The sequence below is a fragment of the Acidicapsa borealis genome, from assembly GCF_059115245.1.
This window is the reverse complement of the sequence record NZ_JCACNY010000001.1, coordinates 5987737-6045407: the sequence shown is the minus strand read 5'-3', so window position 1 is coordinate 6045407 and position 57671 is coordinate 5987737. Positions and strand designations below refer to the sequence as shown.

The following is a 57671-nucleotide window of genomic DNA, read 5'->3' as shown; positions in this document are numbered from 1 at the left end:
CACCCGGCCTTCAACTGCTCTAGCCGGGTACCGCGCGACGGATCTTCGTTGGCGGGGACCTCTTGGAGAAAGTGCAGCACCGCGGGAGGATAGGAACTACTCAGCACTGGAGTCGCGTCGAACAGCGGAGCAAGCATGTTTGGCACTCGTCCGACCGCTCCATTGGGCCCGTTTTGCTTCCTGTTCGCGATGACGGAGAAAATGGTCGAGGCAACTCCGGCACCAATCCCGAAACCATCCCCGATGTTATTCGTCCTGCTACCGAGGTTGCTGAACTGAGTGGCACTGATCATGGCTCCAGCCGCTGATCCAGTGATCAACGCAGCAGTGTTGAACTTCGCCACCGTATTGTCCCGTTTTGCTTGCAGCGACGTGCGCAGGTTCGACAACTGCCCCTGCTCACTGGCAATCTCTGCGAGAACACTATCCACGTCCAAGGTGGCTGACTGCACTTCTTCCAGAAGCTCCTGACGAATCGTCAGCTCTTCCATGGTTGCGGGCGAACCACATCCTCTCTGCGTCTGCAATGCCGCAAGTGTGTGCAATTGCGGCTGTAGTCCAAGGATGCGCGCCGTTTGATCCGGCACCGATGAACTCAGGGATTTGGCAGTTGGAGGTTCCACTGGTAATGCCGCTTGTCCCCAACCAAGCTGAGCGGCTGAAAAGATCGTGGCTAGGATCATCCATCGAGACATGCGCGAACTCCTCTTCGATGCTGAGACTTCAGTCCAATCGCTGGCTTCCGGTTCGATGTCCGGAGCCGATGCAATGATTCTCCCTTATGCTCGTTCGGCAAGTTTCGACCTAATAGGCAACGCACGAAAGAAGCAGGAGATTCCTATTGGCGTTCCAGCCCGATAGCCCTGTGGATCCATCCCGCAAGCAAAAATTAGCGCCAGGGTGAAAAGAAAGGAATGCATTCTGCGCCAATGGCTGATCAGTATTTCCCCTCACCTATTGTCTTGAAACCGCGCACGGCTAAGTTAGCGACAGAATAATTTTTCTTTTTGAATACAACACTTAGCTGCCTGAGCGTCTCCAACTGTCAGAACTATAAAAGGAGATCCATGCGTAAACTTATTGCTGCTGCACTCGTCGCCGCCTCCGCCATCCTCGCACCCAGCCTCCAGGCCCAGGCCCCGGAAAAGATTGTGCACCGCATCGAAGCAGCGCACGCCGTCCTGCATGAGCTCATGAACACCCCCGACAAAGGCATTCCGTTGGACATCGCATCTTCAGCGCAGTGCGTCATCGTCGTTCCCAGTTTCAAGAAGGGTGCTTTCGTCTTCGGCGGTGAATATGGCCAGGGCATAGCCACCTGCCGCACGGCCCGCGGCTGGAGTGCGCCCGTGATGGTTCAGATGGCAGGAGGTAGCTTCGGATTTCAGATCGGCGGCCAGTCGACCGACCTCGTCCTGATCGGCCGCTCCCGCAAGAGCCTCGACCACCTGCTCAAGGACAAAGTGAAGCTCGGCGGGGACGCTTCCGTAGCCGCCGGCCCCGTAGGCCGCAGCTCGCAGGCATCAACCACTGAGTTGGCCAACGCTGAGTTCCTGTCCTACTCTCGCAACAAGGGTGCCTTCGCAGGCATCGACCTGCAGGGCGACGAAGTCAACCAGAACGTCAAGGACACAGAGGCGTTGTACGGCCATAAAGTGGCGTTCCAAACAGTGCTTGCCGGCGGAGTACCGACCCCGGCCGTAGCCGCCCACTTCGTCCGAACCGTCAATGAGCTCTTCCGCAAAGGCCGCGCTCACTCTGGTAAATAAATCACGAGCGGCTGGGTGCTCATATTGTGCTCGCTCAGTCCCGGCCGCTTTACACTAAATCAGCCATGCCGCTGCCCTTGCCATCGCCGATCCTCCCCATGCTCGCCAAGCGAGTGGATGAAATCCCCTCCAACGCAGATGCCTGGAGCTTCGAGCCGAAGTGGGACGGCTTTCGCGCCGTGATCTTTCGCGACGGCGATGACCTGCTCATCCAGAGCCGCGATGGCAAGCCGCTCGACCGCTACTTTCCAGAGCTTCGTGAACCTCTGTTGGCTCAGCTTCCTCAGCGCTGCGTCCTCGATGGTGAGATCGTCATCGCACGCGACGGCGGTTTGGACTTCGACTCTCTGACATTGCGTATCCATCCAGCTGCATCACGGGTAAAGACGCTGGCGGCGCAATCGCCTGCATCGGTTGTCTTCTTCGACCTCCTCCAGCTGAACGAGCGCGACTTGCGCAATGAGCCCTTCGCAGCTCGGCGTGCCGAGCTCGAAAGAATCGCTGCAAATCTGAACCCTCCACTGCACCTCACCCCCGCAACGCGCGACCGCGCCATCGCGCAAGACTGGTTCACGCGCTTCGAAGGTGCGGGTCTTGATGGCGTGATCGCCAAGCCCATCACCGGTCCGTATACGCCCGACAAGCGCACCATGCTCAAGATCAAGCACGAGCGTGACTGTGACTGCGTGGTCGCAGGCTTTCGCTGGCACAAAGATGGGGATGGAACGCTGGTCGGATCGCTCCTGCTGGGCCTCTACGACGGGGAAGGAAAACTTCAGCACGTCGGCGTCTGCGCCAGCTTTACCGCTGCCAAACGCAAAGAGCTGGTAGAGTTCCTCCAACCGTATCGAGAAGATGCTCTCAGCGCCCACCCCTGGAAAGCCTGGAAAGAAGAAGAGGCCCAGGCCAGCGGTCGCATGCCCGGTGGCCAGTCACGATGGAGCGCGGGCAAAGACCTGAGCTGGGAACCCGTGCGCATCGAGCTTGTCGTCGAGGTAGCCTACGAACACATGCAGGGCGATCGCTTCCGCCATCTCGCTCACTTCCGTCGCTGGCGTCCCGACAAGGCGCCGAAAGACTGCACCTACGAGCAGCTCGAGGTCGTCCCGCCCCAGGAACTGATGAGCATCTTCCCCGAACGGACATAAGTTCAGTTTGGCTATTTGCCTTCGCGCCACTCCCGCGTCGGGTCGTCATCCGGATCAGGAACTCCCTGCGCGGGCCGCGACTCCTCAGGCACATGCCGCAGGTTCACGCGAATGCGATACCACACATACGCCGACCCGCGCATGCGATCCACCAGCACATCGTCCGGAGCCAGCAGAGCCGCAGCTTCACCGTGCTGCGTCTTCCATCGCTCCAACCCAGCCTCAGCAGCAGCTTTATCTCGGGACTGCGCCACCACGATCAGCGGCACCGTAGGCTGCCGACGGCCCTTCTTCGCGGGCAAAGCTGCAGAATCGGACTCACCGCCTTCGGCCTTCTCAATCTCCTTGCTCTTGGCAGATTTTTCCTTGGCAGCACCGCGCGCTTTGGAAGGTTGCACCCGCGCCGGCTCGCCCTCCATCTTGCGAAAGTGCGGCGGCCACGGAGCATCCCCCAGACCCTCCGCTTCATCGCGTGCAGCCAGCTCCAGCAGCGCATCCAAAGTACCGGCATGATCATCCATCGCAGCATGCAGATCGCCCAATCTGGCAAAGCGGTCCGGCACCGTCAGCACAGTAAATTCCGCAGGGTCACACGTCATCACTTCATCCCAACGCAGCGGAGTACTCACACGCGCATCCGGCAGAGGCCTCACCGAATAAGCAGAACAGGTCGTCCGGTCCTTGGCATTCTGGTTGTAGTCCACAAAGACGCCATGCCGCTCCTCTTTCCACCACTTGCTGCTCGCCAGCGAACAGCGCCTCTCCACCGCGCGAGCCAGCGCCAGCGCCGCCCTGCGCACCTCGGTAAAAGTCCACTTCGGCTCAATGCGTATGTTGATGTGAATGCCGCGAGACCCGCTGGTCTTCGGCCACGCCACCATCCCAAGCTCGTCCAGCAGCGCCTTCACTTCCATCGCAACCGCACGCACATCTTCCCACCCCACACCGGGCTGCGGATCGAGATCCACGCGCAGCTCATCTGGATGATCGAGATTGGCTGTGCGCACTGGATGCGGATGCAGCTCCATACAGCCCAGGTTCACGATCCAGGCCAGCCCCGCGGCATCATCCACCACCACCTCATCCGCCGTGCGCCCTGAAGGAAAAGACAACGTGACAGTGCGCATCCATTCCGGCAAATCGGTCGGAGCGCGCTTCTGATAAAACGGCTCTGCCTCCGCGCCATTCACAAACCGCTTCAGCACCACGGGACGATCCACAATCCCACGCAGCGCACCCGGCGCCACCGACAGAAAGTACCGCACAATGTCCAGCTTCGTCAGCTGCACACCGCGCGTAAAGTACGGCTTGGCAGGGCTGCTAACACGTACCGTCCGTCCCGCCACTTCCAGCAACTCAGCATCGTCCGCCTTCGCCATCCGATTCGTCCCTCAAACCATTGAGATGCAATTCCGATGCCTCGCAATGGTGCATGACATTCTAAGGGAGCGAGGAGACACTCGCATTGCAGACCAGTATCCTCAACACAGTAACTCGGAGAAGCGATGAAGATTGCAAGTTGGAATGTCAATTCGATCAAGGCACGACTGGAACTCGTTGAAACCTGGCTCAAGGAGCAGACGCCGGACATCCTGCTTCTTCAGGAACTGAAAGGCACCGACTTTCCCGCGGAAGTCTTTCTGGCGCTCGGCTACGAGAGCGTGGCCGTCACTCAGAAGGCGTATAACGGCGTTGCAATCTTGTCGCGCCTGCCCCTTGAAACAGTGAACAGGAGCCTCGCCGGATCCGACATCGACACCCACTCTCGCTTCCTTGAAGTGATCGTCGGCGACTTCCGTGTCGTCAACATCTATCTCCCAAACGGCAATCCGGTGGGGACGGAAAAGTTCGAGTACAAGCTCGATTGGATGGACCGGCTTCACGTTCAAATGAGGCAATGGCTGACAAGCGACATTCCCACCATCATTGGCGGCGATTTCAACGTCATCCCGGAAGACATCGACTGCCACAAGCCGGCTTCCTGGCTCGGAGACGCCCTGTTCCAACCCGAAACTCGGAGCCGTTACCGGGCATACCTTGACCTCGGATATACAGACGCATTCCGCTCGCTTCACCCCGATGAAAAAGGGCAATTTACCTTCTGGGACTACTTCCGGCAGGCCTTCGAACACAATCGAGGCATCCGAATCGACCACTTCCTGACATCCCCATCCTTGGCAAGCCGACTAAAGTCCTGTGAGATCGACAAGGGGCCAAGAGCCCAACCGAGGCCTTCGGATCACACGCCGATCACGTTGACGCTGAGTTGATGGAATAGCCACAAGAAATTCGTATCCGTACTTTCCGTGACGACAAAAATCTCGCTCTATGGACACATGATCGTCAAGCCATTCGTCGATACACCCCATGCGTCGGCCTGTGCAGTATCGTCCTGAAACTGCCCTCTACCGGAACATGCCTCAATCCACCAGCTTGCGCGTCAGGTAGACGTATGTCTCCGCATACGTCCTCGCCTGCTGCTTCAGATCCGCCCCCGCCCCGTGGCCGCCTTCCAGAATCTCGTCGAAGTAAAACGGCTTCTTGAACTCCTCCATCCGTGCCGCGAACTTGCGCGCATGGACCGGCCCCACGCGATCATCCTTCGTCGTCGTAAAGATCAGCGGCTCGGGATAGTTCTTCGCAGCGTCAAGGTTGTTGTACGGCGAAAGATACGCCAGGAACTTCCTCTCCTCGGGCACCGAGATCGACCCATACTCACCAATCCACGAAGCGCCCGCAGCGATGTGCTCGTAGCCCAGCATATCCAGCAGCGGCACCTGGATCACCACCGCATTCCACATATCCGGGTGCTGGTTAAACTCAACACCCATCAGCAGCCCGCCATTCGACCCGCCCATGATCCCCAGGTGCTTCGGCGAAGTAATCTTGCGCGCAATGAGGTCCTTGCCCACTGCGGCGAAATCGTCATAGATCAACTGGCGATGCGTCTTCAACCCAGCCTCATGCCAAGCCGGACCGAACTCTCCGCCACCGCGAATATTCGCCAGCACAAACACCCCGCCGCGCTCCAGCCAAAGCTTGCCCATCACGCCCGAGTAGCTCGGTGTCTCCGAAACCTGGAAGCCGCCATACGCGTTGATCAGCGTAGGATTCGAGCCGTCAAACTGGATCTCCTTGCGATGCACAGCGAAGTACGGAATCTTCGTCCCATCCGTCGAAGTTGCCTCAAGTTGCTCCACCACATCCTTCGAAGCATCGAACTGCGCCGGGAGCGTCTTCACCAGCTTCAGCGAGCCAGTCGCGGCATCGCCCAGCTCCAGCGAAGTCGGCGTCAAGAAACCCGTCAGCACCAGGAAGAACTGATCATCGGACTCGTTTGTGCTCACAATGCCGACCGTCTGGTTATCCGGCACGTCGAGCTTCTTGCTCACCCACTTACCCTTCTCCCAAGTGAACCGGTAAGCGCGCCCCTGCACATGCTCCAGCGTCGTCAGGATCAGATGATTCCGCGTCACGGAAACGCCCTGCGCAAACTCCTTCGCTGTCGGTTTGAACACGACCGTAGGCTTCAGATGAACCGGATCACCCTCAACCGCCTTCAAGTCAAACGAAACCACCGTCCCCTGCGCAAACTTCTTCGTCCCACCCTCCGGCGTCCAGTCCTGGTTCAACGTCACGATCAGCTGCCCGTCAAGCAATCCGCCCAGCGAAGCCTTGTGCGGCAACCCGATCAGCTTCACACCACCCGGCGTCACAATCGAATGCTCAAAATCAAACGTATTCAGCGGCCGGAACATGAGAACGGCCTTGTGCCCCTGCGCATCGTTCAACACAATCGGGCTCACGCCATAGCCACCGTCCGACTCGTCGCCGCGATAAATCTCCTTCGCCTGACCAATAGGCTCGCCACGCTTCCACTCCTTCACGATGAACGCATACCCGGACTTCGTCAGCGTCCCCGGACCCCATTCGCCCGCGATCAGCAGCGTGTCTTTATCCACCCACGCAATGCGCTTCTTGCCCGTCGGTAGCGTGAATCCGCCATCGACAAACTTCGCTGCCTTCAGATCGAACTCGCGATCCGTCGTCGCATCCTCGCCGCCAGCCGAGAGCGCCGTCAGGCAGATGCTGTCACCCGGATAGAGGCAGTTCAATCCCCGAGCTACCCAACGCTGGTTGTCCTTTTTAGCGAGTGCATCGTAGTCCAGCACCGTCTCCCAATGTGGCTGCGCCGTCTGGTAGTCCGCCAACGAAGTCCGCCGCAGAATACCGCGCACATGATCCGCATCCTGCCACGTGTTGTAAATCGTCCCATTGCGGAAGCCGGGCATCGCCAGCTTGTCCTTCGACTCCAGGATCGCCAGCGCCTCGCCCTGAAACTGCCCAAACCGCGGATCAGCCTCCAGCACCTTCGCCGTCCGCGCATTCTCCGCCTTCACCCAATCCATCGCCCGCTCGCCGTGCACATCTTCCAGCCACTGATAGTTGTCCGGCTTCTCTGGAACTTCCTTCACAGGCGTAACCTGGGCAAGGCCAGCAAGCGAAGTGGACAGGCAAAACGCAGCAAATACGCCAGCAGCAGGAACAGAGCGAAGGGAAATGCGCATGGGGAGGAAAGCTCCAGGAAGGGAATGGGACGTACAGGACTAACCGAAGCCTACGGCATCCAGCCGCGCAGAAACAACAGAATTACCGCCGCAAGCATTCGCAATTCGAACCGATGGAAAGGACGTGGGCGATATCATGTCCCAAAGCCGATGACAAACCTTCCGACCATTTCGCGCTCCGTCTTTCTCTCGTTCAGCACCAGCATCGCCCTGTTGGCCACCACCTGCGCACCAGTCTTCGCCCAGGAAGGCAAACCCCTCCCCTACATGGACGAGCAACCCGTCCGCTCAAAAAACGGCATGGTCGTCAGCGTCCACCATCTCGCCTCGGACGTGGGAGTGCAGATCCTGCAGGCCGGCGGCAACGCCGTTGACGCAGCCGTAGCCACAGGATTCGCTCTGGCAGTCGTGCATCCGGTTGCTGGAAACATCGGCGGCGGCGGCTTTCTGCTCCTGCGCACCCACGACGGCAAAACCACTTTCATCGACTTCCGCGAACAGGCCCCCCTCGCCGCCACCGCTGACATGTACCTCGACGACAAGGGCAACGTGCTGCCCGGCAATAACCTCCAATCCAGCGTCACCGGCTACCGAGCCATCGCCACCCCCGGATCCGTCGCCGGTCTGGCCTACGCAGAAAAGAAGTACGGCAAGCTCGGCCTCGCGAAAGTCATAGCTCCCGCCATCAAGCTGGCCGAAGAAGGCTTCGCACTCACTGAAGAAGAAGCGCACCTGATGCACTACCCCGGCCTGGCGCTCTTCCCGGACACCAAACGCATCTTCCAGCGCGACGGCCAATACTACGCAGCCAACGAAGTTTTCAAGCAGCCCCAGCTGGCACAGACGCTGAAGCGCATCTCCGTTAACCCAGACGACTTTTATCACGGCAAGCTCGCCCAGGAGCTCGTCGCCGACCTCAAGAAAGGCGGCGGCCTCATCACGCTCGATGATCTCGCCCAGTACAAGGTCGAGGAGCGCACTCCCGTCATTGGCACCTTCCACAACTTCACCGTCATCAGCGCTCCCCCGCCGTCTTCCGGAGGAGTGGTGCTGCTGTCGGCCCTCAATATCCTCGAGCCCTACGACCTGACCAAGATGGGCGACCGCTCCCCCGCATGGATTCATGTCGTGACAGAAGCCTATCGCCGCGCCTACATGGACCGCAGCGAGTACCTCGGCGACCCGGACTACAACCACATGCCCGTCGCCGAAATGACCAGCAAGAAGTACGCCGACGCCTGGCGCGCCAGCATCACCGACAAGGCCACCCCCAGCGATGCCCTGCACCGTCCCGAAGGCTTTCTGCCGCCCGCACCGAAAACACCCGGCACACGTAAGGACTCGCAGGACACGACGCACTACTCCGTCGTCGACAAGGACGGCAACGCCGTCAGCGTGACCACTACGCTCAACAACGCCTTCGGTTCGGACGTAACAGCTGGCTCGCTCGGCTTCCTGCTCAACGATGAAATGGATGACTTCGCTGCCAAGATGAATACACCCAACATGTATGGCCTCATCCAGGGCCCGGCCGACGCCATTGCACCGCGCAAGCGCCCGCTCTCTGCGATGACGCCAACGATCGTTCTCGAAGACGGTAAACTGCGTTACGTCCTCGGCACCCCCGGCGGTTCCCGCATCATCACCGTGGTAGCCAACATCTTCCTCTCCGCAGCCGAGGGCGGCCTGAACATCCAGCAGGCCGTCGACGCACCGCGCTTCCATCACCAGTACCTTCCGGATAAGGTCGAACTCGAACCCGGCTTTTCGACGGAGACGCAGGAAGCGCTCAAGAGCGAAGGCTACGATCTGCTCATCCACACCAACCACTGGTCCAACGGCGAATGCATCGCCATCGACCCCAAAACCGGCGAACTTCTCGGCGGCCAGGACCATCGCAGCGGCTACGGCAAAGCCGCCGGTTACTAGCGCGTACCCTTTTGATTCACGGAGACTTCTACAATCCTTCGCCCCGAAAATGCGACAATACCTTCAGCGCCTGGCTGCATCCAATCGGGCAGGGGAACGAATTTCTATGCTGCGATGTCTATCGACACACATTTTTCTGAAAGAACGCCTGCATCCCGGCCTGCTTGAGCTGGCCAGCCGTGCCGGTGCGCAGGGTGTCGAAATCTTCGCCGCACGGCAGCACTTCGACTACACCAGCCGCGAACACGTGCAGGAGCTGGCCAGCTGGTTCGCCTCCAACCCGCTCGAGTGTTGGTCCATGCACGCCCCGCTCTACCCCGACCGTGAAATGGGCCGCGCCGGAGCCCCGGCGGTGAACCTCCTCCACCCGGAAAAATCCCGCCGCATCGACGCCATGGATGAGGTCAAGCGCGCCCTCGAAACCGCCGAGCACATCCACTTCAAGAACCTCGTCGTCCATCTCGGCGAACGCCACGACACCTGGTCTCCGCGGGCACAGGAACACGCCATGACCGCACTCGAGCACCTCGACGCCTTCGCCCGCCCGCTCGGTGTGCGCCTGCTCGCAGAGAACATCCTCAACGAGCCCGCCACGCCCGAGCACCTGATGGAGATCTTCTCCATCGGCCACCTCACCCGCATTGGCGTCTGCCTGGACACCGGCCACGCCCACATCGCCTCCAGCGTCGCCGACGCCATCAGCATATTCGGCAGCCGGATCGTCTCCGTCCACACCCACGATAACCATGCCGTCCGCGATGAACACCTTTGGCCTGGCGACGGTACCATCGACTGGACAAAAACGAAGGCTGCGCTCAAGGCCTTGCCCGAGCCGCCCGCCTGCGTCCTCGAAATTCACCACGCGCTAGCCGAAACGCCCGCCTCGATCACCGAGAAATCCCAGGCCGCCTTCGATTTCTTAGCAAGCTGATCGAGAGCTGTCCGGCGCCATCAGGTAAGACCTACCTGGACCCCACAACGGTCGGCTTGGCAACAGTTACATTGACTGCAGTCTGAGCCGTCAGCCCGTCCCCCGTGGCGGCGACCGTCAGCGCCGCAGCCCGCAGCGCTGCATCGGCCGTAGCCTTCAGCGTGAGTGTTGTGCTCTCGGAGGAAGTGCCCGTAGCGCTCAGGGAGCTGCTGCTCCACGATGCCGAAACACCCGCCGGCAGCCCCGAGACGGCGAGCGTAATCGGCCCCGAAAACGATCCGCCAGTGTTCACCGTGATCGAGAGCTTCGCAGTCTTCCCCTGCGGCACAGTGACCGATCCCGCCGAAGCGGTGATGCCGAGCGTGGGCGGCACCTTCACCGTCAGAGCAGCCGAAGCCGTCGCCGTCATTCCATCGCTTGTCCCTGTCAGCACAATCTGCGATCCTCCCGCCGCTGCAGCACTGGTGGCAGTCAACTTCACGGTCACGCTGGAGCCGGGTTTCGCACTCGCCGGCGAAACAGACAGCGAAACCCCAACCGCCCCGGTAGCCTTGATCGCCACCGAATCCGAAAACCCACTACTCCCCGCAATTGCGACCGTAAAGCTCATCGAGTTCCCTCGAATCAGCGTGAAAGCTGTGCCCGAAGGCGCGATCGTGAAACCCTTCTTTGGGGGTGGAGGTGCGGCAACACCCGGCCAGACACTGGCCAGCACACTTACGTCCACTGAACCAAGCCCGGTCGCCAGATTATAAGAAGCGCCGCTTGCCGTGAATCCGTTCACGCCCGGAACCGAGTTGTTCCCGCTCGGCGTTGCGTGGAATGGATTTGCACTCGCACTGAGCAGGCCATAGAGAATTGGATTGGCATTCCCCTGCCCTGCACCTGACAACTTCTGCAGCACCACCGCCATGATCCCGGCAAACGAAGGCGAAGAAGCCGACGTACCCCCGATGACGTACCAATTGCCGTTCATGCAAATCAGGTATCCATCATGCACAGCGGCAGAAAGCGACACATCCGGCACCGCCCGCATCCCGTTGCTCGACGCTCCCGAAATGCCTTTCTGCCACCCCGGCTGCGTGTAAGTTCCACTGATCCCGCCACCCGAAGCCCACAACCCCGACCCGCCGTCACTAGCGCTTTCATTCCAAACCTTCTCCGGAATATACCCACGCGCCGAACCATTTCCCGCACCGTTCCCACTGTTCCAGTAGGTAGTCGCGTTGTTCCCCCCGTTGATCTCGTTGAACTCCGTCCCGCCCACGCAGGTTGCATAGGTCGAGCTGCAAAGCCCGTTCACAGCCGCCTTCGAACCCTTCGCCAAGGACCCACGCTCGCAACCCGCCGCTCCACTGTCGCCCGATGAGACAAAGCTACTGATGCCCTCGCTCGCCGCCTGCTGCCAGAGATTGTTATAGAAGGCCATCTCCGCCGAGCCCATCTCTGCCTCGCAGCTTCCGAAGCTTGTACTCATCAACGGCGCAACCTTGTTATTCACAATGTACTGCGCCGCTAGATCGACACCGTCTGTCGTTGCCGTCGATCCAGCAGCCACATACTTCACCGACGCCCCCGAGGCGACCCCGCCAGCCCACTCAACATCCAGCGTCGCCTCATCCTGGTCCCCGGCAATCTCGCCCGGGTTGGCGCCGTCATACGTGATCGTCGGCACTGTCGCCGTCGACAGCCCGGCGTAGCTGCGAAACGTGCTCACATCCCCCAGGCTGATCGCCGAACGCCCCACAATGGCAATCGACACTCCGCTCCCATTCTTGCCCGCCGCATACAGCGGATTGAGGTCATAAATGGTCGCGAAATCTGCGGGAAAGAGATAGTGCGAGCTGCCCTGCGTGTTCGCCGGTGCAGCTACCAGTCGAACTGCCCGAGTCGCCGATACGCGCCGAAAATCATGCAGCGACAACACCCCCGCCACCACCGGCGACAGCGCCTTCGGCACCTGCGGGTCTTCCGAGTTCGCGAGATGCGCCACCCCGCCCGAAACATAGCGGTGGAGGTTCGTATGAAAGATATCCGCCACCTGCCTGGCACTGCCAGAAAACACAATCACATTGCGCCCCGCAGCAACCGGCTCAACGGTAAACCCATGCCCGGCCAGCCACCGGATGATCTGCGCAAGATCCCCATCCGAAGCCCCAAACCGGCCACCAAACTCAGCCGGCGTAAGCCACCGGTGATACAACGGCGAACCCGGCTCCTGCTGCGCCTCGGTCAACGCATCCAGCTCCGCTTGCTGCGCCGCAGACCGCTGCAGCACCAGCACCATCCGCTCCAACCGCGTCTCCGGAGCGACCTCGCCACGATCATTCTCCGCCCGCACGAGCGGATGCACGTTCCCCTCCAGCGTCACCACCTCAGACTCGACAATCGGCCCGCGAATTCGATCTGCGGCAACCCGGATCTGAGATACCGCCTGTCCAAAGCCCTCAGAAACCAGCGCCAGCGTAAGAACAGAAAGAATGAAAAGTAAGAACGTCTTAAGAGTGCGAAGCATCAGCAACCTTCCAGCGAAGAATTCAGCCCGCCATCTCGAACAGGATCTTCAGTTTGGTGAGCGTTCTCTCATCCATCGGCCCCGCCCGCTGAAAAGATGAGAAACCGCTTAGACACGCGGGTAACTACCGCCGTACAGCCGCGATATCCTAGAGAGTGATCACGCGCCCAAAGCGCCCGGAAAGCGACCAAAATCATGTCTGAAGCACCCATTTCCACAATCGCTGCCATCGGCCAGCACGAAGGCCAGTCCGTCACCCTCAAGGGCTGGCTCTACAACATGCGCGAAAGCGGCAAGCTCGTCTTCCCCATCTTTCGCGACGGCACCGGCACCATCCAGGGCGTAGCCCACAAGTCCGGCGTGGCGCCAGAGGTCTTTGAAGCCCTCAAGAGCCTCAACCAGGAGTCCAGCGTCATCGTCACCGGCAAGGTCCGCGCCGATAAGCGCGCCCCCGGCGGCTACGAGCTCGACGTCGAAAACGTCCAGATCATCCAGCGCGTCCCCGAAGAAGACCCGTACCCGATTACCCCCAAGGAGCACGGTGTCGACTTCCTCATGGAGCGCCGCCACCTCTGGGTCCGCTCCTCGCGCCAGGCCGCCATCCTCCGCATCCGCGCCGAAATCATGCGCGCCGCCGCCGAGTACTTCGACACCAACGGCTTCATCCGCACCGACCCGCCCATCCTCACCCCGGCGGCCTGCGAAGGCACCTCAACTCTCTTCCCCGTCGATTACTTCGGTGATGAAGCATTTCTAACCCAGTCCGGCCAGCTCTATATCGAAGCCACCGCTCTCGCCCTCGGCAAGGTCTACAGCTTCGGCCCCACCTTCCGCGCCGAAAAATCCAAGACCCGCCGCCACCTGACCGAATTTTGGATGATCGAGCCGGAAGTCGCCTACTGCGACCTCGACGGCCTGCTCGAACTCGCCGAAGGTTTCATCACCCACATCGTGCAGTCCGTGCTCAAGAAGAACCGCGCCGACCTCGAAACCATCGGCCGCGACATCTCCAAGCTCGAAGTCATCCAGGGCCCATTCCCTCGACTGCGCTACGACGAAGCCGTCAAGATGCTCAACCAGGCCCACGCCGACGGTCAGCTCGACCATCCCTTCGAGTACGGCAACGACTTCGGCTCCCCCGACGAGACCTGGCTGACGAAACAATTTGACAAGCCCGTCATGGTCCACCGCTACCCTGCAGCTGTAAAAGCCTTCTACATGCAGCCCGACCCCGTGGACCCCACCTTCGCCCTCTGCGTCGACGTCCTCGCCCCCGAAGGCTACGGCGAAATCATCGGCGGCAGCCAGCGCGTGGACAGCTACGACCTGCTCAAGCAGCGCATCGAAGACCACAACCTGCCCCTCGAAGCCTTCCAGTGGTACCTCGACCTGCGCCGCTACGGCAGCGTTCCGCACAGCGGCTTTGGCATGGGCATCGAACGCGCCGTAGCCTGGATCTGCGGCCTCGACCACGTCCGCGAAACCATCCCCTTCGCCCGCACCCTCAACCGCATCTTCCCGTAACTAACTCGGTTGACGAAGCAGAGCTATCGACATACACTAACTTCAGTATCCCCCGGGCGCGAAGTCGCTCGTGAGAGCGGCTTCTGCATTGTAAAGTTGGTGACTTTGATCACGAACGTCTAGATAAATAAGTTAGTTAGTTATCCCATAAGATCCTATCTATAAAAGCTACCGTTTACTGGTGCGACCGAAAATAAAAGATAGGGCAGTTAGTGCTAGTGCAATGCTTCTCTCTACCATTTTTGACCAGTAATCGGCTGAGTCTGGACCTTGGCTCCGAGAAGCCATCAAACCAGCAAGAAACGCACCTAGTAGCCCCGCTATCACCACTATCGCGGCTACAACGATAGGAGAATTTTTCTCGCCACCTAGCCAGCGTCCCAGCCATCCCAATTCTGCGGAGTGTATCGCTTCTTTGTGCCGGTTGTTTTCAACTGTGATCCGGTGCTGGAGATCTGTTGCATCCGCGAGAGCAGCATTCAACTCCGGATCGGTAGAATCCGTTTTTTGAATAGCACTTTTTGCCTTATCGCGATCAGATGCCATACAGAAAAGACAAACGAGCTTGGATCGCAGGGACCGATACTGCAAAAAGACGTGACATTTCAGAGAGGGGCAGATCCTCGTAATATTGGTCCATCATGAAACGAGGCATAAGGAGGTTGGCTGCGAATGCGTCGGCTTCTCTCTCGCGAAAATCTCGATTTTCCTCTTTAGGATTGCGCAAGAGAATTTGGTATTCGGAAGACCTAGCCCATTCTTCGTGTAAGACCTTATGTCCTAGCTCATGAGCAATCGTAAAGGTTTGCCGAAGCGGAAACTCTTCCCGATTTACTACAATTGCATTATCTTCGCTGTCATAAAAGCCTGATATACGTTTACTTTCGTTCGGATCAAAGGTCGCGAAGCGGACTGGAACGTTCAAAATTTGTTCAGCAATATCAATTGGATTCACAGGCGGCACAACTATGCCAGAACGTTCCAGTAAATCCAAAGCCTTGGATTGAGCAAGCCGATAGTTCGGTTTTTGGGTTGCGATTATCATATTGCAAAATACCCTCGAACTTGATTTCGATGTATCCAAAAATCGCCGATAGGCGAAAATTTGGCGAATTTCTTAGTAGTACCATACACCCCTTTGGCCATGTTTTCCACAGTATATTGCGAAAATCGATGCTCGGGCCTACTTAACAGCAATCTTCAACAACAACACCCCATGCATAGGCAGGCTCGCCTCATAAGCCCCACCCTTGAACGCCACATCGGAGTGCGCCCAGACATCCCGGGCCTTAGGGTTCCCCTTCAGCTTCAAATCCGCAGCCTTCAACGAAACCTTAGCCTCCGACCCACCGCGATTGAACACCCCGACAGCCACCCCACCACCAGCCAAAGGACGCGTCCAGATATCGATATCCCCATTCTGCGACAGCCGCGTCCCCTGCTTGCCCAGCGAATCCTGGTCAATAGCGATAGCCTCCTTGTTCAACAGAATCGACTTCGTCTCCGGAGTCATCGCCGTCAAATCGTTCCCCGCCAGCAGCGGAGAAGCCAGAATCGCCCAAAGGCTCATATGCGTCCGGTACTCGTCCGCCGTCATGTGCCCGTTGCCAATCTCCAGCATGTCCGGATCGTTCCAGTGCCCCGGCGCCGCGTACTGCGCCCAGTCATTCTGCCCAAAGCCGTTCTTCTCCATGCTCTTCCACTCGTCGCTGATGTCGCCGGTTGTCCGCCACATGTTGCCGCCAACCGCAGGACCCCATTTGCCCACATCGCCCATCCCATATTCGCAAAGGCTGTAGACGATCTTCCGCCCACTCGCCTGCAACGCCGCGCCCATCTTCTGGTACATCGCTTGCAGATCGGCGTCCTTGTAGATCTTCGACGCGCTGCACCAGTCGTACTTCACAAAATCGATGCCCCAGCCAGCCCATGTCTTGGCGTCAATCTCCTCATGGCCATAGCTCCCCGGATACCCGCCGCAAGTGCGCGGCCCCGGCGACGAGTAGATGCCAAACTTCAGCCCCTTCGAATGCACATAGTCCGCCAGCGCCTTCATGTCAGGAAACTTGTGGTTCGGCTGTAACACGCCATTGGCGTCCCGCTCGCCTTCCCACGTGTCATCAATGTTCAGGTAGACATACCCCGCATCGCGCATCCCGCTCGAAACCATCACATCCGCCATCTGGCGAACGATCGCGTCCGTGATCTTGCCCTGGTACTTGTTCCAGCTGTTCCAGCCCATCGGCGGGGTCTTGGCCAGCCCGTTGTACGGCACCGGATGAATCGCAGGCGGAGCAATATACGCCGGCAGCTTGATCGCATCTGCAGGCGTAAACGGCTTGGCAACGCGCTCTTCAGGGCTCCAGAACTTGAAGTGCAGCTCACCATTCGCAGCATCGCCAACGAGGAACGCCTTCTCATCCTTTTCCCAGGGATTCGCCAGCTCAAAGTGGCTCCCGGTCACGGTCCCCTTTACATCAATCGAGAAACCAAGCCCCTCCAGCGTCCCACTCACGTTCCCCCCGCCGTCATCTTTGAGCGTGAGAATGAATGGATTCGCCTCGCCGTTATCCAGCTTCTCGGAATATGCCACCCACTTGCCGACAACAGTCTGAGCTCCAGCCTGCGCGGAAGACACCAGAAGACCAAGAGAAAGCGAAGCGGTGAAGACAGCCATCGAGGCAAATCGACGCAACGAGCGATGAGACATAGTTAGAGACCTTCCTTCAAGCCAAGTGTGCCGCGCACAAAATGTAATCCTTTACAACCACACCGCACAAGACCGAAACTCCGCCAAGACTTTCGTCTTTTCGCTCAAAACGAAAAAGCCGCCCCGAACAGGGACGGCTTTGAGTGGCGATATAGACAAGTTAGATCGACATAATGTCGACTTCCTTGCGCTTGGCAGCCTCTTCCATCTGCCGGATCTCGTCATTCAGCATCGCCTGCACTTCGTCCTGGGCGCGCTTTTCTTCGTCCAGTCCAAGCTCCTTGTCCTTCACCAGCTTCTTCAGCGTGTCGTTGCCGTCGCGGCGAATATTGCGCAGCGCCGTCTTGTGATCTTCCAGCTCCTTGTTCAGCTGCTTCACCACATCGCGCCGCCGCTCCTCGGTCATCGGAGGAATCGGCACCCGGATCAGCTTCCCGTCATTCTGCGGATTGAAACCATGCTCCGGCGAACGCAGCGCCTTCTCAATCTCCTTCAGTACGCTCGGGTCCCACGGCTGGATCACCAGCATCCCAGCCTCAGGAGTCGTCACCTGCGCCAGTTGCGGAATCGCCGTCGGCGTTCCGTAGTAGTCCACTCGCACCTGGTCCAGCAGCTGCACATTCGCCCGGCCAGTCCGCAGCGAAACCAGGTGTGTCTGAAAATCCGTAACCGCCTTGTCCATCCGTCGCTTGAGATCGCTGTGCAGCTCTTTCAGCACCGGAATCCCCGCCATATAGGAAACTGCCATGTGTCCATCCTCAATCTTGTCGTATCGCGTCGTACCAATCAAAACCCAACTGCCAGATTCTATTCTACAAACCCCGCCACCGTGGATGCTGCTTTCACCCAAGGATCGCGAACTCCTGAGCCACCGAATTACGGATCGCGGTACTGTCTCCGCTTCAACTCACGAACCGCCTGTCCGTGGCCCTGCTCAGCCGCCTGACGAATATAGTGCCGCGAAAGCGCGTAATCCTGCTCAACCCCGCGCCCAACAGCATACAAGTGACCAAGCTGAAACTGCGCCTCAGCATTCCCCTGCTCCGCTGCCTTCCGGTACCAAGCAGCAGCCTGCGCATAGCTCACCGGGACACCCTGCCCAAGGTAGTAAAGATCAGCCAGCTTCTGCTGCGCCTCAGCAAAGCCCTGCTCAGCCGCCAGCCGATACCAGTTCGCCGCCTCAACGTCGCTCTGGGCCACGCCCTCACCCTTGCGATACATCAGGCCCACGTTGTATTGCGCCCAGGGCAACTTGCTATGCGCAGCGCGCTGGCACCATGCAAACGCCTCAGTAAAATCCCCCGCCGCATAAGCACGAAAGCTCACATTAGCCTGCGCATAAGCATGGCCCTGCTCCGCAGCCTTCCGCTCCCAGTAAGCGGCCTCACCATCATCCCGAGCCACACCTTGGCCCGCGTCCAACATCGTACTCAGAAGGTATTGCGACTCAGCATGCCCCTGCTCGGCCGCCCGCCGGAAGCCAGCCGCAGCCCGGGTAAAATCACCAGCCTTATAATCAGCCGCAGCCTCATGGTAGTCAGGGTTCGAAGCCGCACTGGCCGCATCGCGCCGCCCACGGGCAATCGCACTGCTTCGCGTAGACCGCAGCGTCAACCCACCGGCGGGAACATGCTGCAACCCTGTCTTCTTATCGTCCATGAGCAAACATTTGGCGGTTCACAAACTCGAAGCGATACCGCGCATCGGCAATCTGTTCGCGAACTCTGGCAGCAAGCTCGGCAAGAAAATCCCGGTGCTCAAGAGCCGCCGTCTCAGCGTCCAAGTGCAGCTGCCCGATCTCGCTTTCCAGCAGCATCCGCCGCTCCGCATCGAGGATAACCATATCCCGCTCCGCATGCCGGATCTGACGCTGAATGCGGCCAATCTCGGCAGCAGTTTCCTCTCCTGCCACCAAGTCAGCAACCTCGCGCTGATCATCCAGCAGCCGCTGCAGCGTCTCCGAATCCCCACGCCGGTAAGCCTGATTCGCCCGCGCCATCAGCAGCGTGAAGTGCTTCCGCTCAGCCTCGTCCCTAGCAAAGTCCGGATGAATGCGCTTGGCCACATCGCGAAACAGCGTCTTCAAACTAGGCGGCGGCTCATACTCCTCCACCTCATCATCCTCGCCAAACGCAGCATCATGCGTCTCCCGCGCCCGCTGTCGAGCCTCCTCCGCCCGCTGCCGCGCAGCATCGGAATCATAGAGCGCGACCTCCCGCTCCGCAATCCGCGCCTCGATCTCATCCAGCTCGGCATACAGCACGCCAACCTGTCGAAAATATAAGTTCTCGAATGCCTTCAACTGCGCCCGGTATTGGGCAAGGTCGGCCTCGCGCTCAGCCAGAGCCGTGCGAACCGCAGCCAGCCGTTCCCGCCTCTCCAGAAGGCTCGCAGCATCGGGACTTTGCGCAAGAACGATCTCAGCCGGCATACGCGTCCCGCCTAAGCCAGCACCCGCAGCCCAGTCGAAGCAGCCTGCTCATGCGCATGGTAGCTCGACCGCACCAGCGGCCCACTCTCCACATGCCGGAAGCCAATCTTCAGCGCCTCGGTCTTCAGGTCCACAAACTCCTGCGGCGTGTACATCCGCGCCATCGGTAGGTGATCCTTCGAGGGCCGCAGATACTGCCCAATCGTCAGAATGTCGCAGTTCACCGCAGCCAGATCCCGGAAGACCTCCAGCAGTTCGCTGGTTTCCTCACCCAACCCCACCATCACACCAGTCTTGGTAATGCCAGCAGGATTCAGCTCCTTGGCATACTCCAGCAGCCGCAGCGTCCGCTCATACCGCGCCCCCGACCGCACCACGCGATACAGCCGCGGCACTGACTCGGTATTGTGGTTCAGCACCTCAGGCTTGGCGTCGACCACGATCTTGATCGGCTCTTCCTTGCCCTGAAAATCCGGAATCAGCACTTCCACCTGGCAGCCCGGCGCCTGCTTGCGAATCTCATCGATCACCATGGCAAAGGCCTTGGCCCCGCCGATAAGATCGTCATCCCGATTCACGCTGGTAATCACCGCATGCTGCAAGCCCAGCAGCGCCACAGCCTCAGCCACCCGGCGCGGCTCATCAAAATCAATCGCCTCCGGACGCCCCTTCGGCACCGCGCAGAACCCACACCGCCGCGTGCAAAGGTTGCCCAGCATCATGAACGTCGCCGTCTTATGCTGCCAGCACTCGCCGATATTGGGGCAATGCGCACTCTCGCAGACCGTATGCAGATTCAGCGAACGCGCCAGCGCCTTCAGGTTGTGGTAATTCTCCCCTACCGGGGCGCGTGCCTTCAGCCACTCCGGCTTGCGCTCAGGAGGCCGTCCAGCCGGCAGGATTTGAATAAGGTCCATCACTCCTCCATTGTACCGGGAGCGCCGAATTCCTGTTTCATATGCAGAATTACGCGCAAGCTGCGGGAGGCGGCACAAGACCGGTCCGGCTTACCGTAAAACCATGCACAGGACCATCGAACCCGCCATCCTCTACTTCGGCACACCGGTCGCACTGATCACCACCCTCAACCCCGACGGCTCCCCCAACATCGCTCCCATGTCCTCCGCCTGGTGGCTCGGCTGGACCTGCATGCTGGGCCTCGGCCAGATAAGCCAGACCTCCGCCAACCTCACCCGCACCCGCAAATGCGTCATCAATCTGCCATCACAGCATCAGGTCGCGCAAGTCGACCGCCTCGCCCTCACCACCGGCAAAGACCCCGTACCGGAGAAGAAGCAAGGCTGGGGCTATCGCTACGAGCCACACAAATTCGAGCATGCCGGGCTGACCCCCATCCCGTCAGAATCCGTAGCACCGCCGTGCATCCTGGAATGCCCAGTCCAGATGGAAGGCATCGTCCACGAAGTCCATCCCTTCGGCAACAACGTCAATGCCAACGCCTTCGAAATTCACATCACAAAGGTGCACGTGGAGGAAAATCTGCTCGCCGGCGACACAACAAAGCCGCACATCGATCCGGTCGCCTGGCAACCGCTCATCATGAGCTTCTGCCGCTTCTTCGGCCGCGGCCAGGAGGTTCACCCATCCCGCCTCGCCGAATCAAACTTCATGGCATCGATGCGCAGCCAGAGTCCAGCAAAGTGAGGCGGCCTTAGTGGCTCGCCTCAGGCGGTTTCGCAGGAACAGCAGGCGGAACCGGACTCGCAGGTGTGTTCTTCCCCGCAACGTAATGGTCATACCAAGCCAGCCAGCGCTCGTAGCGATCTTTGATGAAACTCGGCCGCGTGAATCCATGAAACTGCCCCGGATACACAATCAGCTCCGTCGGCACCTTCAGCGCCTTCAGCGCCTGGTACATCTGCTCCCCGCCAATAATGGGTACATTGAAGTCGTTGCTGCCGCCCATGTAAAGCGTAGGCGTGTGCATGCGCTTGTCCGCCTCCAGCAGCGGATAGCTCAGCTTCAAATACAGGTCCCGCGCCTTCCACGGCACTCCCAGCTCAAAGTCATACTGCAGCACATACTGGTCCGCCCCGTAGAACGACAACGGCGCCGCTGACCCCGCACCCGAGATCGCCGCCTTGAACCGGTTATCCGAAGCAGTCGTGTAGTCGGTCAGAATGCCGCCATAGCTCCACCCGCCAATTCCCAGCTTCGCCGGATCCGCCACGCCCATCTTCACCACCGCATCCACAGCACCCAGCAGGTCGACGACCTCCAGATGGCCCCAGTCGGCAAAGATTGCCTTGGCATAATCCTGCCCTCGCCCCGAGCTACCCCGGTAGTTCACATTGATCTCGGCATACCCATGCGCCGCAAACCACTGCCGCTCGAAGGCAAAGTTATGCCCATCCTGCCCGTTCGGTCCACCATGAATGAAAAGAATCGTCGGTACTTTCTCGCCAGCCTTGTACCCCAGCGGCTTGGTCAGCAGCCCATGCACTTCCGTTCCGTCCGAGCTCTTCGAAGTGAAATCCTCCGTTGGCACCAGCTCCAGCTCGGCCAGCAGCGCGTCGTTCACGCCGGTAATCCGCCGTAATCCCGTCCCCTCCAGCGCAAACAGTTCTCCCAGATGCGTATCGTCCTGGTGGCTCACCAGCACACGGCCCTTATCGCAGGCCAGCGAAGAAGTCGTCCCCTCCTCCGCCAGCAGCCGCTTCGCCCCGTCGCCGTTCAACTCAACCTCAGCCGGATACTCTGACCGGTCATCATTGACGAGGTACAGCAGCTTCCCATCCGGCAACCAGCAGGGCTGGCTCACACTGCGGTCCAGCGTCGCCGCCGGATAGCTCACCTTCCCGTCCAGCGTCACCACCGCAGGCCTCGCCTGGCTGTACGCGCCAAGTTCCGGCGTAGCTCCCTGCGTATACGCAATGCTCTTCGAATCCGGCGACCACGCCAGCTTGCCGCCATCCGGCCCATGCCAGCTCGTCAGCTTCTTAGCCGCCGATCCAGCCTTCGCCGCCACCACAAACACATCGCTGTTATCCGTCCGGTCCGGGTCCTCGTCATGGTTGCTCACAAACGCAATCCACTGCCCATCGGGAGACCACGTAGCGCCCCCTTCGTCGACATTCTTGTCCGTCGTCAGCTTGTCGAACTTCTTCGTCGCAATGTCATACAGATAAAGCTCATCCCGCTCATCGTTCCGCAGATACCCCTGAATATCCTGCTTGAAGTGATAGCGGTCGATCACGAAAGGCTTCGGCGGCGCGGGCGGCTTACCCTCCTCCGCATCCGGCTCAGATTTCGGCTGCAGGCTCAACAAGAGCTGCTTCGAATCCGGCGACCACGCATAGTCCTGAATGTCCTTGCCCGTGATCTCGGTAAACTGCTGCGCCTCGCCGCCCAGCCGGTTCAGCAGCCACACCTGCGTCCCCTTCGCCTTGCCCGGCCGCGACGACAGGAAAGAAATGTACTTCCCATCCGGGCTGAACTCCGCCCGCGAAGCGCCCTCCTTGCCAAACGTCACCTGCATCGTTCCGCTGCCGTCCCAGTGCTGCATCCAGAGGTCAGAGTGATTCTTGTCCTCCTTCACATCGGCCCGCGAAACCGAGTACAGCACCCACGCCCCATCCGGCGAAATCGCCTGTCCGCTCACTCGCGCAATCTTCGCCAGATCATCCAGCGAGATCGGCCTCTTAGCCGGGGCAGCAGCCTTGGCTTCATCGCGCGTAGCAGCATGAGCCGAAACAGCCAGGGTCGAGAGGAAGGAAGAAGCCAGAAGTGCCGGCAAGAGCACAGCTTTGGCCCAGCGAAGACGCGTCGCAGCAGATGTATTCATGGCCAGAGATTACCACTCGGCACACCGCTGCCGGGAGGCTCTTTTTACGATGAACTCTCCGGTCACTTGCACCGCTTCCAGGAAACGAAAAATCGCTCCGCGATATCATCTGACCATGGTCATCTGACTATGGTCAGATTGAGAGGGAGCATGCGCACCATCCCAGCCGGCGAATTCAAAGCCAAATGCCTCGCCATCATGGACGAAGTCCAGGCAGGCGGTAAGCCTGTGCTGATCACTAAGCGCGGCAAGCCCGTGGTACGCCTCATGCCGCTCGAGTCCGCACTGGAAAGAGAGTCTCGCCCAATCTTCGGCGCTTGGCGTGGCAGGCTACAAATCGTTGACGATATCGTCACCTCCCAACACTCCGACGAAGAGTGGGAAGGCATGTTGGATGAGAAGTTCGCCGACTTGTAAAGGTCTGACAAGATGATTCAGCTCGACACCCATGCTCTGATTTGGCTTGAGTCCGAGCACGAGAGACTTTCTCCCCGCGCTCGAACCACAATTGAAGCTGCCAAACTTGCGGGCGAGTCGATTGCCGTCGCTGCAATCACCCTCTGGGAGATAGCTGTCCTTGCCCACCGAGGAAAGATTCTCGCCGGAGAATCCATCGAGAGCTTCCTGGCTGACGTGGAACAGAATTACGAGGTCATTCCTATTTCAGCCTCCATTGCGTTCCTTGCCTCAGAACTCCCAGACCCATTCCCGAAAGACCCAATGGACCGCATCATCGCAGCCACTGCCCTCAACCGGAATTTCACACTCATCACGGCAGACCGGCGTATTCACGCGTCTAACGCCTGCAAGCTCCTCTGGTAACTCAGCCCACCGCTCCCGCTCTCTCTGTCAGCAAGGCTGCGATAATAGTGGAGTAGGAAAGGTGGTTTAGCGTGCGTTTTTTCTCGACCCGTCTGGCTTGGCTCTCGGCCGTAATGCTTCTGGCAGCAACTGTTGGCTGCAAGGCCCAGGATGCAGCAAAGGATTCCGTCATGAAAGACCCGGCCCTCGCCCGCAGCGTCGAAGTCATGGTGCGCTCCAAGTTCAGTATTCCCCCCGACTACACCGTTACGCTCGGTAGCCGCAAGCCTAGCAACATCCCCGGCTACGACACCCTCCAGGTCAGCATCGGCCGCGGCGCCCGTAGCACCTCGACCGAGTTCCTCCTCTCGACCGACAACAAGTCCCTCGCTCGCCTTGAGAAGTTCGACCTCGTCAACGATCCCGCCCGCAACATCCCCATCGACAACCGCCCCGTTCGCGGCAACCCGGCAGCCAAAGTCACCGTCATCAACTTCGATGATCTTGAATGTCCATACTGCGCCCGCATGCACCAGCAGCTCTTCCCCACAACCCTCGAGCGCTACAAAGACAAGGTTCGCTTCATTTATAAGGACGACCCGCTCACTGAGATCCACCCCTGGGCACTGCACGCCGCAGTTGACTCCAACTGCCTCGCTGACCAGAACTCCAGCGCCTACTGGGGTTACGTGGACTACCTCCACGCCCACGGTCAGGAAGTCACCGGCCCCGACCGCGACACCGCCAAGAGCTACGACACGCTCGATAAGATCGCCCGGGAGCAAGGCAAAATCTTCTCTCTCGACGCCCCGAAGCTCGATGCCTGCCTGAAGAAGCAGGATGAGGGCGCTGTCCGCGCGTCCATGCAGGAGGCCGAATCACTCGGTGTCGAAGGCACTCCATTCATGTTCATCGATGGCGAAAAGATCAACGGCGCCATCCCCGAGCCGCAGATCTGGGCAGTCATTGACCGCGCCTTGCGCGCGGCCGGTGTCGAGCCGCCTCCGCCGCCAGGCGACCCGGCCAAGCCGCTCGCCGTTCCCCCGCTGGGGCACTAGCCTGATCGGTTTGTCGAAATCAACCGAAATTGAGCAGGACCGTTTTCCCTCTGCATCCACGGGGTTTATCCTTAATGTTCAAGGTTGCGTCTAAGTAGCAGCCAGGAGATCACAGGTTGTCCCCAGCTCGTCGCTACTCCGCAATCCGAACGTTCCCCAGGTTGGTCTTGGGTTCAGCTCTGCTCGCCGTGACCATCACCGGCTGCAATCCGGCTCCTGGTCCCGATGTCCTTGCCACCGTGAACGGGAAGCAGATCATGCAGGCCGACGTCGATCGCCTCTACAAGCAGAGCCTCGGCGACAGCGCACAGGCGCCTTCCAAGGAAGAGGCTGCGATCCAGCGCCTCAACGTGCTGCATCAGCTCATCGAAGACGAAATTCTCCAGCAGCGCGCTGCCAAACTCAACCTGGTCGCCACCGACGAAGAGGTAGACGCCAAGATCACGGAAATGAAGGCGCTCTCCACGCAGGAAGAGTTTGCACGGCAGCTCAAGGAAAAGAATCTCTCCCTGGAAGACCTCCGGCGTGATCTCCGCCGCAGCCTGACTCGCAACAAGCTCATTAATAAAGAGATTGAGTCCAAGGTCAATATCACTGACGGCGAAATCAGCAGCTACTACGCGGCCCACAAAAGCGAGTTCAATCAGATCGAGCCGCAGTATCACCTCTACCACATCGTCGTTACCAATGAACCTTCCAAACAGGTCAGCAACCTCCAGAACAACAAGGCTGCCAATGACGCCGATGCGAAGAAGAAGATTCAGATGTTGCGCAACCGGCTCGACAGTGGCGAGGACTTTCCATCCGTAGCCGCCCGTTTCTCCGAAGACCCCACCACCAGTCCAAGCGGCGGAGACCTCGGGTTAATTTACGAGTCACAGCTCCGCACGGAACCTGAGGTTTTCAACGCCATTGAGAAGCTCAAGGCTGGGCAGTACACGGAGACGCTTCCCATCACACGAGGGGAAGGCCCAGGGCGCAAGGTTGTTGGCTATGCGATCTATCTGCTGTTCGAGAAGCGGCCGGCCGGTCAGCGCGAGATGAGCGACCCGCGCGTCCAGCAGGGCATCCGGCAACTGCTGCGGAACAACCACGCGCAGCTGCTGCAGAATGCGTACTCTGAAGTCCTCTATGACGAAGCCAAGGTCCACAACTACTATGCCGAGCAGATCCTGAAAGACGGCGCCCGCTAGCCCTGCGACCCTCAGAACAGTTAGGCAGTCCACTGGCAAACCGTTCAGGGGTTAGGCAAGTTGCGTTGCACTTCGTGCTACGCCGATTGCGCACCCTGCGACGCGGATTGCGCAACGTTGCATGGTGATTACGCATTGGCGGACACCGACTGCGCATGGTAGGTACGCGATTACACTTCTGCTAACCTTAAGTCGCCGCTCCAGCGCGCCGTTTTGTCCTTTGACTTCAGCTCCCAGCCAGCAACAACAAAGCCTCCCGACTGGGAGGCTTTGTTTGTTGCTTCAGGTCTTGCCGCGACTGCATTACTTCATGTTGCCGTTAGAGTCCATGACGATGCCGCCTGGGGTCTTGTCCTTCTTGGCTTCGTTGGCCTTGCGCGTACCCATGGCCTTGTCGAGCCATTCAGAACTCTTGGCCACATCTTCCTTGCGAGCAGGCTCGTTGCCGCAGTCGACGTCGGCTTTACGACGGTACATGAGGTTCAGGTAAGCCATGGCTTCGTCGTAGCTGGGACGATTCTCGATGGCCTGGTTCAGATACTTCAAGCCCTCTTCAACCAGCGGACCATTCTTGGCCTGGACGTCGGAGCAGAGACCCTTCACCAGTACTTTGGCATTGCCCGAACCATCATCCTGGGTACCGGCGGGCAGCATCTTGACGATGTTGTCATGCGCCAGGCGCCAGTCCACAACACCCACACTGTAGGCCGCTTCCGGATCCTTCGGATCGACAGCGAGAACCTTCTTCTGCCATTCCTTGGCCTTCTGGAACTCATTGATGTTGTAGTAAAGGCTCGCAACACCCTTCAAGCTGTTCAGATCATCCGGCTTTTCCTGAAGCACTTCCTGGAAGGTCGAGATCGCCTGATTCGCTGTCTTGACGTTATCCGGCGAGACGAGGCCGGCAATCACGTTCTGCGAAAGCGCCGTAGCCAGATACTGCTTAGCCGTGGCCAGCTTGGGATCGAGGTTGGTGGCGTTCTGGAAGTGAGTAATCGCCTGCTCAGGCTTACCCGCTTTGAATGCCGCGACTCCCTTGTTGAGCTCCATACGGGCTTTGAGCTGACTGCAGCCGGTGAGGGAAACCAGCAGAGCGGCAGAGAGAGCCGCAAGCACCGGCAGACGTGCGATTCGATTCATATTCGTATCCTTCTCCTTCGAGTCGTCGCCAGGATAATCGCGCCTGGTGTCTCCGCGCGGTTGGATGCGGCGGGAGAGACCCCATCCAGCTAAGAAAGCCTTGGTACTGAATGAGTCATGGTACTTGGTTTTCGCTCGTATGATGCAGCCAGAGCGTTCGAGAGAAACTGCGTAGGAGAAGCATAGCCCATGCCCCGGATGACCGGGGCACGAAATCTATTGTCCTGCCTGGATCTTCGGCGTCATCAGACCAACGTGATCCACACCGGCTGCGTGACCGATATCGATCACATCTGCAACCTGGGAGAAATTCACATCGTCATCGCCCTTGATGAACATGATTTTTTCCGCGCGGACTGCGTAAATCGACGTGAGGCGCGCCAGAAGATCGCCGTGAGCCACGTTATCTTCATTGATCTTGTACGCCGTCTGCGTACCAGCCTTCAGCACGGAAACCACGATCGTGTGCTGGTCATCCGATGGAGGCTGAGGAGTCTTCGGCGGCTGGGGAACCATTGCGTCGAGACCCTTCGGCGTTACCGGCACGATGACCATGAAAATGATCAGCAGCACCAGCAGTACGTCGATCAGGGGAGTTACGTTGATGTCGGAGGAAATGCCTCCAGGTCCGTTGCCACCCATTGCCATGTCGTCTACTCCTGAATTTGTTTGCTCGTGATGGTCAGGTAATCCGCAAGCTTTCGAGCAGGCTCAGCCTAACGCTGAGCCAAGCCGAATCTTATTCCCCAGGTGCGCTGGGTCCGGACTTCTTTTCGGTGAGAAGACCCACAGAGTCGATGCCCGCGGTGCGAACGTCGTCAATGGCGTTTTCTACGTCCAGGAAGCGAGCCCGAGCGTCGGCACGAACATAAATTTCCTTCTTCTTGGAGTCATCGCCCAGCTTCTCGCGAACGCGTGCACCAAGCTGGTCGCCCGCCACGGGATCCTGACCAAGATAAATCTTTCCGTCGCGGGTAACAGCGACGACAATCGCGTCTTCCTTGTCGGCATCCGGCATCGGCAAAGGATTGTCCGTCTTCGCCAGATCGACATTGACCTTGTTCTGGAGCATCGGGGTGATGACCATGAAAATGATCAGCAGTACCAGCATCACGTCGACCATCGGGGTCACGTTGATGTTGGAATTTACCTTTGCGCCTTCGTTACGTACTGAGATTGCCATGTATAAGCTCCGCGCCTGTAGATTCGCATGAATCCGTTGAGTAGACCATTCTGCGGATTGCCTTGTTGCAGATCAGCCGACCGATTCCTGCTCAGATGGAACGGTTGAGGAGCGTGTGCTCCCCAACCGTTCCATCTGAGATTCAGATCTCGCTCATCTGACTTGCATCCGGGGCAGTGACCGCCGGCGCTTTAGCGCTTGTGGCTCTGCTTGATGAAGTAGTCCACGAGCTCGCTCGAGGAGTTGTCCATCTCTACGTCAAAGGCCTCAACACGGCCACTGAAGTAGTTGAAGCACATAACGGCCGGGATAGCGACGATCAGACCGAACGCGGTCGTAACCAGAGCTTCCGAAATACCGCCTGCCACCGCGCCGATACCCGAAGACTTCGAGGTAGCGATCTGTTGGAAGGCGTTCAGGATGCCCATAACCGTGCCGAGCAGGCCGACGAATGGTGCCGTGGAGCCGATGGTGGCGAGAACGCCCAGGCCGCGCTTCAGCTTGGCGTGAACGATCGCTTCAGCCCGCTCAAGGGCGCGCTTGGAGCTCTCGATGTTCTCGTCGTTGACCACGCCCTGGGTGCTGCGGAATTCCTGCAGACCGGCAGTGACAACTTCGGCAAGATGCGACTTCTTGCTGCGATCGGCAATCTTGATGGCTTCTTCAAGCTTGCTGTCCTTCAGCGCGCCGGCAACCTTAGGAGCAAATTCGCGGGACTGGTTACGTGCTGCGCGGAAGTACAGGAAGCGGTCGATCATCACAGCCAAAGACCAGATGGACATGATGAAGAGGATGATCGCAATACCCTTGGCGAAATAGCCCATGTGGTTCCAGAGACCGATAAGGCTGAAATCTACCGGCTCGTCAGCGGCCTGAAACATGGCAAGGGACACGGGGTGCGAAGCGAAGTGTGCAAAGTGAGCGAGAATCACTGAATCGTTCCTCCTAAGGGGATGCGTTCTTTTTTTGAGCAGAAGACCTGCTGCCGAGGGGGAATGCGTCCGTTGTCGGTGCACATTCAAGCCATTGCGTAGGTGATTCTCTTAGACCCTCACCGGGCCCAAAGGAAATCACCCAAGATGTGCATCAACCACCCAAATTGAAAACAACGTTTACGGTCGTGTCAACCTCGACCGGATCACCATTCAGCAGGTAGGGCTTGTACTTCCAGTTCCTCACCGCTTCTACTGCCGCTTGCTGCAACATCGCGTTGCCGCTTACGACTCTCAGGTTTTCGATTGAACCTGTCTTGGAAATGGTTGCCTGTAGGACCACCGTGCCGGAGACGCGAGCCGCCTTGGCAATCGGAGGATAAATCGGCTGTACGCGCTGCACCAGTAGACCAGTGGCGACGCCCGAAGAGATGTTCACCTTCTTCGGCTTTTCAGGAGCAGCCTTGACCACCGGAGACGGCGCTGCGCCAAAGCCTCCCGGGACGCCGCCCGGAACGCCCGTGCCGCCAACTACACCCTGGCCCATATCCATGCTGGCAATCTGCTGCGGCTTTTCTTCTGGCGTAAGGTCAATCTTGTGCGGAATCTTGGTAGGTGCCTGCATCGGGTTAACGATGGTCACCTTCTGCACGACCTGTTGCACGTGTACCTCTGGTGGCGGCGGCGGTGGCGGCGGTGGCGGCGGCGGCGGCGCCACAAGCAGCGTGCTCATTGCTCCAGCGGGTAGAGCATCCGGCATCAGCAGCGGAATCAGGACCATGACGAACAGAACCGCAGAGCAAAGCGCAAAGGTGAAAAACATCCACCGACTTGTCTTGCTCTTGATCCGGCTGCTGGATTCGAATGTTGAATCTTCAAACATGCCACACCTCGAATTGCTGGCGTTGATTTCTCTTCACTTTAGACACCGGTGCTGGAAAATATGTTCCCGGAGTTTTAGAAGGCCCGAATTGGGCCTCCAGAAGTGTGATCCAACCTATATCAGAACAAGGCAACACCTGCAAAACATGTTGCAAATTCAGTGCATTTCGGGCGGGATTGTCAATGCAAACTCCCGCCCGTCGTGTAGCGTCGCGCGCTACGGCCCGCTTTTCCAACCCAAACTACGACTTGACCCGCTTAGCTGCTGGAAGCACCGCAGCCTTGCCCTTGCTGGCGCGCCAGTCCTGGTACGCGACCAGCATCGGAGCCGCCACAGCGATCGATGAGTACGTACCGATCAGGATGCCCACCACCAGCGCAAACGAGAAGCCATGCAGCACCTCGCCGCCGAAAATAAACAATGCCAAGACTGTAAGGAACGTCAGCCCGGAAGTCAGCACAGTTCTGCTCAGCGTCTGGTTAATGCTGCGATTGACCACCTCGGTCAATCCTTCGCGACGAGATAGACGCAGGTTCTCACGGATACGATCGAAGACCACAATCGTATCGTTCATCGAGTAGCCGACCAGCGTCAGAATAGCCGCGATCACCGTGAGGCTGATCTCCTGATTCGTCAAAGCGAAGAACCCAATCGTGATCAGAGTGTCATGGAAGACCGCTACGACCGCCGCCACGCCATAGATCAGCTCGAAGCGGAACCACAGGTACACCAGCATGCCAATCAGCGAGTAGAGCGTCGCCAGGCCTGCCTGCTTCTCCAGCTGCTTACCGACAGTCGGGCCTACAGCCTGCACGTTGCGCACCGTGAAAGCGCCAGCATAGCGGGCCTGCAGCGCATCCACAATCTGCTTGCGTCCGGCGTCCACTGTGATGTTGTCCGCCTGTTCAGGCAGGCTGATCAGCAGTTCACGGTTCTCCGGCTTGTCGTAGGTGACGATATGCGCGTCCTTGATGCCCGCAGCTTCCGTCGCCTTGCGAACGTCATTCACGTCCGGAGTGTTCGCAAACTGCACTTGCACCTGCGTACCACCGCGGAAGTCCACACCCAGCGGCACAATGCTGCCCGTATGCGCCAGATGCAGGCCCATCGAGATCAAACCGGCCACGCTGAAGATTAACGAAAAGCCAAGGAAATACCACTTCTTCCCCAGCCAATCCACATTTACATTGCGAAAGAGTTCCACAGTTCTTATACCTTCCCGGATTCCTTAAAAGCCGCGCTCGGCAAACAAATCCGCTAACTTGCTAACTCGCCAACCGGCTAACTGACTAAATCGAAAGCTTCTGTCCTGCAAGCTTATGATTCACATGCGAATCAAAGATCACCCGTGACACGAACACCGCAGTAAACAAGTTCGCGAGCAGACCAAAGGTCAGCGTAACTGCGAATCCCTTCACCGGCCCAGTACCGAAGAGGAACAGAATCGCCGCGGAAACAATCGTCGTTACGTGCGTATCAACAATCGTGACCCACGCGTGGGCAAAGCCCTGATCCACCGCCTGCGCCGGCCCCTTACCCGCACGAATCTCTTCCCGGATACGCTCAAAGATCAGCACGTTCGAGTCGACACCCATACCGATGGTGAGGATGACACCCGCTATGCCCGGCAGCGTCAGCGTCGCATGGCTGAAGCCCATGAATCCCAGCAGGATCACAAGGTTCAGGAACAGCGCCAGGTCAGCGTTGATGCCCGACCCGCGATAGTAGATCAGCATGAAGACCATCACAGCCAGCATGCCGGCCACAGCAGCCACAACGCCCTGTTTGATCGAGTCGGCACCCAGCGAAGGCCCAACTGTACGTACTTCCTTCTCAATCAGGCTCGCCGGCAACGCGCCCGTGCGCAGCGTGAACGAGAGCGCATCGATCTGCTCCTTGCTGAACTGCCCTTCAATCTGTCCCTGGTCGCGAATCGCGCCGTTGATCACAGCCACGTTCTTCACCCGGTCGCCCAGCACAATCGCCATGTAGCTGCCGATGTGCGTCGAAGTGTACGCATAGAAGCGCTCTCCGCCAGCATTGGTCAGCACAAAGTTCACGCCCTGCTTGCCTGAATCGTTGTTCGCGATCGCGCTTGCATCGCGGAAATCCTTACCGCCCACAATCGAAACCCGCTTCAGCAGATAGACATGATCCGAGCCATCCGAAGTCCGGTCCTGTACGTCGCCATGCAGTAGAACCTCGTCCGCAGGCACCGCTCCGCCCAGGCTCTGCAGCGCTTCCTGCTCAGTGGCATAGCCGCCGGCATTGCCCGCAACCTCATGCACTTCAAGCCGCGAAGTCGACTGAATGATCCCGCGCACGCGATCCGGATCATCCACACCCGGCAGCTCGACAAGAATCTCGTTCTCGCCCAGGCCATAAGGAGCAATCACCGGCTCGCTCACGCCAAGCGAGTTCACGCGATCCTGGATCGTGTCGATCGTCTGCGTAACCGTCTTCTTCTTCAGGTCCGCCAGCACCGTCGGCTTCATGGTCAGGGACCATGAGTTATCAGACCCGTGCGAAATGTCGTACTCGGTCCCAAACCGGTCCTCGAGCGCATTGCGAACATCGCTCGTCTTGGCCGGATCAGTACCCAGAATCTGGATCGTCTCCGGAGTCGCCGGGTTCGGCTTCAGCACAGAGCCAAAGGTGACCTTCGCCACCGGCAGATCCTGCTGAATACGCGCGACCGTGTTGTCGGTCTCCGCATTGACCGCGTCGTTGACCACCACCTGAAGAATCAGGTGAGCGCCGCCGCGAAGATCAAGGCCCAGGTGAATTCGCTCTGTGAGCGCAGCCAGAATGGCCGCTCCGGAAAGTCCCTTGGGAATGCCAAAGATGCCGTACAGGCAAACCAACAGGACGCCTACGATAACTGCAATCTTGCCCTTCAAGTTCTTCTTCATGGGTATATGGTCAGTACGCACCGGGCAGGCCAGAGGCCCGCGCCCGCAGCTACTTGCTTCCTTCTTCCTGGGTTGTTACCGAGGCAATCGAGCCCTTTACAACCTCAATCTTGATTCCATCCGGCGCCACGCGAAGAACCATCGAATCATCCTTCAAACTGATGATCGTGCCCCGTATGCCGCCCGTCGTCGTGATCCGGTCGCCCGTCTTCAACTCCGACAACATCTGCTGCCACTGCTTCTGCTTCTTCTGCTGCGGGCGGATCATCATCAGATACACCACGCCGATCATCAACACCGGCAACAGCAGCGAAAAACCAGAACCGCCCAGAAATCCGCCCGCCGGGCCTGCTACCACGAACATCGCAAATCCACTCAACACACAAGTCCTTCATCTGCCCAGGCGTTCTCGCCTGAACTTGCAGCACAATCAGCCCCGCAGGGCAGGCGCGCAACGTAAGTTTTTGTCTCCGGGAATGGCAGCCGGGAGTGGGCGCGAAAACTGCCTTCGCCGTCCCTGGCTTTCACAGCAAACCAGTCGCAGCGCGATCGAAATCTCCGCCACAACCTGCCCACCTTCTACTTCCTGTTCGACACCAATTTCGAAACCCAAAATCCCAAAAAACGCCCCGTTTCCGGTCCGCCAACACAATTCCTGCGACTTTCCCACACCCGGAGCATCGCAACCAGTCTAGCAAACCCCCGCGCCAAACAACCAAACACCCCAACGAATCCGCAATTTTGCCCCACTTTCCCAGCGGATCATCTCCGGCCCACACCCTGTTTTCTAATCCCTAATCCCTGTTCCCTATTCCCTGTTCCCTGTTCCCTCCAGTACCTCACCCCCGGATCAGCACAACTCAAACAGAGCCTCCGACCATCCCGCTCCACAAACCTCCCAAAGTTCACGCCCTCACCGCACTCGGCGCAACTGACCCGCTCCCCCTTGAACCCCGGCAACTCCCCCGGAGGCACATCCACCTCCACCCACTGCTCCCGGAAAAGCTCGTCATCCGTGAGGTCCCGGTATGCCTTCATCTGCTGCAAGCTCTTGTTTTCAATCTCCGGATACCGCTGCCGCGCCAGCTCCCGCGAGTTCTCCAGCGCCACAATTCGCAGCGCCTTCCCAGTCTCCAGATTCTTGAACGTAGCCGCCATCTTGCCCCAGTCGCGAAACTTCAGTGTCCGCTTCCCCAGCCGGCAGCCCGTTACCAGCCCGATCGCATCCGTAGCGCAGCGGTCAATCTCCACAAAACAAGCCAGCTTCTTCCGGTCCGCCCCGCGCGGCTCAGCGACTCCCAGCCGCGCACAAGCCAAAAGCGCCATCCGCACCCCAAGAATCTGCCCAGCGCACAGATGCCCATGCGCCACCTCAGCCCGCCCCAAAAGCTCCTCAAACGACTCCATCGTCCACCCTTCCGCCAAACCCAGCGCCTATTGCGGCACTCCAGCCCAGTCCACCAAATAAGCAGCGACCGCGGAAGTGACCCGGCCGGGCTGCTCTTCCTGCGTCCAGGTCACGTCCCAGGCAATCGTGCCGCCGGGCAGCGTGAGCGTCTTCTCCCGGTTCGCAGCCGCACTATAGACGGTCACCTGCCAGGCATTGTCTTCCAGCGAAAACAGCCCATTTTCAGCTTTCCCCGCGCGCATATCGGCAATGTGGGTGCCGGTATGGGCAATCGCCTCGCTCACCCCCTTGCCCTTCAACCGGTCCATATCCAGCGTGACAAAGTACTTCGCACCATCAGGAGAATTTCCGGCAGCCTTCTGTCCCTCATCCTTACGAACCTCGTTCGCCGTGCCAAAGCCAAGCATCACGCCATTGTCCTCGCCCGGCGCGCCATAGGCAGCGGCAGCCCGCTCAATCTCCGCTCCCACCGAACTTCCCGCCGGAAACACCTTAGCCGCCTCATGCGCCGCAGCTACCGGGTCGCCAGCCTTGCCGTCCGGATCAGCCTTCGGCAGCTTGTTTGCCTGCGAATAATCGATCTCCTTCGCCACCACATCCGCCACACCGGTAAGCACCAGCCGCGCCTTGTAGTGATTCAGATTGCCAAACCCACGCACCGCCGTCACCATCCCCTTTGCATCGTGCTCGATGCTCACCTGAGCCACGCCATCCAGCCGCCCAGTCAAAGTCGCCGTCACCGTCGACTTCACGCAACCCAGGCACCGGCCAGGTCCCTTGTAGGGAGCCGAAAGCAGCGAGTCGAACTGCTTAAAGTCCTTATCCTTGCTCTTATCCAGCGGCTGCAAAGCTTTGCGAGCCAACGTGCTCACCTGCCCAGGGCTGTTCTGCGCCAGCGCCAGTTCCACGACCGCCACCGGACCAGCCTTGGCCTTCGAGCCCTCCGGATAATCCAGCCAGATCGCATTCACCGACTGCTTGCAGCTCGCGTCCTTAATAGCAAACTCATCGAATCCGGCAATCACCGTGCCCTTGATGCGCACCATCTTCCCGTCAAACGTCTCCGGATGCGCCAGCACCTCGCACACCGTCGTATCCACCGCCTGCGCCCGTGCAACCGCCGACGCGCACGCCACTCCAACTGCCAGCACTGCAATCCATCGCTTCATCAGATCCCCCGAAACATAACTTAACTCACAGCGCCCAGACAAAGCGCGCCCCATCACTTCCGTCCGGAATCGGCCCAGGGCAATCCGCCCGAACCACCCCGGTTTTCGGATCGATCACCAGAAACCGGTTCGTCACTAGCGACATCAGCACCAGCTCGCCCGTGGGCGTCTCAATCCACTGAAAACTCTGCGCTCCGCCTGGCTTGCCAGATTGCAGGCTAACCCCAGCATCCTCGCCCACCGTAACAAACCCGCGCCCAACCCTCAGCGCGACTCGGCCCAGCCCCATATCCACAACCCTGAACCGCACCGGCGCACCCGCAACCAGCTTTCCGCCAGCCACACTCAGCCCCGCTGCAGCATGAAACCCAGTCAGCGTCACCGCCTTCCCATACGGAATCGGCCTCATCAGCCCATGCGGATGCGGCTGCGCAATATCCACGCTGTCGAAGTCGGCATACCCACCCTCAGCGTCTCCGGCTGCGTAGTTGAACAGCGCATACCGCACCCCCTGGAAAGTCCGCAGTTGAAACACCATCTGCACCGCATCCCCAATCGGCTGAAACCTCACCCCATCCACCGAATAGCTGAACCGCGCCCTCTCCGTAAGAAAGTCGCACTCCGCCCGCAGCCAAACCCGGCTCCCCGCTGATACGGCACGCACAGTCTTGTCCGACCTCTGATCGTAGAAAACAACCTCAAACCCATCCCCGCTCCTCTGAACCCCCAATGTCGCATACGGCAAGTTGAGCAGGCCCAGCCCGGCGACATCCCCCGCCTTCAAATGCGAAGCATCCAACACCACCGTCGGCGTCGACACCGGCCCAATCGCCCGCTGCGTCAGACTGTTCCGCGCCTGCCAGAACGACTTCGCCGGCAGCGCATGCAGCCGAAGAAACCCCGGCCGCTCCGAAAGCGACCACTTCCCATCCACCGGCACATGATTCCACTGCCAGACCGGCTTCAGCGCCGCCCCGGAAAAATCATCGCTCCGTTCATATGGCGCCGAAACCCGCTGCGGCTCCTTCGTCTTCGGCTTCACCCAAGTGCGCGGCGAACGAGTCAGATTCCCCGGCAACCCGAAGTACGGCCACCCATCCTTCCACGTCACCGGAGAAAGATTCAGCAGCCGCCCCACCGAGTTGAAGTCCATCATCGAAAAGCCCCACCACTCGCCCTCCGGCGTCAGCACAATCCCACCCTGGTGCATCGAGTCCATGTGGTCCGCAGCAGCAGTCGGCGGCGTGAACTTGAACGGAGGCCGAAAGTCGTTCAACCGCACACTTGCTGCCATGCCAAAATCCTCGTCCTTGCTGATCGCCCGGTTCACCTCGTACGGCCCATACACGCTGTCAGCCCGCGCTGCCGGCATGCGAAACCCACCCGCATAGTTCGCGCTCAGAATGTAGTACTTCCCGTCGATCTTGTAGAAATGCGCGCCCTCGCCCATGCCCGCATCTTTCGTGAAAATCTCCTTCTCCGTCCCCTCGACAATGTCCGTCAGCTCACCATTCAGCTGAGCCACGTGCATCGTCTGGTGCCCCCAAACCACGTAAACCTTCCCATCGTCATCGAACAGCACCGAAAGATCGTGAAAGCTCCGCTTCATCGGCGTCCGCGTCCAAGGCCCCTTCAGATCGGTCGCCGTAAACAGCTGCGTCGTCTGCCCATTCACATTCGAGAAGATGTAAAACCTCCCGTCATGAAAACGAAAACTAGGCGCCCAGATCCCCTGCCCATAGATCGACTTCCCATCCTCCAGCCGGTAGGCCGGACCCAGATCGAGCTTGTCCAGCGCATAGGCCACAAACTCCCAGTTCACCAGATCCTTCGACCGAAGAATGGGCAGCCCCGGCATCGCATGCATGGTCGTCCCGGTCAGATAAAACCACTCCCCCACCCGAGTCATGTCCGGATCGGAAAACTCGTCATAGAACAGCGGATTGGTAAACGTCCCATTGCCGTTATCCGGCGTCCAGGTTTGGACGGATAGGGTCTCTGTATGCAGACCGGCATTCTTCCCGCCCTGCGCAGCCGCGGAACAAGCAATCATCAAAGCAGCGAGACCACAACCGGCAAGGCCCAATCGGCAGGACAGCATAATCTCTCCATGCAGCGCGTGGAAGAGCGCCACAAAGGCCCATCATACCGCTCAAGATTACGTTTTCTCGAACCAGCTCACAGAACGTAATCCATTGCCGCTCTAGGGCTCTGGAGTCTTCTCCGGCTCAGCATCCCCATCTTCCGTCAGCGCCGCCGCCCCTCCGGAAAGGTCGTAGGTCACCGTCTTCCGCCCATCGACGTGAAACGCAATCCCCAGCGGCTCCCGCTGCCACTCCGGCAGCCCGCACGCAGGCAACTCCCGGTCCTCCGCATCGTAGCCAGCCAGCTTTCGAGAAAGCACCCGCTTGCGCACCCCAAGCTGCGCCACAATCGCATACAGACTCTTCCCCGAAGGCGTCACCCCACAGTACGCCGCATAGTCACGAAACCAGGCCACCTGGCTCACCGCCGGATCATAATCCGGCAGCTTCAACACCGTTGCATGCCCCGTCACCCGATCGACCAGCAGCCAAGGCCCACGCTGCCAAACCCAATGCACCGCGCCTACACCTCTCACTTCGGCTGCCTTCGTGCCGGGTGTTCCTGCGTTCGCCACCTTCCCATCCGAAGCTTTCGCGTCGGAAGCCTTCCTATCTTGAAGCTTTGCATCCCTAAGAGCGCCATCCCCAGGCAGCGCATCGTTGATCTTCACCGCCCGCCGCACCACAAAGCTACGCTCCGTCACCGGATGCATCTCGCCCGTAGTCCACTCGCTCACTTTGCCGTCCACCAGCAAAGGCCGCGTTGCCAGCTTCGTCTCATCAAGGCCAGCCCCAGCCGGATCACCCGCCTTCGAATAAGGCACCTGCCGCACCGCCCCCAGCACCACAATGTGCGGCTTCTTAGGCGGCGCAGCAGCCATCAACAAGGCAGCAGGCATAGCTCCCGCCACCAGCAAAGCCGGCAGAAAACTAACTCGATTGGAAAGGTGCATATGCGCACTGATGTTACTCGCTTCGGGCGCTGAGTTACCAACTATTTATGAGAGATAAGATTAGAAGAAATTAATGTCATCCTGAACGAAGCGGGCCAGGGCGCCCAGCGACAGGTCTTCGTCGCTGGGGTGCAGAAGCGGAGTCGAACCACCCGCGGTTGCTCTTACATTTGCCGTTGCTTTTCTTGTTTGTCATTCCCGAAGGAAATCTGCTTCTGCTCTTCCGAAAGCTACAAATGCGGGTGCCCCACCCTCGCCACGTCTTTGTTCTTGTGGCTAGGGTGGGACTCCCCAATCTAAGCCATCTGAGCAGCCTCAACCGCCCGCGCCACCCGGAACGCCATGCCCTCGCCAAAGTGCGGCCCAAGCACCTGCATTCCCACCGGCAGACCCGCCGAAGTAGCCCCGCAAGGCACAGTCACCCCGCAGATCCCAGCCAGACTCGCTGTGACGGTATAGATATCGGCCAGATACATCGCCAGCGGATCATCCGTCTTTTCCCCTAATTTGAAAGCAGCCGTAGGAGCCGTAGGCGTAACAATCGCATCCACGCCTTCAAATGCCGTCAAGAACTCCTCAGCCAGAATCCGCCGAACCTGCTGCGCCTTCTTGTAATACGCGTCGTAATACCCCGCGCTCAGCGCATACGTCCCCAGCAGAATCCGCCGCTTCACCTCAGGCCCAAACCCCTCTTCGCGCGACAGCTTGTACATCGAAGCAAGATTCGTAGCCTGCGCCGAACGATGCCCATAGCGCACCCCATCAAACCGCGCCAGATTCGCACTAGCCTCAGCCGTAGCCACCAGGTAATACACCGGGACGGCGTATTTCGTGTGCTTCAAACTGATCCGCTTGATCACCGCACCAGCAGCCTCCAGCGAAGCGATACCGTTCTCGACAGCCGCCCCTACTTCAGGATCCAGGCCGTCCGCAAAGTACTCCTCAGGAATTCCAATCCGCTGCCCGCGAACATCCTTCTCCGTCTCGCCGATATACTTGCCAACCGGCTGCCGCGAACTCGTAGCATCCCGCTCATCAAACCCCGCCAGCACCCCAAGCACCTCGGCCGCGTCGCGCACATTGCCCGCAAACGGCCCCACCCGGTCCAGCGAAGAAGCAAACGCAATCAGCCCATACCGCGAAACCCGCCCGTACGTAGGCAGCACACCCACCACGCCGCAGAAACTAGCCGGTTGCCGGATCGAACCGCCCGTATCCGTCCCCAGCGTAGCCACAGCCAGGTTCGCCGCCACCGCCGCCGCCGAACCACCGCTCGACCCACCCGGCACCCGGTCCGTGTCCACAGGATTCCGCACCGGCCCATACGCCGAGTTCTCATTCGACGAGCCCATCGCAAACTCATCGCAATTGATCTTGCCCAACAGAACCGCCCCAGCACTCTCCAGGCGAGTCACCGCAGTAGCGTCATACGGAGGCTCATAGCCCTTCAAAATCGCCGACCCAGCCGTAGCCGGAGCCCCGCGCATCACCAGCACATCCTTCACACCAACAGGAATCCCCGCCAGCGCGCCCAACTCGTCACCCTTCGCCGCAGCAGCATCCACCGCCGCAGCCTGCTCCAGCGCCCGCTCCTTCGTCAGCGAAAGGTAAACATTCAGCAGCGGATTATGCGCCTCAATCCGCGCATAATACTGCTCCGCCAACTCCGTAGCCGTCACCGCCCCGGAGACAATCCCCGCGCGCAGCGCAGCAATCGTAGCCGGCTTCTCAACCCGATTTTCCGTAGTAACCAAAGTCCCAGTCATAAGCCTCTGCTGCTCTCTGTTTGCTGCTCTCTGTTCTCTGTTTGCTATTCCCTGTTCCCTATTCCCTGTTCCCTATCTTTCAATTACCTTCGGCGTCTTAAAAAACGCCCCATCCGTCTCCGGCGCCTCTTTCATCACTGCAGCCCGGTCCAGCGATGGTCGCAACACATCCACGCGCAGCGCCTCGCCATGGCCCGAATCCGCGACGGTACCCGGCAAACCAGCCAGCAAATCCGCCACCTGCGCCATCGGCTCCACCGCGCTCGTATCCAGCTCATTCAACTGGGCGACATAGTCCAGAATGGCATTCAAATCCCGCTGCATCCGGGGCTTCTCATCCGTCTCCAGATCCAGGTTCGCCAGATCCGCCACCCGCTCCACTTGTTCCAAAGTTACCTGCACGCTCATACACAAATCCCACCCGGCGCAGCAGCACCGCAACAAAACTCAAGTATAGCCGCCATGCGCGCCAAGCCCTATCGTTCCGCCGCAGGGACGCCACAGGTCTCTTCCCCAGAATCGATACATCGAGCCACTTGCCTCAGTATCGGCGGAATGCAACTTCAATCTTCAGCAAGTATTCAACCGGCTTGCCATCCTTCATCGCCGGCTTGAGCTGGTATTGCATCACCGCGCGCAACGCCTCCACCGCAAAGTCGGAATTCGTTGCGCTGGTCACAGCCAGATCATGCGGAAGACCGTCGGTGCCAAGCACGCAGCTCACTGTGACCTTCCCCTCGGTAGTCCCGCTACGCTCACTCTCGGGAAACTGCGCCTCGACTGTTCTCAGCACTTTCGGCTGGACAACCTGGTCGCTGGGTTTTTCCGTCCTCTCCAGTGGAACCACCCTCGCCCCATCCGGCACCTGCAGCTCCTCGGCAGAATCCGTCATCAGCTCCGTGCCACCCACAGACCAGGAAATCTGCTTTACTTTGCCCGAATAAACGTTCACCGTCCTGGCCAGGACTCTTCCCTGCATCATCGAAAGATCGTCATACGCCACACTGACATTCAGAAACGGAGCGGCAGTGCGCAGCAAAGCGTGCGCGCGATCAAAGCAGTAGGTAGGAAATACCTTTTCCCCGCTCTTGCTGGTCCTGAGCACCGTCTTGGGAGTGACCACCACGCAGGGCAGTTTGATGGCTCCGAAAGATTCGTCTCTACCGTCCAGCCGCGCGGCGTTGAGCACATCCATTCCCGGCAGCGGTCGAAACTCCACATCAGCAATCCTGGCTTCCTCAAACTCCAGCGACGCGCCCTGTGAAAGCACCCAGCGCTCCTTGCCCGCTACCCATTCGGAGTATTCCAACCCGGGCCTTTTCCATGTGCTCTTGTAGCGGTCCGGGGCGGCCTGCCAGTATTCAAACATTCCAGTCGCTGTTGGTTTTCCTTGCTTGTCATAGAGCTGGTAACTCGCCTTCAGATGAAATGGCTTGATATTCACCGAGGCAAAGTCGTACAACGGCGCAGCAGCCGCAAAAATCTCCGCAGCATCCTTCGGCAGCGCCGGCAACGGAGTGGTCGCCGCGGACTGGCAAGCCACACCAATTGAGTTCACCAGCGCGAGGAGAAAACAGAGAATGAATCGCATAATTCCCGTTTAAACTCCCCCAAGCTTGAATACAACATTGATAGTCGTGTTCACCGCAACAGGGTCTCCGTTCAACGCATACGGCTTGTATTCCCACTGAAGAACAGCCTGCAGTGCAGCAGCAATCAGCGAAGGCGCAGGACCATCCACAACCGTAAGGTCATGAATTCTTCCATCCGTGCCAATCAATGCTTCCAGCACCACTGTGCCTTGCAAATGTGCCTGCTTGGCTTCCACCGGATACACCGGTTGCACTCTCTTCAAAAGCAGGCCCTGCGATAACCCGGGGCTGATAACGATGGGCTTCGCAGGGCCGGATGCATGCTGGACCGCGTCCGCCACGGGAATGAGTTCCGGAGCGGTCGGTACAATGCCTGTAACACTTTCCACCTTGGCCGCAAGCACCTTCCTCCCTCTGTCCACAACTGCGATGTCCATGGGAAGCATTCGCCCTTGCAGGCGCGCGATTTTGTTATAGACCACCGATGTCGCGCCGAAGGCATAGTACGCGCGCAGCGTAGGCGACCCCGGATCAAAGCAAAATGTGGGAAACAATCCCAGCGGTATGACCGGCGGGCGCCCGGGATCCTGTGGCAGCTTGCGAATCACCATCACGCACGGCAATTTCACCGAACCAAAGCTCTGTTCCTCATGCGTGAGCCGCACCTTTGCAGGATCAAGATCCTCGGGCTTCGGCAACGGGTCAAGCAGGTCCGATTGCAGCTTACGCTCGAAAAATTCGAGATACGGCCCCGTAGCGAAAGAAGAAGGTTTCCCATCCACATGCCAGTCGGTATGCTCCATCCCAGGCCGCGACCACGTACTACGGTAGGTGGTCGGGGAAGCCCACCAATACTCGTACGTCCCCTGCGCCGACGGCTGCCCCTTCTCGTCAAAGAGCTGATAGCTCGCCTTCAGATGAAACGGCTTGAGCGTAGGCGAAGAAAAATCATACAACGGAGCCGCAGCCGCAAAGATCGCCGCAGGTTCCTTCGGCAGCGGAGGCAACGGAGCAGGAGCAGCAGGTTGGCAGACCGCAGTTACTGAACTCACCAGGGCAAGGAGCAGACAAACAGTTAGCCGCATAAGTCCCGCCAGACTAACATAATTTCGCGCCTGTTTATCCCGGCACACCCGCCATCTGCTATCGTGAAGCCGTCCCGGTCCAGCAGGATTCAAGCCAAGCCAAAGTCCCCGGAGCCACCATGCGCCGCACCCTCACAATCGTTCCCATCGCCCTTCTATCTGCCAGCCTGACCCTCGCCGCGCAGCAGCCGGCGGCAACACCCGCACCGAGCAATGCTGAAAAACCCACCACAGCCGCCGAAGCCCCCACCCGCGACACCAGCTTCATCGACAGCGAAGGCCGCGCCCACATCACCCGCATCGTCCCCGTACCCACCTACCTCAGCCGCCAGTCCCACTACTGGCTCTCCCAGCCCGTCCCCGACGACGACCCGCACCAGTCCCTCGCCGACCGTCGCGCTGGCACCGACAAGTGGGCCGCCGGAGCCAGCCTCGAATGGCAGGCACTCTACCCCGCCAAGCTCACCGAAGAAAAAATCGCCGGCGTCAACGTCCGCATCGTCGTCCCCGCCAACTTAAAGGACAAAGATAAAGTCCTCCTCTGCCTTCACGGCGGCGGTTTCAACTCCGACTCCGGCTCCTACACCGAGTCCATCCCCATGGCCGGCATGACCGGCATCAAGGTCGTCGCCGTCCTCTACCGCCTCGCGCCCGAGTTCCCCTTCCCCGCCGCGCTCGACGACTCCATCGCCGTCTACAAAGAGCTCCTCAAAACCTACAAGCCCGACCACATCATCATCTACGGCACCTCCGCCGGAGCCATCCTCACCGGCGAAGTCGCCGTCAAAATCAAGCAGCTCAACCTCCCCATGCCCGCCGCGCTCGGCATCTTCAGCGGCATGGGAGACTTCGCCCGCACCGGCGACTCACAATCCCTCTACAGCCTGCGCGGCCTGAGCGGCCACCTCGACGTGCCCGACGAGTCGGCACCGCATGACCCCTATTACACCGGCACGACGGACCCCAAAGACCCAGTCCTCTCCCCCATCTACGCCGACCTCAAAGGCATGCCGCCAACCCTCTTCATCACCAGCGGCCGCGACATGCTCCTCAGTGGCACAGTCAACCTCCACCGCGCCTTCCTCAACGCAGGCAACGACGCCCGCCTCATCGTCTACGACGCCCTGCCACACGCCTTCTGGTACAGCACCAAACTCCCCGAAGCACTGGAAGCCAACCACGCCATGGCCGACTTCTTCACAAAACAACTCACCAGGTAAGCCCGCGAATAATAAGCAAGCGAACCAAGCAGTGGCTAAAATCAAACTGTTCCCTGTTCCCTGTTCCCTGTTCCCTGACCACTAACCACTAACCACTAACCACTAACCACTAACCACTAACCACTAAAAATGATCCACAACGGCCGCCGCAAGCTCCCCTACGATCCAGAAGCCGCACTCGCCCACCTGCGCGCCGCCGACCCCAAACTCGGCGCCCTCATCGACCGCGTAGAAGAAACCGGCGGCTTCACCCTCAAGCTCGGCCACGGCGGCTCCCCCTACACCTCGCTGCTCGAATCCATCCTTTACCAGCAGCTCCACGGCAAAGCCGCTGCCACCATCCACAAGCGCGTCCGCGCCCTCTACGGCGATGCCGACCCCGAGCCGCAAGCCCTCCTCGACACCCCCGACGAACTCCTCCGCGCCTGCGGCGTCTCCGGCAACAAGATCAAAGCCTTCAAAGACCTAGCCGCCCGCGCCCTCGACGGCACCGTGCCCACGCACAAGCAAATCCTGAAAATGTCCGACGAAGAAATCATCGAACGCCTCACCAGCGTCCGCGGCATCGGCGTCTGGACCGTGGAAATGCTGTTAATCTTCCGCCTCGGCCGCTCCGACGTCTTCCCCACCACCGACTACGGCGTCCGCAAAGGCTTCGCGCTCACCTTCCAGCGCATCTCCCGAGGTCTTTCGAGTTCGCCACGCGCCCTCAAAGCCGAAGACCTGCCCAAACCCGAAGTCATGCTCCGCCGCGCCAAACGCTGGTCCCCCTACCGCGCCGTCGCCGCCTGGTACATGTGGCGCGCCTGCGATCTGGAAGCAGCCACCCGCAAAGCCCCAGCCATGATCCTCCCCACGCAAAACCTTTAAGCTTCACACTGCCAGACCTAAAGAGTCGCAGCTTTAACTACGCCTAGATCAAAAGGCCTCGGGAAAGGGCACGTCATCCGTGGAGATTATTCATTTCACACAGATACTATGTTTCGATAGCGTAGGTTCATGGTGAAGACGATTAAAAGAATCGCTATCGCACTGGGTATCACCCTAGGGCTAATCCTGTTGTGCCTCGTGGTGATGGAGCGCATTTTCGGCATCGGAATTACGTCTCGGAGATAGGCCGATGAACCTGATAGACCTAACCGGGATCGTCCGCTGAGATCCACTCCCAACAACCTCGAAGTTAAGGCCGCACCGTCACCAGCGCCAGCGTATTCGGCGTCAACTTCAGCACCAGCTTTCCATGCGAAAGCCGCATCTCCTCCGGCGCACCCAGCGCCGTCTCCCGATTCAACTCCTCGACCTGCTTCGGCGTAGGATTCATCGGCGCGCCTATCGCGTAGTACTTCGGCAGCACATTCCCATGCACCGCATCCACACGCTGCACGGTCACCGCAGCATCCTCCGCCACCCCACTCAAATCCAACTCAACAGTCCGCTCAGGCCCCACCGTCCCAGCTTTCTCCGGAGTAGCCCCATGCGGCCCCTCCTTCATCTCCGGCACAGCGCTCGGATCGACAATATTCCAAACCGCAACAGCCAGCGAACCATCAGCCTTCTTAGTCACAATTACATTCTTCGACTCCGCAGCAATCCGCTTGTCCCCAAGCTGATGCAGCAGCGCAAAGTCATAGTAGCTGGGCTTATTAATCCCACCCGTAGCACGCAATCCAAACTCGCCAATAAACGGCTGCGCAATCGGCCCACCCTCCTCGAACACATCCGAGAAAGTCCAGAAGCTCATCATCTCCGCCAGCCCGTCGCACGCCCGCACCGTGTTGGCCAACCCCGGCCCCACAAAGATCGTGTCCCGCGATCCCCGCTCGCCCTGCACATTCCACTCCGTCCAGAACAGCGGCAAATTCGGCATCGCAGAAGCCTTGATCTCCCCGCGCACCTTCCCCACCGCCCGGCAAACACGATCATCCAGCGCAATCTCTTCCTTCGTATGGAAGAGATTCTCCACCGTGTCATCCGCATAGCCATGCGAAGTCACAAAGTCCACCGGCACATGGTTCTCCGCCGCATACTTCAGGAACTCAGGCACCCACTGTGCCGCTGCCGTAGCCGGCCCGCCCACCCGCAGCTTCGGGCTCACCGCCTTCAGCGCACGCGCCGTGTGCGCATACAAGTCCAGGTAACTCTGCAGTTGCGGAACCCCATTCCAAAAGTCGATATTCGGCTCATTCCACACCTCGAAGTACCACTGCGAAACCTCCTCGATCCCATACCGCTCCACCAGGTGTTTCGCAAACGCCGTCATCAGCCCGTCCCACCGCTCCATGCTCTTCGGCGGAGAAACATTCTGCTTGTACCAGAAGGGGTGCAGCGCATCCGGATTGAACGCCAGCTTCTTCGGCATAAAGCTGATCTCCACCACCGGCCGCACCCCGTTCTTCAACAACCCGTCATAGATCTGGTCCACAAGCGTGAAGTTGTACACCGGCTCGCCATGCTCATCCTCGTTATAAACAGCAACCTCGTCATGCAGAATCGCGTGAAAGCGCACATAGCGAAAATCCGTAACCGCCTTCACCGCCCGCAAATCCTCGCGATAGCTCTCCCGCAACGAAAGCACCGCCCGTCCCGACCCGAACATCTGCTCCCAGAAATGCGGAAACGGCGTAGTCGCTGCTTTCGCGTCAATCGCAACTCGCTCAACACTCTGCGCCCCGGCCACCGCTACCATCGCGAGAGCGAGCACAAAACAGGTCAGACTCGGACCAGAAATCTTGTTAAGCATGGCTGTGCGCAATCGATTTCTACGGTACTCTCGCATAACTCCGGACTCCAGCGCAGGCGCGCCAGACAAACATAGCGCACCACGCCCACGCAGGGCGAATCCCGATCCCTTATCCAATCATCCTTAACAGTGCGTTCATAACCGGGCCGACTGCCGCCACGGAAAAACCGTTTTTCCCCTAAAATGGGCTGGCGGTGCATCTAATCCCCCGAGGACATCTATTTCCATGCCATCATCCAAGCGATTCATCTGCATCCATGGGCATTTCTACCAGCCGCCTCGCGAAAATCCCTGGCTCGAAACCATCGAGACCCAGGACTCCGCCGCGCCCTATCACGATTGGAATGAGCGCATCTGCGCCGAGTGTTACGCCACCAACGGCGCCGCCCGCATCGTCAACACCAAAAACGAGATCACCCGCATCCTCAACAACTACTCCCACATGAGCTTCAACTTCGGCCCCACGCTCCTCAGCTGGCTCGCCGAGTGCGCCCCCCGCACCTACCGCAACATCCTCGACGGCGAGCGCCGTAGCCGCGAAATCTTCTCCAACCACAGCTCCGCCATCGCCCAGGTCTATAACCACCTCATCATGCCGCTGGCCAACCGCCGCGACCGACTTACCCAGATCCGCTGGGGTATCGAAGACTACAAGTTCCGCTTCGGCCATGCCCCCGAAGGCATGTGGCTCGCCGAAACCGCTGCCGACACCGAGACCCTCGAGCTCCTCGCCCAGGAAGGCATCAAGTTCACCATCCTCGCCCCGCGCCAGGCCCGCCGCGTCCGTTCCCTCACCGGCGTCAAGAAATTCGGCGACCAGGGCACCCCCTCCGGCGACTGGATTGACACTCCCAACGCCACCGTCGACCCCACCCACCCCTACCTCGCCCGCTTCGCCAGCGGCAAGTCCCTCGCCATCTTCTTCTACGACGGGCCCACCTCCCGCGCCGTCGCCTTCGAAGGCCTGCTCAACTCCGGCGAAGGCTTCGTCAGCCGCCTTAAGCAGGGTTTCCTCGACAACGCCAACCCCCAGCTCGTCCACATCGCCACCGACGGCGAAAGCTACGGCCACCACCACAAACACGGCGAAATGGCCCTCGCCCACGCCCTTCGCATCCTCGAGCAGGACAAGAACACCCGCCTCATCAACTACGGCGCCTTCCTCGCCCAATTCCCGCCCCAGTGGGAAGCCGAAATCTACGACGACTCCAGCTGGAGCTGCGACCACGGCGTCGAACGCTGGCGCTCCAACTGCGGCTGCAACGGTGGCAAAGCCGGCTGGAATCAGCTCTGGCGCGCGCCCCTGCGCAGCGCACTCGATGAACTCCGCGACTCCATCACTCCGCTCACCGAAAAAATCGGCAGCCTGCTCTTCAACAACGTCTGGGCCGCCCGCGACAGCTATATCGACGTCATCCTCGACCGCAGTGAGGAATCCGTTGAGCGCTTCTTCGCCGCTCACCAGAACCATCCGCTCACCGAAGCGGAACGCGTCCGCGCCCTGGGCCTGATGGAGATGCAGCGCCACGCCCAGCTCATGTACACCAGCTGCGGCTGGTTCTTCGACGACATCTCCGGCATCGAAACCATCCAGATCATCGCCTACGCCGCCCGCGTCATCCAGCTCGCCCAGGAACTCTTCTCCGAAGACGCCAAGGGCTTTGAAGAATCCTTCCTGCAGAAACTCGCCCTCGCCAAATCCAACGTCCCATCCCAGGGTGACGGCGCCAAGATCTACGCCACCCAGGGCCTCGGTATGGAGCTAAGCCTAGAACAGGTCGCAGCCCACTACGCCATCAGCTCCATCTTCTCCGCCTTTGGCGAAGAGACCGAGATTTTCTGCTACCGCGTCCACCGCTTCACCCATGAAATCCTCAACTCCGGCCGCGGCCGCCTCGCCCTCGGCCGGGCCCGCATCGAGTCCTCCATCACCGGCCAGTCTCAGAACTTCTCCTACGCCGTCCTCCACTTCGGTGACCAGAACATCACCGCCGCCGTCAAGGCCTACCAGGCCGAAGACACCGAGGCCGCCGAGGGCTTCGAGAAGGTCGCCGCCCTCGCCCGCGAACAGGTCCAGCGCGCCAACTTCCCCGAAGTCATCCGCGTCCTCGACCGCTACTACCACCTCGACTACTCGCTGACCTCGCTCTTCCGTGACGAACAGCGACGCATCCTCAAGATCATCCTCAACTCCACCCTCGGCGACATCGAAGGCTCTCTTAAGACCATCTACGATGACCACGCCAGCCTGCTCCACTACCTCTCGCAAGCCGGCCTGCCCAAGCCGCCCGCACTCGCTCTCGCCGCCAGCTTCGCCGTCAACGCCGGCCTCCGCCATGCTCTCGAAGCCGAATCCGTCGACCTGGCCCTCGTCCGCAACTTCCTCGCCATGGCCAAGGCCGATGAGATCGAGCTCGACATCCCCACCCTCACCTACATCGCCGACCTGCGCATGAAGCGCGCCATGATCGAACTGACCATGTCCTCCGGCAACCTCGAAATCCTCGACCGCGCCCTCAATCTGGCCCGCACTCTCACCGAGCTCCCCTTCGAGCTCAACCTCTGGCAGGCCCAGAACATCTGGTACGAAATCCTCCGCAGTTCCAGCAGCCTCACCGCTCACACCCCCGAAAGCCGCCCCCGCTGGGACCGCGACTTCCACGACCTCGGCTGCTGCCTCTCCATAGCCTGCGACGTCATCACAGCAGAAGAACCAGCCCTGGCAGCCCCCGGCGACTAAGAGCAGCACAACTGCCCCACATCTCGATCGCGAGGTGTGGGGCATTTCCGTCGGAAGCAGACCAATCGCCGCAAAGTGATACCGTAATTCCATACGCCCGGAGCATAGAGGGAGAGGGAGCAGCCGTGTCTCAACAGCCATTTCTAAAGTCGATCAAACCAGTTAATCTGCTATCCTTCGGCCCCAATACAGAAGAAATCGAGCTCCGCCCGTTAAACATCCTCATCGGTCCAAACGGCTGCGGCAAATCAAATCTCATTGAACTAATACGTCTTCTGTATGTTCTTCCAGAAAAGGAACCCTGGACTACTGTCCTTGAGACAGGAGGCGTTAACGAATGGATATGGAAAGGCGAGAAAGGCAAGAGCCCTCGCTCGTCGCTTGACGTAACGCTTTCACTAGGATCAATAATTGAATCGCATTCTGCAGGCACTCCGCCGAGCTTCGAATTCGAGTACTCGATTCAGTTGGTCGAATTTAAATCTTCTTTCCGTGTAACCAAGGAGATTATCCACACAACATCTCATTCCGAAGATGGCGTGTCGCGATACGGTTGGATCGAAACAAACGGCATACAGGCCGAAATACATCTCCGTTATAAAGGCCCAACTGACGCGCCTCTTCTTGTTGCCTTAAACCCTGACAGGTCAATACTGGCTCAGGTATCATCGCTGCCCCCGCAAAGACCGGAAGCTTCTTTACCGCTAAATGAACTCTATGAGATTGGTCGATTCTTCGACAGTGTGGACTTTCATCAAGATTGGGAGTTTGGCGCTGACCAATCTGCACGCGACCCACGTCCAGTAGGGCAGCCTGTAGCTAAGCTCGAAGAGAATGCATACAACCTAGCGCAGATGCTTGCATATTTCAGGGACTATCATTCGTCTGTATTTGAGCGTGTCCAAGACTTAATGAGGCAATTCTACGAGCCACTTAAAAGTTTAGAGGTTCGACTCATTGGTACTCATCTTCAAGTCGCAATCCAAGAAGTGGATGGGTTCTCAATTCCGGCGTATCGCCTCTCTGACGGAACACTCCGTTGGCTCGCACTGCTTGTGATCCTTCTCAATCCAACTCCGGCACCCGTTACTTGCATTGACGAACCGGAACTCGGACTACACCCCGACATCATCCCAACCCTCGCAGACCTTCTGCGCGAAGCCTCAACCCGTACCCAGCTGATCCTGACCACGCATTCCCGCGATTTGGTCGAGTCGTTCTCTGATACGCCCGAATATGTATGCGTCTGCGAAAAAGTTGATGGTGCCACTAAGATCAACAGGCTTAGCAAGGAAAATTTGAAGGTTTGGCTTGACGAATATTCTCTCGGACAACTCTGGTCCAGCGGCCAGATCGGAGGAAATCGCTGGTGAGCGTGCAGATTTTTGTCGAGGGAGGCGGAGACCTACCAACAATTCGAACCAAGTGCCGCAAAGGATTCTCAGATTATTGTTCAAAGATCGTTCCCGCCAGCCGGTTCAGCATCGTCGCATGTGGCAGTCGAGATGAAGCCTTCAAGAAGTTCAAGATTGCCGTTGCCAATAGCAGTCCAGAAAGAACTGTCGCTCTACTGGTAGATTCTGAGGAACCAACAACGGGCATCTCGGCGGTCCGACATTTACACAGTCGCGACGGATGGGTTTTTCCACCTTTGGGAAGCCATCGAGTATTCCTCATGAGTCCGGTCATGGAAGCATGGTTCCTTGCTGACCGTGAAGCGATGGAAGACTTTTACAACGGCGGTTTTCAGCCCAATGCCCTACCCGGCAACGAGACCAACATCGAGATTATTCGCAAAGAAAGCATTGAAGCGGGGCTAAAGAGCGCGACGAGAAATACCAGAACGAAAGGCGAATATCACAAGACGAGACACGGATTCGATTTGCTGAGCAGAATAAGACCAATCAAAGTAGAGGCTGCGTCACCAGAACATGCCGCTTCTTTCCATAATTTCCTTCGGAACATCTAGCGTAAGTACATCGCAATCGCACATAGAACTAGGTATTTATTCAATGGGGATGTGTCCACCCGTTACCATAGGGGCGGCAAACGCATGAAGAAAATCCCCACGCTACTCTTGCAAGTTCTGTGCTGCATCGGCATCGCCCTGTGCCCAATCCCAAAGCTCCAGGCACAGGCCTTCAACAAGCAAGCCAATAGCCTCCCCGTAATCTCCCTCAACGGCCAATGGCGCTTCCACCCCGGCGATAACCCCACCTGGGCCGACCCCAACTTCGATGACACCCACTGGGATCTCCAGGACTCAGGCCACGTCTGGAACGCCAAGCTCTACCCGGCCCCCGACGGCATGGGCTGGTACAGGCTTCACGTCACCCTCCCGCCCAACTCCGATGACGTCACCCTCAACCTGCCCCATATCATCGATTGCTACGAAATCTTCGCCAACGGCCAGCTTCTCGGCGGCTACGGCAAAATGCCCCCCAACGCCACCCCCTACTGGGGAGGATTCAACAGGCTCTACACCATCCCGCCCGCCATCGCCCGCACCGGCACCGTGACAATCTCCATCCGCGTCTGGCACTGGCCACCCCTCGCCCACTTCTATGGCGGAGGCCCTCTTTACGGCGGCGGAATGATCGGCGAAAGCCGCGCCGTCCGCTACATGGAAGAGCAGACCAGCAACTCCCGTCACTGGATCTTCAACAGCACCCTCATCCTCGCTCTCCTGCAAACCCTCGCCGCCATCGGCGCCCTTGCCCTCTACCTGCTCCGCCTCAAGGACCGCGAATACCTCGGCTTCTGCCTCGTCCAGGCATCCAGCGCCGCCATCAGCTGGCTCGCCCTCTCCTACTACTTCACCGAATGGCCCATGATCCTCCACAACCAGTTGGAGGCTCTACTACTCGGCCCTTGCCTCAACCTCGCCGAAGTAGCCTTCTACTTCTGGCTCCTCAAAGGCCGCCGCACCCCGCTCTTCTGGATCGCAGTCGCCTGCAGCGCCGCATCGGTCATCTACTGCTTCCTCTCCGGCACCTTCGTCCTGAACTCCGTCGCCGCCTACCTCGGCCAGGACCTGCTCATGCTCCCCGTCACCATCTGGATCCTGACGCTCCTCTTCACCCGCGCCCGCCAGAATTATCTCGACGCCCGCCTGCTCGTCGCCCCCGTCGTCCTGCAAAAAGCCGCACTGCTCTTCCAGCAGGCCGCCATCGTCACCTCGCTCCTCGGCTGGCAACACACCCTCGACTTCGCCATCCCGCTCACCGGCTCACCCTTCCGCGTCGAGCTCCTCCAGGTCGTGAACGCGCTCTTCCTGCTCACCGTCCTGACCATCCTCATCCTGCGCTTCACCCGGACGCGCAGCCACGAAGAGCGCTACGCCAGCGAAGTCGAAGGCGCCCGCTCCGTCCAGCAATTCCTCATTCCCGAAGACCTGCCCGCCATCCCCGGCCTGAAGATCGAAAGCGACTACCGCCCCGCCCGCGAAGTCGGTGGCGACTTCTTCCAGATCCTCCCCAACTCCGAAGATGGCAGCGTCCTCATCTTCATCGGCGACCTGGCCGGAAAAGGCATGCAGGCTGGCATGCTGGCGAGCCTCATGGTCGGCGCGATCCGCACCGCAGCAGCATTCACCCACGACCCGGCAGTGATTCTCAGCAACCTCAACAACCGCCTCTGCGGCAACGGCAGCGCCACCGCCCTCGCCCTCCGCATCGAGCAAAGCGGAGCATCGACGCTCGTCAACGCCGGCCACCTGCCGCCCTACCTCAACGCCATCGAACTCCCCATGGAAGGCGCACTCCCCCTCGGCACCATCCCCAACCTCGACTTCCCCATCCTGCATTTCCAACTCAACCCAGGCGACACCCTCACCCTCATCTCCGACGGCATCCTAGAAGCCCAGAAACCCGACGGCGAACTCTTCGGTTTCGACCGCATCGCAGCACTGCTCCGCAACCACGCCACAGCAGCCGAGTTAGCCACAGCAGCACAAGATTTTTGCCAACCCGAACAGGGAGAACAATCCGACGACATTACCGTTTTGACCATCACCCGATAATTTTTGAAATAGAGTTGCTGGTTATTTATGGCAAAAGGCGCACAATAGATTCAAAGCCAAATCCAGCCCGTCGTCGCACTTTCTTTTTGTCATTCCCGAAGGGAATCTGCTGTTGCCCTTGCTTTTATTTCTGTCATTTCCGAAGGGAATCTGCTTTTGCATTTCGGAGGGAGCAGTAGCCTTCAGGCTACTGAAAAGCAATCCAACGAATAGGGGCTTCAGCCCCGGTCCTCCGCCTCCAAAGTGCACAAAAGCGCATCAAAACAGCACGAAAATTGCCTTTAACTCTATGAAATGAATAATGTTGTGAACAAAACACACACCCACCCCCCTCTGAAACATTCAGAGCGCGGAAAACTCAACTACGCCAGTGCAGCTCAACAGGACCATCCATCGGATGCTTCCCCGCAGTTCCAGTCCGGCCGCCGTCCAGCCGCGCCTGCTTCAGTGCAAAATACCACTTCGCCGGCTTGTCCGCATCGTCGATCAGCATCAGGCTGGGATTGTGCCGCAAACCCTCCGCCTGCTGGATCATCGTCACCTGGTCCTGCCGCACAAACTTCGCCCCAAAGAACTTCGCCACCGGCGTAACAAACGGCACGTTGTAGAAAACATTCCACGCCGCCACCACATCGATGCGGCAAGTTGACGCCGTCACCGGCGTAACCGTAGTCAGACTCGTAAACCACTTGGCCCCGCAGCGGATCGTCTCATACCGCCGGTTGGGCAAAACGAAGTCAATCGTAGTCTCCACCGGCTCACCATAGACCCCCAGCAGCTTGTAAGGCGCAGAGTTGCCGCTCGGCGCATGCGCCGCCATGCGGAACCCTTCAGGAATCGGCTCAAACCGCTTCGTCTTCTCCCGAATCGAAGCCCGTGAACGCCACCACCACGCCTGATGCACAAACGGCCCATGCGCCGGGTCCATCAGCCCGATGATCCCGTGATCCACATTGCAAGGCAGGTCCGCCGTAAGATGCGCCGTCCGGTACTTCGCCGAATACTTCGCCAGCTCCGGCACAGGCGGCAACTCTGCGGCCTCCAGCTTGCGGCCCGCTCCAGCACACGGGACATAAACCCAGGCATAACCATCCCGCTCGGCGCACGGATACGCCGAAGCATAGATCCGAGTAGCATCCAGCCGGTCGAAACTGGAAAGAGAAGGAATCGTCCCGCACTGACCACTGCAGGGCTCAAACTCCCAGCCATGATAGCGGCAGGTCACCCGCTCGCCATCGAACCAGCCATGACTCAGCGGAATCCCCCGATGCGGGCAGCTATCCCGCATGGCAAAAACCGAACCATCCGACTTCCGCCCCAGCACCAGCGGCAGATCGAGCAGCATCGCCGTCACCATCGCCTTGCCGCGCAACTGGTCAGACCGCAGCGCCGGATACCAGTCGTCGTAGATCAACGTTGCGGTCGGCCCCGCAATCGCAGCCCCACCAGCATCCAATGTGACCAAACGTGCCATCGCTCCCAACCTTACCATCTGAAGAAGCAAACCTAGCGGCGGTACGGCTCCAGCCGTCCGTTACGGAGAACAAACCGCTCACCACGCCAGACAATCGTATTCCCGGCAAAGCTCCAGACCCAGATCGCAAAGCCGACAAAATCCCGCAGCGGCAGCAGCCACAGATCGCGCAGAACCTGCCGGTCACTGAGCACACCGGCGCCCACCTGCAAAGCCGTTCCAAGTCTCAGAAAGAAGGCAAGCCCCAGCAGCCAGAAGCTCCAGAAGCTCGCGCCAGAAGCCAGGACATTGGCAACGGCCAGCGTCAGCGTATGGGTGAACAGTAAACCAACGTAGCCCCAGCGGCGGCTGTCCCGCACCGTCCGCGACCAGCGCAATTGGTGATGCACAAAGCCGCTGATGGAATACGCCGGCACGCTGGTCTCAACCACCTCAGGCGCCAGCCGAATCGCATATCCGGCAGCCTCGATCCGCGCACCCATCTCGTAATCGTCAGCAAGCTGGTCCACCAGCGCTTCAAATCCACCGATCGCCGCAAGAGCCTCACGCCGCGCAGCCAGCGTTGAGCCAAGACCAAAATGAACGCCGCCCTCAACCATTCGCGAAACCAGCACGCCAGCCATGAAGTCGGTAGCAATGCCCATCGCCTCCAGCATCGAGCCGATGGTGAGCTTTCCCTTTTCGTTCCGCGCAGCGCAGCCGCGATAGAGCGCCGTCACCAGGCCGACGACTTGATTCGGCCTCTTACCGGGCGCGGCGAACTGGCGCATCACTCGGTCAAGATAGCGAGGGCTTACATGAATATCGGAATCATTGACCAGCACAAACTCATACTGTGCGGAAGGCAGCATCTGGATCAGGTTCGAGACCTTGCCGTTCGTCCCCAGCCTCTCCGGGCAGATCACCAGGCGGATCGCCTGCTCCGGAAATTCAGCCTTGAGCTGTTCGACCGCAGTAACCGCCGGATCGTCCATGCTGCCTGCGCCGAAGATCAGCTCGTACTCGCCGGTGTAAGTCTGCAGGCAATGGCTACGGAAAGCCTCGTACATGCCAGCGTCAAAGCCCTTCACCGGTTTGAGAATGCTGACTCCGGGCGCATATTCCGGCAGCGACTGCGATCGCCGCACATACAGCCGGAAGCTCATCGCGCCCAGCAGCACGAGCAGTCCATAGACCATGCTCGCCGCGACAAGCACGGTCATGGCGATAGCAGTAATGTGAGCAAATGTCTCCAAGGTCCTTCCACCAGTGTAGCGAACAAGGACTCGAGGGATGAAAAGCGATGCGGCTATAGATCGATTACTCAATTGCCGTCGGCATCCGGCTTTACAATCTGCGCATGCCAGCTGGTGGAACACCGATGGGATTTGCTTACTTTGTCGCGGCGAAGTTTGTTGGTTATTCCCTGTTTTGCCGCTTCGCAATCCAGCCTAGGTTTGCCTTGTCTCAGCCAAAGGCCACCAAGCCGCTAGCGTCCTTTGCCAAAGCTGAGGAGTCGGGCGCACCATCGATCTGGAAGGCAGGGGGTGTACGCACTCTGATTGGAGTTGTCATCGGCGCCATCGTGGGCCTTGCCTTTTGGCGCATTCCTTACTTTGCAGATCATGACAATTTCGGCAGCATCCTCTTCTTCTCCCTCTTGATCCCTGTACGGGTCGGAGAATGGTGGCTGCTCTTACGCTGGATGTACAAGGATTTCCCTCATACTGCGAGAGACAGAAACACCATCATCGCAATGGGGATCGCGGCCTCATTCGTGCTTGATGCTATCGGGGTGGTATCGGCCTTTGTGCTGCCGGGTGGCATCTGGGTCTGCTGATAGCTGCCGGAGAACTATTCGTAGCGCAGTGCCTCGATGGGATCGAGATTGGCAGCTTTCCATGCGGGATAGATACCGAACAGCAGCCCAATCGCGCAGGCCGTGCCGAAGCCGAAGAGCACCCAGAACGTCGAAAGCGACGCAGGCAAGCCGATCGGCAGCAGGTAG

Annotated in this window: 50 protein-coding genes (2 of these 50 only partly in view); 18 read left to right on the top strand and 32 right to left on the bottom strand. The window is 59.2% G+C overall.

Features of this window, described 5'->3' with window-relative positions:
- Positions 1-695: the 5' portion of a hypothetical protein gene (locus AC5S27_RS24615; protein ID WP_493937209.1), read on the bottom strand. 262 nt of this gene lie to the left of the window's left edge; only the first 695 of its 957 coding nucleotides appear in the window; its start codon is at positions 693-695; the stop codon falls past the left edge of the window.
- Positions 696-1067: 372 nt separating this feature from the next.
- On the opposite strand from AC5S27_RS24615, the gene AC5S27_RS24610 reads away from it, so the two are divergent.
- On the top strand, positions 1068-1769 hold the full coding sequence (locus tag AC5S27_RS24610) for a lipid-binding SYLF domain-containing protein (protein ID WP_493937208.1): 702 nt from the start codon (positions 1068-1070) through the stop codon (positions 1767-1769).
- Positions 1770-1834: 65 nt separating this feature from the next.
- Positions 1835-2917, top strand: coding sequence for an ATP-dependent DNA ligase (locus tag AC5S27_RS24605; RefSeq protein ID WP_493937207.1), 1083 nt, complete (start codon positions 1835-1837; stop codon positions 2915-2917).
- Between the two features lie 11 nt (positions 2918-2928).
- Here AC5S27_RS24605 and AC5S27_RS24600 read toward each other — a convergent pair whose 3' ends face one another.
- On the bottom strand, positions 2929-4296 hold the full coding sequence (locus AC5S27_RS24600) for a DNA polymerase domain-containing protein (RefSeq protein WP_493937206.1): 1368 nt from the start codon (positions 4294-4296) through the stop codon (positions 2929-2931).
- Positions 4297-4422: 126 nt separating this feature from the next.
- Here AC5S27_RS24600 and AC5S27_RS24595 point away from each other — a divergent pair, with 126 nt between their 5' ends.
- Positions 4423-5187, top strand: a complete 765-nt coding sequence (locus AC5S27_RS24595; protein WP_493937205.1) for an exodeoxyribonuclease III — start codon at positions 4423-4425, stop codon at positions 5185-5187.
- A 150-nt stretch (positions 5188-5337) separates the two neighbouring features.
- Here the strand turns inward: AC5S27_RS24595 and AC5S27_RS24590 are convergent, their stop codons facing one another.
- Entirely contained in the window at positions 5338-7485 is a 2148-nt protein-coding gene (locus tag AC5S27_RS24590) for a prolyl oligopeptidase family serine peptidase (protein WP_493937204.1), read from the bottom strand.
- 150 nt (positions 7486-7635) lie between these two features.
- Here AC5S27_RS24590 and ggt point away from each other — a divergent pair, with 150 nt between their 5' ends.
- Positions 7636-9414 carry a gamma-glutamyltransferase gene (gene ggt / locus AC5S27_RS24585; protein ID WP_493937203.1) on the top strand — a complete coding sequence of 593 codons (1779 nt, stop codon included), beginning with the start codon at positions 7636-7638 and terminating at the stop codon, positions 9412-9414.
- Positions 9415-9520: 106 nt separating this feature from the next.
- Complete coding sequence (locus tag AC5S27_RS24580; RefSeq protein WP_493937202.1) at positions 9521-10345, top strand: sugar phosphate isomerase/epimerase family protein; 825 nt, start codon at positions 9521-9523, stop codon at positions 10343-10345.
- A gap of 31 nt (positions 10346-10376) precedes the next feature.
- Here the strand turns inward: AC5S27_RS24580 and AC5S27_RS24575 are convergent, their stop codons facing one another.
- The gene (locus AC5S27_RS24575) at positions 10377-12860 is read right to left on the bottom strand and encodes a protease pro-enzyme activation domain-containing protein (protein ID WP_493937201.1); all 2484 of its coding nucleotides are present in this window, start codon (positions 12858-12860) and stop codon (positions 10377-10379) included.
- A 195-nt stretch (positions 12861-13055) separates the two neighbouring features.
- Between AC5S27_RS24575 and asnS the strand changes: the two genes are divergently transcribed.
- Complete coding sequence (asnS, locus tag AC5S27_RS24570) at positions 13056-14384, top strand: asparagine--tRNA ligase (RefSeq protein ID WP_493937200.1); 1329 nt, start codon at positions 13056-13058, stop codon at positions 14382-14384.
- A 168-nt stretch (positions 14385-14552) separates the two neighbouring features.
- Here asnS and AC5S27_RS24565 read toward each other — a convergent pair whose 3' ends face one another.
- From AC5S27_RS24565 to lipA, 7 genes are all read right to left on the bottom strand, one after another.
- Positions 14553-14930 carry a hypothetical protein gene (locus tag AC5S27_RS24565; RefSeq protein ID WP_493937199.1) on the bottom strand — a complete coding sequence of 126 codons (378 nt, stop codon included), beginning with the start codon at positions 14928-14930 and terminating at the stop codon, positions 14553-14555.
- Entirely contained in the window at positions 14920-15429 is a 510-nt protein-coding gene (locus tag AC5S27_RS24560; protein ID WP_493937198.1) for an ImmA/IrrE family metallo-endopeptidase, read from the bottom strand. Before AC5S27_RS24560 ends, AC5S27_RS24565 begins: the two co-directional genes overlap by 11 nt.
- A gap of 138 nt (positions 15430-15567) precedes the next feature.
- On the bottom strand, positions 15568-17094 hold the full coding sequence (locus AC5S27_RS24555) for a glycoside hydrolase family 27 protein (RefSeq protein ID WP_493937197.1): 1527 nt from the start codon (positions 17092-17094) through the stop codon (positions 15568-15570).
- 160 nt (positions 17095-17254) lie between these two features.
- The gene (gene frr / locus AC5S27_RS24550) at positions 17255-17842 is read right to left on the bottom strand and encodes a ribosome recycling factor (protein WP_493937196.1); all 588 of its coding nucleotides are present in this window, start codon (positions 17840-17842) and stop codon (positions 17255-17257) included.
- Positions 17843-17970: 128 nt separating this feature from the next.
- Positions 17971-18753: a tetratricopeptide repeat protein gene (locus tag AC5S27_RS24545; protein WP_493937195.1), complete on the bottom strand. Its 783-nt coding sequence runs from the start codon at positions 18751-18753 to the stop codon at positions 17971-17973.
- A complete protein-coding gene (locus AC5S27_RS24540) occupies positions 18743-19525 on the bottom strand; it encodes a hypothetical protein (protein ID WP_493937194.1) in 783 nt (260 codons plus the stop codon). The genes AC5S27_RS24545 and AC5S27_RS24540 overlap by 11 nt, the downstream gene beginning before the upstream one ends.
- Before the next feature lie 11 nt (positions 19526-19536).
- A complete protein-coding gene (lipA, locus tag AC5S27_RS24535) occupies positions 19537-20442 on the bottom strand; it encodes a lipoyl synthase (protein WP_493937193.1) in 906 nt (301 codons plus the stop codon).
- Between the two features lie 103 nt (positions 20443-20545).
- On the opposite strand from lipA, the gene AC5S27_RS24530 reads away from it, so the two are divergent.
- Positions 20546-21190 (top strand): flavin reductase family protein, encoded by a 645-nt coding sequence (locus AC5S27_RS24530; RefSeq protein ID WP_493937192.1) that lies wholly within the window; start codon positions 20546-20548, stop codon positions 21188-21190.
- Positions 21191-21197: 7 nt separating this feature from the next.
- Here the strand turns inward: AC5S27_RS24530 and AC5S27_RS24525 are convergent, their stop codons facing one another.
- A complete protein-coding gene (locus AC5S27_RS24525) occupies positions 21198-23330 on the bottom strand; it encodes a S9 family peptidase (RefSeq protein WP_493937191.1) in 2133 nt (710 codons plus the stop codon).
- Positions 23331-23480: 150 nt separating this feature from the next.
- Here AC5S27_RS24525 and AC5S27_RS24520 point away from each other — a divergent pair, with 150 nt between their 5' ends.
- The 4 genes from AC5S27_RS24520 to AC5S27_RS24505 all read left to right on the top strand — a co-directional run bounded on the left by AC5S27_RS24520 (position 23481) and on the right by AC5S27_RS24505 (position 26382).
- Positions 23481-23747, top strand: a complete 267-nt coding sequence (locus AC5S27_RS24520) for a type II toxin-antitoxin system Phd/YefM family antitoxin (RefSeq protein WP_493937190.1) — start codon at positions 23481-23483, stop codon at positions 23745-23747.
- A gap of 12 nt (positions 23748-23759) precedes the next feature.
- Positions 23760-24152: a type II toxin-antitoxin system VapC family toxin gene (locus AC5S27_RS24515; protein WP_493937189.1), complete on the top strand. Its 393-nt coding sequence runs from the start codon at positions 23760-23762 to the stop codon at positions 24150-24152.
- Between the two features lie 170 nt (positions 24153-24322).
- Complete coding sequence (locus tag AC5S27_RS24510) at positions 24323-25189, top strand: DsbA family protein (protein ID WP_493937188.1); 867 nt, start codon at positions 24323-24325, stop codon at positions 25187-25189.
- Positions 25190-25305: 116 nt separating this feature from the next.
- A complete protein-coding gene (locus tag AC5S27_RS24505; RefSeq protein ID WP_493937187.1) occupies positions 25306-26382 on the top strand; it encodes a SurA N-terminal domain-containing protein in 1077 nt (358 codons plus the stop codon).
- A gap of 303 nt (positions 26383-26685) precedes the next feature.
- Here the strand turns inward: AC5S27_RS24505 and AC5S27_RS24500 are convergent, their stop codons facing one another.
- From AC5S27_RS24500 to AC5S27_RS24425, 16 genes are all read right to left on the bottom strand, one after another.
- Positions 26686-27522 (bottom strand): tetratricopeptide repeat protein, encoded by an 837-nt coding sequence (locus AC5S27_RS24500; protein ID WP_493937186.1) that lies wholly within the window; start codon positions 27520-27522, stop codon positions 26686-26688.
- Positions 27523-27738: 216 nt separating this feature from the next.
- Positions 27739-28170, bottom strand: a complete 432-nt coding sequence (locus AC5S27_RS24495) for an ExbD/TolR family protein (RefSeq protein ID WP_493937185.1) — start codon at positions 28168-28170, stop codon at positions 27739-27741.
- A gap of 91 nt (positions 28171-28261) precedes the next feature.
- Positions 28262-28705 (bottom strand): ExbD/TolR family protein, encoded by a 444-nt coding sequence (locus AC5S27_RS24490; protein WP_493937184.1) that lies wholly within the window; start codon positions 28703-28705, stop codon positions 28262-28264.
- Positions 28706-28896: 191 nt separating this feature from the next.
- Positions 28897-29637 (bottom strand): MotA/TolQ/ExbB proton channel family protein, encoded by a 741-nt coding sequence (locus AC5S27_RS24485; RefSeq protein ID WP_493937183.1) that lies wholly within the window; start codon positions 29635-29637, stop codon positions 28897-28899.
- 154 nt (positions 29638-29791) lie between these two features.
- Positions 29792-30520 carry an energy transducer TonB gene (locus AC5S27_RS24480; RefSeq protein WP_493937182.1) on the bottom strand — a complete coding sequence of 243 codons (729 nt, stop codon included), beginning with the start codon at positions 30518-30520 and terminating at the stop codon, positions 29792-29794.
- 241 nt (positions 30521-30761) lie between these two features.
- A complete protein-coding gene (gene secF, locus AC5S27_RS24475; RefSeq protein WP_493937181.1) occupies positions 30762-31724 on the bottom strand; it encodes a protein translocase subunit SecF in 963 nt (320 codons plus the stop codon).
- A gap of 85 nt (positions 31725-31809) precedes the next feature.
- Complete coding sequence (gene secD / locus AC5S27_RS24470; protein ID WP_493937180.1) at positions 31810-33432, bottom strand: protein translocase subunit SecD; 1623 nt, start codon at positions 33430-33432, stop codon at positions 31810-31812.
- Between the two features lie 49 nt (positions 33433-33481).
- Positions 33482-33796: a preprotein translocase subunit YajC gene (yajC, locus tag AC5S27_RS24465; RefSeq protein WP_493937179.1), complete on the bottom strand. Its 315-nt coding sequence runs from the start codon at positions 33794-33796 to the stop codon at positions 33482-33484.
- Between the two features lie 398 nt (positions 33797-34194).
- Positions 34195-34839: an FmdE family protein gene (locus AC5S27_RS24460; RefSeq protein WP_493937178.1), complete on the bottom strand. Its 645-nt coding sequence runs from the start codon at positions 34837-34839 to the stop codon at positions 34195-34197.
- Between the two features lie 27 nt (positions 34840-34866).
- A complete protein-coding gene (locus AC5S27_RS24455) occupies positions 34867-36009 on the bottom strand; it encodes a hypothetical protein (RefSeq protein WP_493937177.1) in 1143 nt (380 codons plus the stop codon).
- 25 nt (positions 36010-36034) lie between these two features.
- On the bottom strand, positions 36035-38110 hold the full coding sequence (locus tag AC5S27_RS24450; protein ID WP_493937176.1) for a family 43 glycosylhydrolase: 2076 nt from the start codon (positions 38108-38110) through the stop codon (positions 36035-36037).
- A gap of 102 nt (positions 38111-38212) precedes the next feature.
- The gene (locus AC5S27_RS24445) at positions 38213-38992 is read right to left on the bottom strand and encodes a hypothetical protein (RefSeq protein ID WP_493937175.1); all 780 of its coding nucleotides are present in this window, start codon (positions 38990-38992) and stop codon (positions 38213-38215) included.
- Between the two features lie 350 nt (positions 38993-39342).
- A complete protein-coding gene (gene gatA / locus AC5S27_RS24440) occupies positions 39343-40812 on the bottom strand; it encodes an Asp-tRNA(Asn)/Glu-tRNA(Gln) amidotransferase subunit GatA (RefSeq protein ID WP_493937174.1) in 1470 nt (489 codons plus the stop codon).
- Positions 40813-40884: 72 nt separating this feature from the next.
- A complete protein-coding gene (gene gatC, locus AC5S27_RS24435; RefSeq protein WP_493937173.1) occupies positions 40885-41220 on the bottom strand; it encodes an Asp-tRNA(Asn)/Glu-tRNA(Gln) amidotransferase subunit GatC in 336 nt (111 codons plus the stop codon).
- 133 nt (positions 41221-41353) lie between these two features.
- On the bottom strand, positions 41354-42403 hold the full coding sequence (locus AC5S27_RS24430) for an energy transducer TonB (protein ID WP_493937172.1): 1050 nt from the start codon (positions 42401-42403) through the stop codon (positions 41354-41356).
- Positions 42404-42412: 9 nt separating this feature from the next.
- Complete coding sequence (locus AC5S27_RS24425; RefSeq protein WP_493937171.1) at positions 42413-43489, bottom strand: energy transducer TonB; 1077 nt, start codon at positions 43487-43489, stop codon at positions 42413-42415.
- A 119-nt stretch (positions 43490-43608) separates the two neighbouring features.
- On the opposite strand from AC5S27_RS24425, the gene AC5S27_RS24420 reads away from it, so the two are divergent.
- Entirely contained in the window at positions 43609-44709 is a 1101-nt protein-coding gene (locus tag AC5S27_RS24420) for an alpha/beta hydrolase (protein ID WP_493937170.1), read from the top strand.
- A 129-nt stretch (positions 44710-44838) separates the two neighbouring features.
- Entirely contained in the window at positions 44839-45579 is a 741-nt protein-coding gene (locus AC5S27_RS24415) for a DNA-3-methyladenine glycosylase family protein (RefSeq protein WP_493937169.1), read from the top strand.
- A 310-nt stretch (positions 45580-45889) separates the two neighbouring features.
- Here the strand turns inward: AC5S27_RS24415 and AC5S27_RS24410 are convergent, their stop codons facing one another.
- The gene (locus tag AC5S27_RS24410; protein ID WP_493937168.1) at positions 45890-47449 is read right to left on the bottom strand and encodes a GH39 family glycosyl hydrolase; all 1560 of its coding nucleotides are present in this window, start codon (positions 47447-47449) and stop codon (positions 45890-45892) included.
- Between the two features lie 226 nt (positions 47450-47675).
- Here AC5S27_RS24410 and AC5S27_RS24405 point away from each other — a divergent pair, with 226 nt between their 5' ends.
- From AC5S27_RS24405 to AC5S27_RS24390, 4 genes are all read left to right on the top strand, one after another.
- Positions 47676-50189, top strand: coding sequence for a DUF3536 domain-containing protein (locus AC5S27_RS24405; protein WP_493937167.1), 2514 nt, complete (start codon positions 47676-47678; stop codon positions 50187-50189).
- 125 nt (positions 50190-50314) lie between these two features.
- Complete coding sequence (locus AC5S27_RS24400) at positions 50315-51562, top strand: AAA family ATPase (RefSeq protein ID WP_493937166.1); 1248 nt, start codon at positions 50315-50317, stop codon at positions 51560-51562.
- Positions 51559-52158 (top strand): DUF4276 family protein, encoded by a 600-nt coding sequence (locus tag AC5S27_RS24395; RefSeq protein ID WP_493937165.1) that lies wholly within the window; start codon positions 51559-51561, stop codon positions 52156-52158. The genes AC5S27_RS24400 and AC5S27_RS24395 overlap by 4 nt, the downstream gene beginning before the upstream one ends.
- 84 nt (positions 52159-52242) lie before the next feature.
- The gene (locus AC5S27_RS24390) at positions 52243-54210 is read left to right on the top strand and encodes a PP2C family protein-serine/threonine phosphatase (RefSeq protein ID WP_493937164.1); all 1968 of its coding nucleotides are present in this window, start codon (positions 52243-52245) and stop codon (positions 54208-54210) included.
- 358 nt (positions 54211-54568) lie between these two features.
- Here AC5S27_RS24390 and AC5S27_RS24385 read toward each other — a convergent pair whose 3' ends face one another.
- On the bottom strand, positions 54569-55684 hold the full coding sequence (locus AC5S27_RS24385; protein WP_493937163.1) for a Rieske 2Fe-2S domain-containing protein: 1116 nt from the start codon (positions 55682-55684) through the stop codon (positions 54569-54571).
- Between the two features lie 32 nt (positions 55685-55716).
- A complete protein-coding gene (gene hpnI / locus AC5S27_RS24380) occupies positions 55717-56919 on the bottom strand; it encodes a bacteriohopanetetrol glucosamine biosynthesis glycosyltransferase HpnI (protein ID WP_493937162.1) in 1203 nt (400 codons plus the stop codon).
- A 125-nt stretch (positions 56920-57044) separates the two neighbouring features.
- Here hpnI and AC5S27_RS24375 point away from each other — a divergent pair, with 125 nt between their 5' ends.
- Complete coding sequence (locus AC5S27_RS24375; RefSeq protein ID WP_493937161.1) at positions 57045-57503, top strand: hypothetical protein; 459 nt, start codon at positions 57045-57047, stop codon at positions 57501-57503.
- Positions 57504-57517: 14 nt separating this feature from the next.
- Here the strand turns inward: AC5S27_RS24375 and AC5S27_RS24370 are convergent, their stop codons facing one another.
- Positions 57518-57671, bottom strand: the 3' portion of a protein-coding gene (locus AC5S27_RS24370) for an ABC transporter permease (RefSeq protein WP_493937160.1). The gene runs 1100 nt beyond the window's last position; only the last 154 of its 1254 coding nucleotides appear in the window; the start codon falls outside the window, past its right edge — the gene reads right to left on this strand; the stop codon is at positions 57518-57520.

Coding starts and splice junctions, on each gene's coding strand:
- AC5S27_RS24500 (WP_493937186.1), bottom strand. CDS start 27,522: ATGAATCGAATCGCACGTCTGCCGGTGCTTGCGGCTCTCTCTGCCGCT.
- AC5S27_RS24555 (WP_493937197.1), bottom strand. CDS start 17,094: ATGTCTCATCGCTCGTTGCGTCGATTTGCCTCGATGGCTGTCTTCACC.
- AC5S27_RS24390 (WP_493937164.1), top strand. CDS start 52,243: ATGAAGAAAATCCCCACGCTACTCTTGCAAGTTCTGTGCTGCATCGGC.
- ggt (WP_493937203.1), top strand. CDS start 7,636: ATGACAAACCTTCCGACCATTTCGCGCTCCGTCTTTCTCTCGTTCAGC.
- AC5S27_RS24375 (WP_493937161.1), top strand. CDS start 57,045: ATGGGATTTGCTTACTTTGTCGCGGCGAAGTTTGTTGGTTATTCCCTG.
- AC5S27_RS24495 (WP_493937185.1), bottom strand. CDS start 28,170: ATGGCAATGGGTGGCAACGGACCTGGAGGCATTTCCTCCGACATCAAC.
- AC5S27_RS24450 (WP_493937176.1), bottom strand. CDS start 38,110: ATGCTGTCCTGCCGATTGGGCCTTGCCGGTTGTGGTCTCGCTGCTTTG.
- AC5S27_RS24420 (WP_493937170.1), top strand. CDS start 43,609: ATGCGCCGCACCCTCACAATCGTTCCCATCGCCCTTCTATCTGCCAGC.
- AC5S27_RS24560 (WP_493937198.1), bottom strand. CDS start 15,429: ATGATAATCGCAACCCAAAAACCGAACTATCGGCTTGCTCAATCCAAG.
- lipA (WP_493937193.1), bottom strand. CDS start 20,442: ATGGACCTTATTCAAATCCTGCCGGCTGGACGGCCTCCTGAGCGCAAG.
- AC5S27_RS24600 (WP_493937206.1), bottom strand. CDS start 4,296: ATGGCGAAGGCGGACGATGCTGAGTTGCTGGAAGTGGCGGGACGGACG.
- AC5S27_RS24415 (WP_493937169.1), top strand. CDS start 44,839: ATGATCCACAACGGCCGCCGCAAGCTCCCCTACGATCCAGAAGCCGCA.
- asnS (WP_493937200.1), top strand. CDS start 13,056: ATGTCTGAAGCACCCATTTCCACAATCGCTGCCATCGGCCAGCACGAA.
- AC5S27_RS24525 (WP_493937191.1), bottom strand. CDS start 23,330: ATGAATACATCTGCTGCGACGCGTCTTCGCTGGGCCAAAGCTGTGCTC.
- AC5S27_RS24540 (WP_493937194.1), bottom strand. CDS start 19,525: ATGCCGGCTGAGATCGTTCTTGCGCAAAGTCCCGATGCTGCGAGCCTT.
- AC5S27_RS24590 (WP_493937204.1), bottom strand. CDS start 7,485: ATGCGCATTTCCCTTCGCTCTGTTCCTGCTGCTGGCGTATTTGCTGCG.
- AC5S27_RS24580 (WP_493937202.1), top strand. CDS start 9,521: ATGCTGCGATGTCTATCGACACACATTTTTCTGAAAGAACGCCTGCAT.
- AC5S27_RS24410 (WP_493937168.1), bottom strand. CDS start 47,449: ATGCTTAACAAGATTTCTGGTCCGAGTCTGACCTGTTTTGTGCTCGCT.
- AC5S27_RS24610 (WP_493937208.1), top strand. CDS start 1,068: ATGCGTAAACTTATTGCTGCTGCACTCGTCGCCGCCTCCGCCATCCTC.
- AC5S27_RS24455 (WP_493937177.1), bottom strand. CDS start 36,009: ATGAAGCGATGGATTGCAGTGCTGGCAGTTGGAGTGGCGTGCGCGTCG.
- secD (WP_493937180.1), bottom strand. CDS start 33,432: ATGAAGAAGAACTTGAAGGGCAAGATTGCAGTTATCGTAGGCGTCCTG.
- gatA (WP_493937174.1), bottom strand. CDS start 40,812: ATGACTGGGACTTTGGTTACTACGGAAAATCGGGTTGAGAAGCCGGCT.
- gatC (WP_493937173.1), bottom strand. CDS start 41,220: ATGAGCGTGCAGGTAACTTTGGAACAAGTGGAGCGGGTGGCGGATCTG.
- frr (WP_493937196.1), bottom strand. CDS start 17,842: ATGGCAGTTTCCTATATGGCGGGGATTCCGGTGCTGAAAGAGCTGCAC.
- AC5S27_RS24480 (WP_493937182.1), bottom strand. CDS start 30,520: ATGTTTGAAGATTCAACATTCGAATCCAGCAGCCGGATCAAGAGCAAG.
- yajC (WP_493937179.1), bottom strand. CDS start 33,796: ATGTTCGTGGTAGCAGGCCCGGCGGGCGGATTTCTGGGCGGTTCTGGT.
- AC5S27_RS24565 (WP_493937199.1), bottom strand. CDS start 14,930: ATGGCATCTGATCGCGATAAGGCAAAAAGTGCTATTCAAAAAACGGAT.
- AC5S27_RS24445 (WP_493937175.1), bottom strand. CDS start 38,992: ATGCCTGCTGCCTTGTTGATGGCTGCTGCGCCGCCTAAGAAGCCGCAC.
- AC5S27_RS24545 (WP_493937195.1), bottom strand. CDS start 18,753: ATGGACGATAAGAAGACAGGGTTGCAGCATGTTCCCGCCGGTGGGTTG.
- AC5S27_RS24520 (WP_493937190.1), top strand. CDS start 23,481: ATGCGCACCATCCCAGCCGGCGAATTCAAAGCCAAATGCCTCGCCATC.
- AC5S27_RS24530 (WP_493937192.1), top strand. CDS start 20,546: ATGCACAGGACCATCGAACCCGCCATCCTCTACTTCGGCACACCGGTC.
- AC5S27_RS24575 (WP_493937201.1), bottom strand. CDS start 12,860: ATGCTTCGCACTCTTAAGACGTTCTTACTTTTCATTCTTTCTGTTCTT.
- AC5S27_RS24490 (WP_493937184.1), bottom strand. CDS start 28,705: ATGGCAATCTCAGTACGTAACGAAGGCGCAAAGGTAAATTCCAACATC.
- AC5S27_RS24605 (WP_493937207.1), top strand. CDS start 1,835: ATGCCGCTGCCCTTGCCATCGCCGATCCTCCCCATGCTCGCCAAGCGA.
- AC5S27_RS24595 (WP_493937205.1), top strand. CDS start 4,423: ATGAAGATTGCAAGTTGGAATGTCAATTCGATCAAGGCACGACTGGAA.
- AC5S27_RS24460 (WP_493937178.1), bottom strand. CDS start 34,839: ATGGAGTCGTTTGAGGAGCTTTTGGGGCGGGCTGAGGTGGCGCATGGG.
- AC5S27_RS24385 (WP_493937163.1), bottom strand. CDS start 55,684: ATGGCACGTTTGGTCACATTGGATGCTGGTGGGGCTGCGATTGCGGGG.
- AC5S27_RS24515 (WP_493937189.1), top strand. CDS start 23,760: ATGATTCAGCTCGACACCCATGCTCTGATTTGGCTTGAGTCCGAGCAC.
- AC5S27_RS24430 (WP_493937172.1), bottom strand. CDS start 42,403: ATGCGATTCATTCTCTGTTTTCTCCTCGCGCTGGTGAACTCAATTGGT.
- AC5S27_RS24425 (WP_493937171.1), bottom strand. CDS start 43,489: ATGCGGCTAACTGTTTGTCTGCTCCTTGCCCTGGTGAGTTCAGTAACT.
- AC5S27_RS24510 (WP_493937188.1), top strand. CDS start 24,323: ATGAAAGACCCGGCCCTCGCCCGCAGCGTCGAAGTCATGGTGCGCTCC.
- AC5S27_RS24405 (WP_493937167.1), top strand. CDS start 47,676: ATGCCATCATCCAAGCGATTCATCTGCATCCATGGGCATTTCTACCAG.